At 29.4% G+C, this 57,671-nt stretch carries 60 protein-coding genes, 1 tRNA gene and 1 riboswitch; of the genes, 58 read left to right on the top strand and 3 right to left on the bottom strand.

What is annotated here, in order from left to right; translation table 11 throughout:
* Positions 1–163 precede the first annotated feature (163 nt).
* The 46 genes from ftsA to FGL08_RS07415 all read left to right on the top strand — a co-directional run bounded on the left by ftsA (position 164) and on the right by FGL08_RS07415 (position 43,987).
* On the top strand, positions 164–1,423 hold the full coding sequence (ftsA, locus tag FGL08_RS07635) for a cell division protein FtsA (protein ID WP_138210221.1): 1,260 nt from the start codon (positions 164–166) through the stop codon (positions 1,421–1,423).
* 32 nt (positions 1,424–1,455) lie between these two features.
* Positions 1,456–2,532 carry a cell division protein FtsZ gene (ftsZ, locus tag FGL08_RS07630; protein ID WP_138211299.1) on the top strand — a complete coding sequence of 359 codons (1,077 nt, stop codon included), beginning with the start codon at positions 1,456–1,458 and terminating at the stop codon, positions 2,530–2,532.
* Positions 2,533–2,721: 189 nt separating this feature from the next.
* Positions 2,722–3,519 carry a sigma-E processing peptidase SpoIIGA gene (locus FGL08_RS07625; RefSeq protein ID WP_171012016.1) on the top strand — a complete coding sequence of 266 codons (798 nt, stop codon included), beginning with the start codon at positions 2,722–2,724 and terminating at the stop codon, positions 3,517–3,519.
* A 16-nt stretch (positions 3,520–3,535) separates the two neighbouring features.
* Positions 3,536–4,243 carry an RNA polymerase sporulation sigma factor SigE gene (gene sigE, locus FGL08_RS07620; RefSeq protein WP_138210219.1) on the top strand — a complete coding sequence of 236 codons (708 nt, stop codon included), beginning with the start codon at positions 3,536–3,538 and terminating at the stop codon, positions 4,241–4,243.
* A gap of 75 nt (positions 4,244–4,318) precedes the next feature.
* Positions 4,319–5,092, top strand: coding sequence for an RNA polymerase sporulation sigma factor SigG (sigG, locus tag FGL08_RS07615; protein WP_138210218.1), 774 nt, complete (start codon positions 4,319–4,321; stop codon positions 5,090–5,092).
* An 82-nt stretch (positions 5,093–5,174) separates the two neighbouring features.
* A complete protein-coding gene (locus FGL08_RS07610) occupies positions 5,175–5,450 on the top strand; it encodes a YlmC/YmxH family sporulation protein (protein WP_415578711.1) in 276 nt (91 codons plus the stop codon).
* A gap of 94 nt (positions 5,451–5,544) precedes the next feature.
* Positions 5,545–6,003, top strand: coding sequence for a transcriptional regulator NrdR (gene nrdR / locus FGL08_RS07605; RefSeq protein ID WP_138210217.1), 459 nt, complete (start codon positions 5,545–5,547; stop codon positions 6,001–6,003).
* Positions 6,004–6,139: 136 nt separating this feature from the next.
* Entirely contained in the window at positions 6,140–6,847 is a 708-nt protein-coding gene (gene pgeF / locus FGL08_RS07600; protein ID WP_138210216.1) for a peptidoglycan editing factor PgeF, read from the top strand.
* A 40-nt stretch (positions 6,848–6,887) separates the two neighbouring features.
* On the top strand, positions 6,888–7,583 hold the full coding sequence (locus FGL08_RS07595) for a response regulator (RefSeq protein WP_138210215.1): 696 nt from the start codon (positions 6,888–6,890) through the stop codon (positions 7,581–7,583).
* 2 nt (positions 7,584–7,585) lie between these two features.
* Positions 7,586–9,283 (top strand): two-component system histidine kinase PnpS, encoded by a 1,698-nt coding sequence (gene pnpS, locus FGL08_RS07590; RefSeq protein ID WP_138210214.1) that lies wholly within the window; start codon positions 7,586–7,588, stop codon positions 9,281–9,283.
* 197 nt (positions 9,284–9,480) lie between these two features.
* Positions 9,481–10,389, top strand: coding sequence for a phosphate ABC transporter substrate-binding protein PstS family protein (locus FGL08_RS07585; protein WP_138210213.1), 909 nt, complete (start codon positions 9,481–9,483; stop codon positions 10,387–10,389).
* A 56-nt stretch (positions 10,390–10,445) separates the two neighbouring features.
* Entirely contained in the window at positions 10,446–11,336 is an 891-nt protein-coding gene (gene pstC / locus FGL08_RS07580; protein WP_138210212.1) for a phosphate ABC transporter permease subunit PstC, read from the top strand.
* Positions 11,336–12,223 (top strand): phosphate ABC transporter permease PstA, encoded by an 888-nt coding sequence (gene pstA / locus FGL08_RS07575; protein ID WP_138210211.1) that lies wholly within the window; start codon positions 11,336–11,338, stop codon positions 12,221–12,223. Before pstC ends, pstA begins: the two co-directional genes overlap by 1 nt.
* A gap of 23 nt (positions 12,224–12,246) precedes the next feature.
* On the top strand, positions 12,247–12,999 hold the full coding sequence (gene pstB, locus FGL08_RS07570; RefSeq protein ID WP_138210210.1) for a phosphate ABC transporter ATP-binding protein PstB: 753 nt from the start codon (positions 12,247–12,249) through the stop codon (positions 12,997–12,999).
* A gap of 33 nt (positions 13,000–13,032) precedes the next feature.
* The gene (gene phoU, locus FGL08_RS07565; protein WP_138210209.1) at positions 13,033–13,689 is read left to right on the top strand and encodes a phosphate signaling complex protein PhoU; all 657 of its coding nucleotides are present in this window, start codon (positions 13,033–13,035) and stop codon (positions 13,687–13,689) included.
* A 197-nt stretch (positions 13,690–13,886) separates the two neighbouring features.
* Positions 13,887–14,300, top strand: coding sequence for an RrF2 family transcriptional regulator (locus FGL08_RS07560; RefSeq protein WP_138210208.1), 414 nt, complete (start codon positions 13,887–13,889; stop codon positions 14,298–14,300).
* A 203-nt stretch (positions 14,301–14,503) separates the two neighbouring features.
* Positions 14,504–16,390: an anaerobic carbon-monoxide dehydrogenase catalytic subunit gene (cooS, locus tag FGL08_RS07555; protein ID WP_138211297.1), complete on the top strand. Its 1,887-nt coding sequence runs from the start codon at positions 14,504–14,506 to the stop codon at positions 16,388–16,390.
* A gap of 132 nt (positions 16,391–16,522) precedes the next feature.
* Entirely contained in the window at positions 16,523–16,966 is a 444-nt protein-coding gene (locus FGL08_RS07550) for a 4Fe-4S dicluster domain-containing protein (protein WP_138210207.1), read from the top strand.
* A gap of 197 nt (positions 16,967–17,163) precedes the next feature.
* Positions 17,164–18,390 carry an NAD(P)/FAD-dependent oxidoreductase gene (locus FGL08_RS07545; RefSeq protein WP_138210206.1) on the top strand — a complete coding sequence of 409 codons (1,227 nt, stop codon included), beginning with the start codon at positions 17,164–17,166 and terminating at the stop codon, positions 18,388–18,390.
* 292 nt (positions 18,391–18,682) lie between these two features.
* On the top strand, positions 18,683–20,017 hold the full coding sequence (locus tag FGL08_RS07540; RefSeq protein ID WP_138210205.1) for a DUF512 domain-containing protein: 1,335 nt from the start codon (positions 18,683–18,685) through the stop codon (positions 20,015–20,017).
* Positions 20,018–20,019: 2 nt separating this feature from the next.
* Positions 20,020–21,348, top strand: coding sequence for a ribosome biogenesis GTPase Der (der, locus tag FGL08_RS07535; protein ID WP_138210204.1), 1,329 nt, complete (start codon positions 20,020–20,022; stop codon positions 21,346–21,348).
* A complete protein-coding gene (locus FGL08_RS07530) occupies positions 21,341–22,345 on the top strand; it encodes an NAD(P)H-dependent glycerol-3-phosphate dehydrogenase (protein ID WP_138211296.1) in 1,005 nt (334 codons plus the stop codon). Before der ends, FGL08_RS07530 begins: the two co-directional genes overlap by 8 nt.
* A 74-nt stretch (positions 22,346–22,419) precedes the next feature.
* Positions 22,420–23,898 (top strand): stage IV sporulation protein A, encoded by a 1,479-nt coding sequence (gene spoIVA / locus FGL08_RS07525; RefSeq protein ID WP_138210203.1) that lies wholly within the window; start codon positions 22,420–22,422, stop codon positions 23,896–23,898.
* Positions 23,899–23,962: 64 nt separating this feature from the next.
* Positions 23,963–24,038: transfer RNA gene (locus tag FGL08_RS07520), tRNA-Pro, on the top strand.
* A gap of 170 nt (positions 24,039–24,208) precedes the next feature.
* Positions 24,209–24,682 (top strand): IS200/IS605 family transposase, encoded by a 474-nt coding sequence (gene tnpA / locus FGL08_RS07515; RefSeq protein ID WP_138209354.1) that lies wholly within the window; start codon positions 24,209–24,211, stop codon positions 24,680–24,682.
* A 204-nt stretch (positions 24,683–24,886) separates the two neighbouring features.
* Entirely contained in the window at positions 24,887–25,813 is a 927-nt protein-coding gene (locus tag FGL08_RS07510) for a DUF2935 domain-containing protein (RefSeq protein WP_138210202.1), read from the top strand.
* Between the two features lie 62 nt (positions 25,814–25,875).
* On the top strand, positions 25,876–26,040 hold the full coding sequence (locus FGL08_RS13405; protein WP_171012015.1) for a hypothetical protein: 165 nt from the start codon (positions 25,876–25,878) through the stop codon (positions 26,038–26,040).
* Positions 26,041–26,054: 14 nt separating this feature from the next.
* A complete protein-coding gene (locus tag FGL08_RS07505; protein ID WP_138210201.1) occupies positions 26,055–26,267 on the top strand; it encodes a hypothetical protein in 213 nt (70 codons plus the stop codon).
* Positions 26,268–26,406: 139 nt separating this feature from the next.
* Positions 26,407–27,393 (top strand): asparaginase, encoded by a 987-nt coding sequence (locus FGL08_RS07500; protein WP_138210200.1) that lies wholly within the window; start codon positions 26,407–26,409, stop codon positions 27,391–27,393.
* Positions 27,394–27,492: 99 nt separating this feature from the next.
* Positions 27,493–27,592: riboswitch (purine riboswitch) on the top strand.
* Between the two features lie 102 nt (positions 27,593–27,694).
* Positions 27,695–29,053, top strand: coding sequence for an NCS2 family permease (locus FGL08_RS07495; protein ID WP_138210199.1), 1,359 nt, complete (start codon positions 27,695–27,697; stop codon positions 29,051–29,053).
* 298 nt (positions 29,054–29,351) lie between these two features.
* Positions 29,352–30,233 carry a YicC/YloC family endoribonuclease gene (locus FGL08_RS07490; protein WP_138210198.1) on the top strand — a complete coding sequence of 294 codons (882 nt, stop codon included), beginning with the start codon at positions 29,352–29,354 and terminating at the stop codon, positions 30,231–30,233.
* Between the two features lie 19 nt (positions 30,234–30,252).
* A complete protein-coding gene (remA, locus tag FGL08_RS07485) occupies positions 30,253–30,525 on the top strand; it encodes an extracellular matrix/biofilm regulator RemA (protein WP_138210197.1) in 273 nt (90 codons plus the stop codon).
* Entirely contained in the window at positions 30,526–31,143 is a 618-nt protein-coding gene (gene gmk, locus FGL08_RS07480) for a guanylate kinase (protein ID WP_138210196.1), read from the top strand.
* Positions 31,136–31,360, top strand: coding sequence for a DNA-directed RNA polymerase subunit omega (rpoZ, locus tag FGL08_RS07475; RefSeq protein ID WP_243117956.1), 225 nt, complete (start codon positions 31,136–31,138; stop codon positions 31,358–31,360). Before gmk ends, rpoZ begins: the two co-directional genes overlap by 8 nt.
* A 1-nt stretch (position 31,361) precedes the next feature.
* Positions 31,362–32,552, top strand: coding sequence for a bifunctional phosphopantothenoylcysteine decarboxylase/phosphopantothenate--cysteine ligase CoaBC (coaBC, locus tag FGL08_RS07470; protein ID WP_138210195.1), 1,191 nt, complete (start codon positions 31,362–31,364; stop codon positions 32,550–32,552).
* A gap of 44 nt (positions 32,553–32,596) precedes the next feature.
* Entirely contained in the window at positions 32,597–34,801 is a 2,205-nt protein-coding gene (gene priA / locus FGL08_RS07465) for a primosomal protein N' (RefSeq protein ID WP_138210194.1), read from the top strand.
* Positions 34,802–34,814: 13 nt separating this feature from the next.
* Positions 34,815–35,267 carry a peptide deformylase gene (gene def / locus FGL08_RS07460; RefSeq protein ID WP_138210193.1) on the top strand — a complete coding sequence of 151 codons (453 nt, stop codon included), beginning with the start codon at positions 34,815–34,817 and terminating at the stop codon, positions 35,265–35,267.
* Positions 35,268–36,200: a methionyl-tRNA formyltransferase gene (gene fmt, locus FGL08_RS07455; protein ID WP_138210192.1), complete on the top strand. Its 933-nt coding sequence runs from the start codon at positions 35,268–35,270 to the stop codon at positions 36,198–36,200.
* Positions 36,201–36,236: 36 nt separating this feature from the next.
* Positions 36,237–36,920 (top strand): zinc metallopeptidase, encoded by a 684-nt coding sequence (locus tag FGL08_RS07450; RefSeq protein WP_138211294.1) that lies wholly within the window; start codon positions 36,237–36,239, stop codon positions 36,918–36,920.
* Positions 36,921–36,937: 17 nt separating this feature from the next.
* A complete protein-coding gene (rsmB, locus tag FGL08_RS07445; protein ID WP_138210191.1) occupies positions 36,938–38,266 on the top strand; it encodes a 16S rRNA (cytosine(967)-C(5))-methyltransferase RsmB in 1,329 nt (442 codons plus the stop codon).
* 9 nt (positions 38,267–38,275) lie between these two features.
* Positions 38,276–39,307 carry a dual-specificity RNA methyltransferase RlmN gene (rlmN, locus tag FGL08_RS07440; protein WP_138210190.1) on the top strand — a complete coding sequence of 344 codons (1,032 nt, stop codon included), beginning with the start codon at positions 38,276–38,278 and terminating at the stop codon, positions 39,305–39,307.
* A gap of 19 nt (positions 39,308–39,326) precedes the next feature.
* Positions 39,327–40,064 (top strand): Stp1/IreP family PP2C-type Ser/Thr phosphatase, encoded by a 738-nt coding sequence (locus tag FGL08_RS07435; protein WP_138210189.1) that lies wholly within the window; start codon positions 39,327–39,329, stop codon positions 40,062–40,064.
* The gene (gene pknB / locus FGL08_RS07430; RefSeq protein ID WP_138210188.1) at positions 40,054–41,814 is read left to right on the top strand and encodes a Stk1 family PASTA domain-containing Ser/Thr kinase; all 1,761 of its coding nucleotides are present in this window, start codon (positions 40,054–40,056) and stop codon (positions 41,812–41,814) included. Before FGL08_RS07435 ends, pknB begins: the two co-directional genes overlap by 11 nt.
* 13 nt (positions 41,815–41,827) lie before the next feature.
* The gene (gene rsgA / locus FGL08_RS07425; protein WP_138210187.1) at positions 41,828–42,697 is read left to right on the top strand and encodes a ribosome small subunit-dependent GTPase A; all 870 of its coding nucleotides are present in this window, start codon (positions 41,828–41,830) and stop codon (positions 42,695–42,697) included.
* A gap of 2 nt (positions 42,698–42,699) precedes the next feature.
* Positions 42,700–43,350, top strand: coding sequence for a ribulose-phosphate 3-epimerase (rpe, locus tag FGL08_RS07420; RefSeq protein ID WP_138210186.1), 651 nt, complete (start codon positions 42,700–42,702; stop codon positions 43,348–43,350).
* Between the two features lies 1 nt (position 43,351).
* Entirely contained in the window at positions 43,352–43,987 is a 636-nt protein-coding gene (locus FGL08_RS07415) for a thiamine diphosphokinase (protein WP_138210185.1), read from the top strand.
* A 273-nt stretch (positions 43,988–44,260) separates the two neighbouring features.
* Here the strand turns inward: FGL08_RS07415 and rpmB are convergent, their stop codons facing one another.
* Complete coding sequence (gene rpmB / locus FGL08_RS07410) at positions 44,261–44,452, bottom strand: 50S ribosomal protein L28 (RefSeq protein ID WP_138210184.1); 192 nt, start codon at positions 44,450–44,452, stop codon at positions 44,261–44,263.
* Between the two features lie 192 nt (positions 44,453–44,644).
* Here rpmB and FGL08_RS07405 point away from each other — a divergent pair, with 192 nt between their 5' ends.
* The 6 genes from FGL08_RS07405 (at position 44,645) to FGL08_RS07380 (ending at position 50,395) form a co-directional block, all read left to right on the top strand.
* Entirely contained in the window at positions 44,645–44,995 is a 351-nt protein-coding gene (locus FGL08_RS07405; protein ID WP_138210183.1) for an Asp23/Gls24 family envelope stress response protein, read from the top strand.
* A gap of 14 nt (positions 44,996–45,009) precedes the next feature.
* A complete protein-coding gene (locus FGL08_RS07400) occupies positions 45,010–46,665 on the top strand; it encodes a fatty acid kinase ATP-binding subunit FakA (RefSeq protein ID WP_138210182.1) in 1,656 nt (551 codons plus the stop codon).
* Between the two features lie 48 nt (positions 46,666–46,713).
* Positions 46,714–48,747, top strand: a complete 2,034-nt coding sequence (gene recG, locus FGL08_RS07395; protein WP_243117955.1) for an ATP-dependent DNA helicase RecG — start codon at positions 46,714–46,716, stop codon at positions 48,745–48,747.
* A 62-nt stretch (positions 48,748–48,809) separates the two neighbouring features.
* Complete coding sequence (gene rsmD / locus FGL08_RS07390; protein WP_138210180.1) at positions 48,810–49,367, top strand: 16S rRNA (guanine(966)-N(2))-methyltransferase RsmD; 558 nt, start codon at positions 48,810–48,812, stop codon at positions 49,365–49,367.
* Positions 49,368–49,369: 2 nt separating this feature from the next.
* Positions 49,370–49,858, top strand: coding sequence for a pantetheine-phosphate adenylyltransferase (gene coaD / locus FGL08_RS07385; RefSeq protein ID WP_138210179.1), 489 nt, complete (start codon positions 49,370–49,372; stop codon positions 49,856–49,858).
* Between the two features lie 12 nt (positions 49,859–49,870).
* The gene (locus FGL08_RS07380; RefSeq protein ID WP_138210178.1) at positions 49,871–50,395 is read left to right on the top strand and encodes an ATPase; all 525 of its coding nucleotides are present in this window, start codon (positions 49,871–49,873) and stop codon (positions 50,393–50,395) included.
* On the opposite strand, the gene spoVV is transcribed toward FGL08_RS07380, so the two are convergent.
* Positions 50,378–51,481, bottom strand: coding sequence for a dipicolinic acid transporter SpoVV (gene spoVV / locus FGL08_RS07375; RefSeq protein WP_171012014.1), 1,104 nt, complete (start codon positions 51,479–51,481; stop codon positions 50,378–50,380). The two genes, FGL08_RS07380 and spoVV, sit on opposite strands and share 18 nt — an antisense overlap.
* A gap of 68 nt (positions 51,482–51,549) precedes the next feature.
* Positions 51,550–52,758, bottom strand: coding sequence for a nucleotidyltransferase (locus FGL08_RS07370; protein ID WP_138210176.1), 1,209 nt, complete (start codon positions 52,756–52,758; stop codon positions 51,550–51,552).
* 239 nt (positions 52,759–52,997) lie between these two features.
* Here FGL08_RS07370 and pta point away from each other — a divergent pair, with 239 nt between their 5' ends.
* The 6 genes from pta to acpP all read left to right on the top strand — a co-directional run bounded on the left by pta (position 52,998) and on the right by acpP (position 57,617).
* Positions 52,998–53,993 (top strand): phosphate acetyltransferase, encoded by a 996-nt coding sequence (gene pta / locus FGL08_RS07365; protein ID WP_138210175.1) that lies wholly within the window; start codon positions 52,998–53,000, stop codon positions 53,991–53,993.
* A 44-nt stretch (positions 53,994–54,037) separates the two neighbouring features.
* The gene (locus tag FGL08_RS07360; RefSeq protein WP_138210174.1) at positions 54,038–55,234 is read left to right on the top strand and encodes an acetate/propionate family kinase; all 1,197 of its coding nucleotides are present in this window, start codon (positions 54,038–54,040) and stop codon (positions 55,232–55,234) included.
* Positions 55,235–55,374: 140 nt separating this feature from the next.
* Positions 55,375–55,893, top strand: coding sequence for a YceD family protein (locus FGL08_RS07355; RefSeq protein WP_171012013.1), 519 nt, complete (start codon positions 55,375–55,377; stop codon positions 55,891–55,893).
* A gap of 37 nt (positions 55,894–55,930) precedes the next feature.
* On the top strand, positions 55,931–56,113 hold the full coding sequence (gene rpmF, locus FGL08_RS07350) for a 50S ribosomal protein L32 (RefSeq protein ID WP_138210172.1): 183 nt from the start codon (positions 55,931–55,933) through the stop codon (positions 56,111–56,113).
* Between the two features lie 105 nt (positions 56,114–56,218).
* The gene (gene plsX / locus FGL08_RS07345) at positions 56,219–57,229 is read left to right on the top strand and encodes a phosphate acyltransferase PlsX (protein WP_138210171.1); all 1,011 of its coding nucleotides are present in this window, start codon (positions 56,219–56,221) and stop codon (positions 57,227–57,229) included.
* 154 nt (positions 57,230–57,383) lie between these two features.
* Positions 57,384–57,617, top strand: a complete 234-nt coding sequence (gene acpP, locus FGL08_RS07340; protein ID WP_138210170.1) for an acyl carrier protein — start codon at positions 57,384–57,386, stop codon at positions 57,615–57,617.
* Positions 57,618–57,671 lie beyond the last annotated feature (54 nt).

Raw genomic sequence — 57,671 nt, 5'->3', positions numbered from 1 at the left:
TTAAAATATAATATTATGATATAATATTTATAGTATATATAATTAAATTTTACCTTATTAATTTAAATATACATTGAAATAAAAAATATATATAAAATAAAAGGAAAAATAAGTTTTATGTTGAATATATAACTTTGAGGATTCTCGTAAGGAGGTATGATTCATGTATGATTACATAGTAGGACTAGATATAGGATCTTCAAAAATCTGTGCTTCTGTAGGAAAGATTAATAGCCAAGGTTCAATACAGATTATGGGAATAACCTCCTTTTCTTGTAGCGGACTAAAAAAAGGAGTCGTTGTTGATATTGACAAAACCTCAAAATCTATTGAAAAATGTATTTTTCAACTTGAAAAAATAGTTCAATTTAAAATAAATGAAGCTTTTATAAGTATTCAAAGTGGAATTTGTGAATTTATAAACAATAGAGGGGTTATAGCTGTTTCAGGAGATGATAGAGAAATTACAGAAGGTGATGTTAATAGGGCTATCGAGGCAGCAAAGCTCTTATCCATTGATAGGGATAAAGAAATAATTGGTGCTGTTCCAGAACAATTTATAATAGATGGATATGATAACATAAAAGATCCTATAGGAATGAGTGGAGTAAAATTAGAGGTGGAAGCTAAAATTGTACTAGCTCAAAGCACAATAATAAATAATCTTATAAAAAGTGTAAATAAAGCGGGTATAAGAGTATTAGGTGTCACACTCCAACCTATAGCATTATCATCAGTATTACTAAAGAAGGAAGAGAGAGAAAAAGGTGTAGCTATAGTGGATGTAGGATTAGAAACTATCAATATATCTATTTTTAGAGATAACAAGTTACAGAAAGATATATTTATACCTTTAGGCGGACACAATATTACAAAGGATATATCATTGTGTTTAAATATATCTTATGAAGAAGCAGAGAACCTAAAATTAAAATGTGGAAGCGTAACAAAAAATAATTTTGAAGATGAAAAAATAATTTTAAAAACTTCTAAGCATGATGAAAAAGAAGTTATGTACTTTACAGTAATTGATATAATAAATGCTAGAGTAGAAGAGATGTTGAAATTTATGAAAGCTTTCATAAAGGAAAGTGGAGAGTATGAACAAATTTATAATATAGTACTTGTCGGTGGTGGAGTTTCATTATTAAAAGGCATAGTAGATTTAAGCGAAAATATTTTCAAAAGACCTATACGAATCGGTGTTCCAGAATACATAGGTGCATCTAACACTTTATATGCAGGAAGTGTAGGAATTTTAAAAGATGTATTTGATAATACAAAACCTAAAAATTCTTTAAGTAGTAAGAAAAGATATCATAAAGAAGTAGAAACAGAAGAGGAGTTTCATGAAGAAAATACACAAGAAAAATCCTCTGGTTTTGTATCTAGGATAAAAGAGTTTTTTGCTGATTTTTTCTAAATTAAGGAGGGAATACTGTGATAGATATTGATATGCAAGATCTTACCCAGATAAAAGTAATTGGTTGTGGCGGCGGCGGTAACAATGCTGTTAATAGAATGATTAAAGAAGGTTTAAAAAACGTAGAATTTATTGGCGTAAATACAGATAAACAGGCTTTGATATTATCTCAAGCGTCACAGAAAATACAAATTGGTGATAAACTAACTAAAGGACTTGGTGCAGGAGCGGATCCTGAAATTGGTAGAAAAGCTGCTGAAGAGAGTAAGGATGAGATTGCAGAATGCATTAAAGGTGCAGATATGGTTTTTATTACAGCTGGTATGGGAGGCGGAACTGGGACTGGTGCTGCACCTGTAGTTGCTGAAATTGCTAAGGGCATGGATATCCTAACTGTTGGAGTCGTAACAAAACCATTTCCATTTGAAGGAAGAAAAAGAATGGTTCAAGCTGAGATGGGGATTAAAGAATTAAAGGATAAAGTAGATACCTTAGTTACCATACCTAATGAGAGATTACTTGCTATGGTAGATAAAAAAACATCTTTAATGGAAGCTTTTACACTTGCCGATGATGTTTTAAGACAAGGTGTTCAAGGTATAGCTGACTTAATAACAATTCCTGGTCTAGTTAACTTAGACTTTGCAGACGTTAGAACTATAATGGTAGATAAGGGACTTGCCCACATGGGGGTTGGTAGAGCTACAGGAGAAAATAGAGCAGCAGAGGCTGCAAAGCAAGCAATTTCAAGTCCGCTTATAGAAACTTCTATAGTTGGTGCTACAGGGGTACTATTAAATGTAACTGGTGGATCAGATTTAGGATTATTAGAAATGGATGAAGCCTGTGAAATTGTAAGAGAGGCGGCAGATCCAGACGCTAATATTATATTTGGTGCAGTAATAGATGAAAGTTTAAATGATGAAATAAAAATCACTGTAATTGCGACAGGTTTTGATACAGAAAAAATGGAACAAGCTAAAGCTTCAAAATCTGAAAATAAGCCAAGTGAAACTATTAAAGAAGAAGAAACAGTTGCAGTAACAAAAGATTCTGACGAAGAGGATGAAATAGAAATTCCAGCTTTTTTAAGAAGACAAAGCAAGTAGAAATTACATAAAATAAGATTTGTCATGTATTTAGTGACGAATCTTATTTTTTTTATTCTAATTTTAGTCTATATGAATATATTGTTGTTATATAGGAGAATATACATATTTAAATTTTAATTATAGCAATAGAAAGTGACAAAATTTTAATAAATCAAGATGTATAATAAATGTAAGGGAGGGATATATATGGAAATATATTTAGATGTGCTTATTATTGAAAATTTAATAGTGAATTATTTTTTAATATATTTAATGTGTAAAACTTTAAATATAAAGTACAGTATTTTAGCAAATATAATCTCCGCTTCTGTTGGAAGTCTTTCATTATTAGTAATGTTATTTTTGCCTTTAAGTAATTGTATCCAAATAATACTTAAAGTTTCTATTGCGTTTTTGATGGTTTATATATCGATTAGAAAAAATATAAATCTTATTTTAAAGGGTGTTTGTGTATTATTTCTTTATACCATAGCGTTAGGTGGGATTTGTATTTTCTTGAAGTATAACGAAACTGGAGTTATGCCTAAAAATTCATATGTAATTAATTTCACATATAAAAAATTAATGTTAGGAATAATAATCACTTCTATGTTCTTGCAAAGAATAATACTATTCATTAAGGACAAGCTATTGATAAAAAATTTAATTTATGATGTAGAAATAAATATTAATGGAAGTTATAAAACTATAAAAGCATTTTTAGATACGGGAAATGAGCTTAGGGAGCCAGTAACAAATTTACCTGTAATTATAGTTGAAGAAGATGTGTTTAAAAATGTAGATATAAAAAAAGAAGAGTATATAATTCCATATAGAGTTGTAGGAGGGTATGGTGGTAATCTCAAAGGAGTAAAAGTAGATGGATTAAGATTTTTATCAAATGGAGAAAATTCAGAAGTTAAAAATGGCATTATTGCTTTTTGTAATACTAGTTTAAGTAAGACTGGAGAATACAATGCTTTATTATCTAGAGGGATTTTATAAAATTGGAGGGTGGAAAATGATAAATTTTAAAATTATCGTAAATAGAATTATTTCTAAATTTAGCATATTTGCAAAAAAAGTTTTTTACATAGGGGGTAATGATGCTTTACCACCACCACTTACAAAAGTAGAGGAAGAAGAATTATTAAATAAAATCGTACAAGGAGATGAGAAGAAGAGATCTATTTTAATTGAAAGAAATTTGAGACTTGTAGTTTATATTGCAAGAAAATTTGAAAATACAGGAGTGAATATTGAAGACCTAATTTCTGTAGGTACCATAGGTTTGATTAAAGCTGTTAATACCTTTGATCCTAATAAAATGATAAAGCTTGCTACCTATGCATCCAGATGTATAGAAAATGAAATTTTAATGTATCTTAGAAGAAATAATAAAGTGAAATCAGAAATTTCTTTTTATGAACCATTAAATACAGACTGGGATGGGAATGAACTTTTATTATCTGATATATTAGGTACAGAAAATGATATAGTTTACAATATGATAGAAGATGAAGTTGACAAGCAATTACTTTTAATTGCTATGAAGAAATTAAATGAAAGAGAAAAAGAAATTGTAAAGCTTAGATTTGGATTAAATGGACAAGGTGAAAAGACTCAGAAGGAAGTAGCTGACATGTTAGGCATATCCCAATCATATATATCTAGATTAGAGAAAAGGATAATAAAAAGATTAAAAAGAGAAATTAGTAAAATGTTATAAGGTTGTCTCATGTATAAAATTTATTTCATAAGGGGAAAATTCTAATGCAACTATACTGAAGGGATGGATGACCTTATGATAATTAACAAAGTTGAAATTTGTGGAGTTAATACAGCTAAACTCCCTATATTAAAAGAAAAAGAAATGATGGATTTACTTTTAAAGTTAAAAGAGGGCGATATAAATTCTAGAGAAAAATTTATAAGAGGAAATTTAAGGCTAGTACTAAGTGTAATCCAAAGATTTAATAATAGGGGGGAAAATCCAGATGATTTATTTCAAGTAGGCTGTATAGGATTGATTAAGGCCATAGACAATTTTGATTTAACTCAGAATGTAAAATTTTCTACTTATGCTGTTCCTATGATTATAGGGGAAATTAGAAGATATTTAAGAGATAACAATTCTATAAGGGTAAGCCGCTCCCTTAGAGACATAGCATATAAAGCATTACAAGTTAGAGATAGGTTTGTAAAAAAATTTAATAAGGAGCCTACTGTGACAGAGATAGCAAAAGAATTGGAAATACCGCGAGAAGAAGTAGTCTTCGCACTGGATGCTATTCAGGATCCTGTATCCCTATTTGAACCTATATACCATGATGGTGGAGATGCTATTTATGTTATGGACCAAATTAGTGACAATAAGAGTTTAGATGAGAACTGGATAGAAAACATATGCATTAATGAAGCTATGAAAAAATTAAATAATAGGGAAAAGTTAATATTAAATTTAAGGTTTTTTAATGGTAAAACACAAATGGAAGTTGCAGATGAAATTGGAATTTCTCAAGCACAAGTGTCTCGTCTAGAAAAATCTGCATTAAAACATATGAGAAAATTCGTATAAGGCCTTTTGGCCTTATATTTTTAGTATAAACCATATGTTTTTTGCATAATATATCATAAGATGTTTATAGGGGGTAGATATTTTGGAGGATATTAAAGAAGTTCAAGATTTATTTTCTTTAAATAATATTAGAAGCATGGAAGTGGTAGATTTAGATTCAGGTAAGAAATTAGGATTTATAAAAGATCTAGTTATAAATTGTGAAGATTATAAGATAATATCTATACTTCTACCGGAAGAAAAAGTATCTTGGTTTGGTAAAGAGAACTATTTAGAAATTCCTTGGAATAAAGTTCATAAGATAGGGGAAGATGTTATATTAGTGCAAGGATTAGAAGAAACAATAAATTTAAGATGATTAATTTAATATCTCTTGCATTAGGTATAGAAAATACAGAGCAAAAATGTTAATATAAGAGTAACAATTTATATTATTAAAGGAAGATGCTAGTATGAAATGTCCATATTGTAATTACAGTGAAAGTAAAGTAGTAGATTCTAGGTCTACTGATGATAATTCAGCTATAAGAAGAAGGAGAGAGTGTCTTGGGTGTGGAAAGAGATACACTACTTATGAGAAATTTGAAAATATACCTATTTTAGTAATTAAAAAAAATTCAAGCAGAGAATATTTTGATAGAAATAAAATAATAAATGGGTTAATTAAGGCTTGTGAAAAAAGACCTATATCTAGAAATAAAATTGAAGAAATTGCTGATGAAGTTGAAAAAAAGCTTTACAATGACATGATAACTGAAGTAAATTCAGAGTACATAGGTCAAATAATAATGGATATATTAAAAGAAGTGGATGAAATATGTTATGTTAGATTTGCTTCTGTATATAGACAATTCAAAGATATAAATACATTTATGGAGGAAATCAAAAACCTAATAGATAATAAGGAATAAAGCCCTATAGGGCTTTTTTTATGTATAATAAAAATACGTTAAAATAGTTAAAAGTAAGTTAAAAGTTCTATTGAAAAACTTTTAATAGGAATAATAGATGTTAAAATATACTTATAGATAATAGGAGAGGTGAATTATGAAAGAAATACAGATTAAACAATACAAGTTTATAGGTACTAACTATGATAATGTAAATATTATATTTTCTACAGCTGAATGTGGGTTAGATTTTAATAAGAATTCAGATGAGGGAAGAAAAAATTTAGAAAATTTAAAAGAGTGGTTTGAATTAAGTGATGTAGGATATTTAAATCAGGTTCACGGGGATAGAGTTATTAAATATAAGGGAATTACAGAAGATGGAGATGCAATTATAACAGGTGAGAGTGGGGTAGCTATAGGAGTATTTACTGCAGATTGCGTTCCTATATTACTTTTAGATAAAAAGAATAAGGTGTTAGCTGCTATACACAGTGGATGGAGAGGAACTTTAAAAAATATATCTAGTAAAACTATAGATAGAATGGTGAGTGAATACTCTGCTAACCCCGAAGATATTTTAGCTTACATCGGACCTCATAATGGGGCATGTTGTTTTGAAGTGGGGGAAGAGGTTATAGAACAATTTAAGAGTACAAAAGAGTTTAAGGAAAGTATGATAGAAGGTAGAAACTTAAACTTAGCAGAGTATATAGAGAATGCTCTTGTAACAAGTGGTTTAAAGAAAGACAATATAAACTTGATACCAATATGTACTTATTGTAGTAAGGATGTAAAACTTCATTCATACAGAAAAGGAAAAGATGGTTATGGAAGAATGTTTTCTTTTATATATAAAAAATAATACATTAATCTAATATGAGTTAAGGGGAGTGTGCATAAATATGAAGGACTCAAAAATACTTATTGTGGATGATGAAGAACATATTCAAGAATTAATAAAATTTAACTTAGAGAAAAATGGATATAAGGCTTTTTGTTCTAGCAATGGTATGGAAGCTATTGAAATCGCTAAAGAAGAATTACCGGATTTAATTCTTTTGGATCTAATGTTACCAGGAATGGATGGTTATGATGTTTGTAAAGCAATCAGGAGAGAGAATACTCTGTCTACGGTACCTATTATAATGATAACAGCAAAAAGTGAGGAATTCGATAAGATACTAGGATTAGAATTAGGGGCAGATGACTATATAACAAAGCCATTTTCTATAAGAGAGCTTTTGGCAAGGGTTAAAGCTATTCTTAGGAGAACTGTTATGCAATATGAGGACAAGTGTTCTAAGTTTGGGAACATATCGGTAAATTTTGAAAAACATGAGATTTTAAAAGAAAATAATAAGGTAGAACTTACTTTAAAAGAATTTGAATTACTAGAGATACTTTTAAAAAATAAAGGAAGAGTAATGACAAGGGAGTTTTTATTAGATAAAATATGGGGATATGAGTATATAGGGGAAACGAGAACCGTAGATGTCCATATAAGACATCTTAGAAAAAAGCTAGAGGACGATGATAAGAATCCTAAATTTATTCAAACGGTAAGAGGTATAGGATATAGATTTAGCACAGGAGAATAGATATGAGAAAAAAATTAATGTGTTGTTTTTCCTTTGCACTTATTTCTATATTGATAGTAACGTCTTTTCTACTTATTAGAGTATTTGATTATAAAGAAGAACAACTAACAAAGACTTATTTGAGAGCTAATAATAAATTAATGGAAAAATTAATTAATGAAAATAAGATTAGCAACAGGTACAAATTTAATAGAGAAGAAGTAAGAGTTACCTACATTGATAAAGATGGAAAAGTTATATTTGATACTCAATTAGATAAGTATGAACTTAATAACCACTCTAATAGGGAAGAATTTAAAATGGCTATGGAAAAAGGTGAAGGAATAAGTATTAGACATAGTAGTTCTGCAAATAAAAATATGATGTATTTAGCTACGAAGCTTACAAGTGGAAATATAATAAGGAGTTCTATATTTGTGGATAACCTTAAAATAATTGATAAAAAGTTTTTAAATTATTATATGTTTATAATAATTATGATACTTTTACTTGCCTTATGGTTATCCATAAAACTTACCTATATTATTGTTAAGCCTATTAAAGATTTAGATTTTACCACTTCTAGAATAGCTAAAGGGGAATTAGATAGGAGAGTTAGTATTACAACTAATGATGAACTAGGGAAACTAGGAGAAAACTTTAATTTTATGGCTCAAAAGTTAGAAGAAACTATTAAGGATGTTTTAGATAAGCAAAATAGATTAGAAGCTATATTAGAATGTATGGATAGTGGTATAATTGCTGTAGATAGGAGCTTTAAAATTATTATGATTAATCCATATGCTGAAAGGATATTTGGAATAAACAGGAATATAATAGGTGAAAATTTACTAGATAATATAAGAGATTTTGAACTTGAAAAAATATTAACTGATAATAATGATGATTATAAAGAGATTAAAATTATGTTTCCAGAAGAGAAGGAGCTTAGGATAAAGACTACAGATATAATTAATAGAAATGAGCATATAGGTACTGTAGCCGTAGTTCAAGATATTACAGATATTAAGAAACTAGAAAATATGCGTTCACAATTTGTGGCCAATGTATCTCATGAACTTAAAACTCCATTAACATCTATAAAAGGTTTCGCAGAAACACTAAAAGAAGTAGAGGAACCTGAACTTAGAGAAAAGTTCTTGGGAATTATAAATAACGAATCAGAAAGACTTACAAGACTTATAAATGACATTTTAACTCTTTCACATATAGAGCAACAGAAGGAACTAAAGGAAGAAGTAATAAATATAAATGACGTATTGAATGAAGTATGTATTTTAATACAACCTACGGCAAATAAAAAACAAATTAAATTAACATTAGAAGATACAAAGGTGGGTAGTATATTAGGAGATATTGATAAGTTTAAGCAAATGTTAATTAATCTTATAGACAATGCAGTTAAATATACAGAAACTAATGGATGTGTTAAAATAATACCTAAATCGTACGAAGGTTATTTTTCTATTAGTATAGAGGATAATGGGGTTGGTATTGCAAAAGAGGAGATCCCAAGATTATTTGAAAGATTTTATAGAGTAGATAAAGCGAGATCTAGGGCCAATGGAGGAACAGGTCTAGGACTTGCTATAGTTAAACATATTATAATTCTATTTAATGGGAAAATAGAAGTGGAAAGTGAGCTTGATAAAGGAAGTAAATTTATTTTAAAAATTCCATACAATTATAAAAATATATAATATAAAAGCACCTTGTCTTATGGCAAAGTGCTTTTATATTATATTTGAACTTACTATATTTCTAAAGATTTTGTTAATTAAATTTAACATGCATACAATCTTAATTAACCTAACCATAATAGTTACTTAACCTAAATACCATATTATTTTAATTATAGAGAATATAGATAATACTAAAAGTGTGGAGGGGATAATTAATGAAAAGAAAAGGGATTAATTTATTAATAGGATTACTAAGTATTTCAATGGTTATAGGTTTGTTTACGGGATGTGGGAATGGGAAAAAGACATCAGAAAGTATTAAAGAAAAAAGTAAAAATGAAGAAAAAATACAAAAGATTACAGGAACAATAACTGCATTAGGTTCTTCAGCACTTCAACCATTGGTTGAACAATCAGCTAGGAATTTTAAAATTAAAAATCCTAAGGCTACAATAAATGTACAAGGTGGTGGAAGTGGCTCTGGAATTAATCAAGTAGCAGATGGAAATTGTGATATAGGAAATTCAGATGTTCCTGCTGAAGCAAAGTTAAAAAATAAATCTAAATTAAATGAATTAAAAGATCATAAAGTATGTGCAATAGGCTTTGCTATGGTAGTTAGTAAAGATGTTAAGATTGATTCACTAACAAAAGAGCAAATACAAAAAATATTTGAAGGAAAAGTGACTAATTGGAACCAATTAGGAGGAGAGAATAAACCAATTAATATTATAAATAGGGGGGCATCTTCAGGTACAAGGGCTACTTTTATAGATACTATAATGAAAGGTAAGAAAGAGAAAAATGGATTAGGTACCACTCAAGACTCTAGCGGTGCAGTTAGAACAGCTTTAAAAAGTACTGATGGTGGTGTAAGTTATTTAGCATTATCTTATTTAACAGACACTGTTAAAGAAGATATGAAAGTTATAAAAATAGATGGAGTAGAAGCTAATAATGAAAATATAATAAATAAAAAATATCCATTTTGGTCTTATGAACATATGTATACTAAAGGTGAAGCAAAGGGGGTAGCAAAAGAATTTTTAGAGTACATGGTTAGCGAAGAAAATAAATATATAATTGAAAAACTTGGATATATCCCAATGAGTAATTTTAAATAAATAATAGGCCAGCAAAGCTGGTCTTTCTTAAATAAAAACTTTAATGAGGCGATACTATGAAGAAAAAAGGTTTTTATCATACGTTAAAAACAGAATATTTAGGTAGAAGTTATGCAACCATTTGTGGGGTTGTTATAGTGATTCTAACCATTTCAATTATTACTTTTCTTACTTTAAAGGGACTAAAAATATTTACTCAAAATGGAGTTTCAATAATTAAATCTATTTTCTCAGGAAATTGGGCACCAGAAGCGGATATTCCAACTTTCGGAGCTGCAAAATTTATTTTAAGCTCTACTTTTGTATCCTTAGGGGCGGTCGCAATAAGTGCGCCCACTGGCATAGCTCTTGCTATATTTATGAATTTTATTTCTCCTAAAGTTGGTAAAAGTATTTTAAAGCCTGCTCTAGAATTGTTTGTGGGGATACCATCAGTAGTTTATGGATGGATTGGAATCACAGTTCTTATACCCTTTATAAAGTATATAACTGGGGGAGTAGGGTTTAGCTTACTTGCTGGGATAATAGTGTTAAGTATAATGATTTTACCTACTATTGCAAGTATATCTGTAGACTCACTAAAAACTATTCCTAAGCACTATATAGAGGCATCTTATGCATTAGGAGCTACAAGATGGCAAACTATATCAAAAGTTGTTTTACCGGCAGGAAAAAGAGGTATATTAACTGGAATAGTACTTGGAATTGCAAGGGCATTTGGGGAAGCACTTGCTGTGCAGATGGTTATTGGTAATGCTGTTAGGTATCCATTAAACTTACTAAAGCCAGCTACCACAATAACAAGCATATTAACTATGGATATGGCCAATACTGTAGAGGGTACACTTTGGAATGATGCATTATGGTTTTTAGCCTTACTATTACTTTTTATATCATTTATATTTATTTTACTTATTAAATTCTTGGGTAGAAGGAGTGATGTCTAATGAATAAAGAAAAAGTAGATAAGATATGGACATGCATTCTTTACATTATATCCACATTAGTTGTATTATTATTAGTTTCATTATTAGGATATATTCTTTTCAGGGGAAGACATTTTTTTAGTTTTAATTTTTTATTTGGCTCCCCTAAAATAGGAGAATCTGGTGGTGGTATAGGGCCCCAATTATTTAATTCAATTTACATGCTTGTAATATCCTTAATAATATCAATTCCTTTAGGTATAGGAGCGGGTATTTATCTCGCTGAGTATTCAAATGAAGGTATTTTTATAAGAATAGTAAGACTATGTATTGAGACTATGGCATCCTTACCATCTATTGTAGTAGGTTTTTTTGGACTTTTAATATTCGTTATTTCCACTGGATGGGGATTTACAATTCTATCAGGAGCTCTATCAATTAGTATTTTAAATCTACCTGGATTAACTAGGGTAAGTGAAGATGCAATTCGTTTAGGAGGAGAAGGAATAAGAGAAGCGAGCTTAGGACTAGGAGCCACAAAGTGGCAAACTATAATTAAAGTAATCTTACCTAATGCCTTTCCTAAAATTTTGACAGGAATAATACTTGCAGCTGGAAGAATTTTCGGAGAAGCAGCGGCGCTTTTATATACTTCTGGCATGAGTGCTCCAGAAGTAAGCTTTAAATTATCAGAACTGTTTAGTAAAAATTCAGCTTTTAATGTTTTTAGACCTGGAGAAACACTTTCGGTATATATATGGAAAATTAATTCAGAGGGAATGATTCCTGATGGAGATAGAATAGCTAATGGAGCATCAGCAGTTTTGATCCTGATGGTTCTAATATTTAATATATCTTCAAGGATAATAGGTGACAAAATATATAAATCATATACAGGAAAGAAATAAGGTCTATAAAGGGGAATGTATAAATGAATATAATAGAGGCAAAGAAATTAAATTTTTATTATGGAAATAATCATGCTCTAAAGGATATAAATATAAAAATTGAAAAAAATGAGGTTACAGCTCTAATAGGACCTTCAGGTTGTGGTAAATCAACATTTTTAAGAACGATAAATAGAATGAATGACTTAATTGAATCAGTTAAGATTACAGGAGAAATAACTTTTGAAAACAGAAATATATACTCACAAGATTATGATGTAATAAAACTTAGAAAGCGAATAGGGATGGTATTTCAAAAACCTAATCCTTTTCCAATGTCCATATACGATAATATAACATATGGTCCTAGAATTCATGGAATTAAAGATAAAAATAAGTTAGATGAAATAGTAGAAAAAAGCTTAATCGGAGCAGCCATATGGGATGAAGTGAAAGATAGGCTTCATAAAAATGCTTTAGGATTATCAGGGGGACAACAGCAAAGGTTATGTATTGCAAGGACCCTAGCTGTAGAGCCAGAAATTATTTTAATGGATGAGCCTACTTCAGCCTTAGATCCAATATCTACATCTAAAATAGAGGAATTAATGGATGAAATTAAAAAAAATTATACAGTTATAATTGTGACACATAATATGCAACAGGCAGGTAGGATATCAGATAAGACCGCGTTTTTCTTGAATGGAGAGATTATAGAGTGTGGAGTTACGGAGAATATATTTTATAATCCAAGTGACAAAAGGACAGAGGATTATATAACAGGGCGTTTTGGATAATATTTTTAAAATTACAAAAAGGAGGTATATAGTATGGTTAGAACTTCTTTCGATACAAGTCTTCAGGAATTGCATAATCACATTCTTAGAATGGGAAGTATAGTTGAAAAACAAATATATAATTCAGTTAAATCTCTTATTGATACGGATATTGAACTTGCAGATAAAGTGATTAAAAATGATGATCTAGTTGACACTGCAGAAAAAGAAATAGAAGATATGGCAATTAAACTTATAGCTACTCAACAACCTCTAGCTGTAGATCTAAGGGATATATTTACAACTACTAAAATAGTAACTGACCTAGAAAGAATAGCAGATCACGCTGTAGATATTAGTAAAATAACTAAAAAACTAATTGGAGAAAGTTATATAAAAGAGCTTATCTTTATTCCTAAAATAGCTTATATAGTTAATAATATGGTAAAAGATTCCTTGGATGCCTATGTACAAAGTGATGTACATGGAGCCTATGAGGTATGTAAAAGAGATGATGAGGTAGATGCACTATACAAAAGTGTTTTTAAAGAAATGGTTGAAGTTATGGGGAGAGATGTTAAGTATACAAACCAAGCAACACAATTTTTATTTGTATGTAAATTTTTAGAGAGAATAGCAGATCACGCGACTAATATTTGTGAGTGGACTATTTACATGGTTACTGGAAAACAAGTAGATTTAAATGAATAGAAATTTAAAAGATAATAAAATTATGCTATATTATCATATTTTAAAGTGAGTATAAAATACTTAAATTCCAGTAAAAATGCAATTTTACTGGAATTTAAGTATTAAAGTTCTGATTTTAAGTAAAGAATATTGACAATTGTATAATAAGTGAGTATATTTAAAATATACTCATTAAGTATACTTTTAGGAGAATAAATATGAAAATCACTCAAGAAGCAGACTATGCGTTAAGAGTTATACTCTATTTATCAAAATTGGGTTATGGAGAAAAAGTAGAAGCGAGAATTATATCTGAGGAAGAAGGATTACCTCTAAGATTTTTACTAAAACTTTTAAGAAAACTTACAAAGTCAGGAATAATAATATCTTTTAGAGGTGTTAAGGGTGGATATGCATTAAATAAACAGCCTAAGAATATAAATTTAAAAGATGTAATAGAATCAATAGACGGGCCAATTTGTATAAATAGATGTATATATGATCCTGAGTATTGTAATGCAGGCAAAAATGGGAAATGTGAAATTCACAGAACTTTATGTAAAGTACAAAGAAACCTTGCTAGTGAATTAGAATCCATAAATTTTCAAAAAATTTTAGATCAAAAGAAGTAAATAGTTCTATAAAGAATAAATGAAAATAGCATATGTAAGGTTTATTAATGCAAAAGTATACCGAAAAGGTATATTATTAAAATAAAAAATTTATTGATAAAAGTTAAAAACATAAATGAATATATAAATAAAGGAATTAAACAAATTCCTTTTATAAATAAACAAAACTATACCAAATAGGTTAACATTATAGGAGGATGGGTATTTCAATGTGTACAAATTGTAAAACTTGTAAATCAGCAGATAAAGTTCTTCAAGGATTTATATCTAATATGGATATGGAAACTTCTCATCATAGGGTAGAGAATCAAAAAATAAAGTGTGGTTTTGGGCAACTAGGAGTTTGCTGTAGACTTTGTTCAAATGGTCCTTGCAGAATAACTCCAAAATCACCAAGAGGAGTATGCGGTGCTAATGCAGATACTATAGTTGCAAGAAATTTTTTGAGAGCAGTAGCAGCAGGAGCAGGATGCTACCTTCATATAGTAGAAAACACTGCAAGAAACTTAAAAGCCACAGGTGAAAATAAGGGAAAAATAAAAGGTGAAAAGGCCTTAAATAGGTTAGCAGAACTCTTTGAAATAGAGGAAGATGATATATACAAAAAAGCAGTTAAAATAGCAGATAAGATTTTAAAAGATTTATATAAACCAAGGTATGAAAAAATGGAAGTAGTAGAAAAAATGGCTTATAAACCAAGGTATGAAAATTGGAAGAATCTTAATATATTACCTGGTGGAGCTAAATCAGAAGTTTTTGATGCTATAGTAAAGACTTCTACAAATCTAAATAGTGATCCTGTAGAAATGTTATTACATTGTCTAAATCTAGGTATATCCACAGGTGTTTATGGATTAACATTAACAAATTTATTAAATGATGTAATGCTGGGGGAACCAGTTATAAGAAATGCTAAGGTTGGATTTAGGGTTATAGATGAAAATTATATAAATATTATGATAACAGGACACCAGCATTCAACTATAGCGCATCTTCAAGATAGATTAATAGAAGAAGATGTAGTAGAGATGGCTAAGAAACTTGGAGCTAAAGGTTTTAGATTGGTTGGCTGCACCTGTGTAGGACAAGACTTACAATTAAGGGGAGAATATTATAAAGAAGTATTTTCAGGGCATGGTGGAAATAATTTTACCAGTGAAGCTATAATTGCTACAGGAGCAATAGATACTATAGTATCAGAATTTAACTGTACATTACCGGGTATAGAGCCTATTACAGAAAATTTAAAAGTAAAAATGATTTGTTTAGATGATGTAGCTAAAAAATCTAATGCAGAATACATAGAGTATTCCTATGAAGAGAGAAAAAAAATAAGTGAATATATTATAAAGGAAGCATTAGATGCATACAAAGAGAGAAGGAGATATGTCACAGTAAACATACCTAGAGATCATGGATTTAATGATGTTGTAACCGGAGTAAGCGAAGTGTCTCTTAAAGAATTTTTAGGTGGAACTTGGAAACCATTATTAGATTTAATAGCAAAAGGGAAAATAAAAGGAGTAGCTGGAGTAGTTGGATGTTCTAACTTAACAGCTATGGGACATGATGTATTTACAGTAGAGCTAACAAAAGAACTTATAAAAAGAGATATAATAGTTCTTTCAGCAGGATGTTCTAGTGGAGGACTTGAAAATGTAGGGTTGATGTCATCATCAGCAGCTTCTTTTGCAGGAGATAATTTAAGAAAAGTATGTGAAAGTTTAAAAATTCCACCAGTACTTAACTTTGGACCATGCCTTGCTATAGGAAGACTTGAGATTGTAGCTACAGAATTAGCTAAAGAATTAGGTGTAGATTTACCACAACTTCCATTAGTGCTTTCAGCACCACAATGGCTAGAAGAACAGGCATTAGCAGATGGAGCCTTTGGTTTAGCATTAGGATTACCATTGCACCTTGCTATATCACCATTTATAGGAGGTAGTAAGGTGGTATCTAAAGTGTTAACAGAAGATCTTAAGAGCTTAACCGGAGGACAACTAATAATTGAGGATGATGTGAAAAAAGCTGCGGATAAACTAGAAGCAATAGTTTTAGATAGAAGAGAGAAATTAGGACTTAAATAACAATACTAATATTTACATTTTTACATTGATCTGAATTTAAATTAAATATTATATCAGATCAATGTAAAAATATTAGTCATGAGATTAAATTTAAAGTAGCTTTTAAATAATCTGTTAAGAGGAGAATTCTTTATGAAAAGAATTATGATAAAAAAGGATTTATGTGAAGGATGTTTAAACTGTGTTCTCGCCTGTATGGCAGAACATAATGAAAAAGGGAAATCCATATATGATTTAGATCTAGAAGATAAGGTTAATGAAAGCCGAAATCATATAGAGTTAGATATGCTGGGAAATAAAACCCCTATATTTTGTAGACATTGTGGTAATCCAGAGTGTGTAAATACTTGTACAACTGGAGCTATGGATAAAGATGAAAAAACTGGTGTAGTATCTTATAATAAGGATAAATGTGCAACCTGTTTTATGTGTGTAATGAACTGTCCTTATGGAGTATTAAAGGCAGATGAAAAAAACAGTAAAGTTATAATAAAATGCGATTTATGTAATGGAAGAGAAATACCTAGATGTGTAGAAAACTGCCCTACAGGAGCTATTTATGTATGGAAAATTTAAATATACGCTAAAAATTTAAGTAGATACAATGTATTAGTTGAAGTTCTTAATAAAAATATAATTATCATTCTATAGTTTAGAAGAGAGATTATAAAGTAGAATGCAAATAAATTAGCAGATATAAGTATAAAATTCTCTTAAATAAAAGCTTAGTTTTATAATATTATAAAAATATTAAGGCTCGGGAGGTTAAAAGTATGAAATATGTAATACTAGGGGTTAGTGCAGCAGGAATTTCAGCAGTTAAAACTTTGAGAAATTTAGATAAAGATGCGGAAATCGTTATGATTTCTAAAGATGATAAAGTATATTCAAGATGTCTATTACATCATTTTATAGATGGCAATAGAAAAATAGAAGAATTATCTTTTATAGAAAAAGATTTTTTTACTAAGTATAATGTAAAATGGAGAAAAAATAAAAAAGTGGAGATTGTTGATATAGATAAGAAGACAGTGAAAATGCAAGAAAATATTTCAGAGCATTATGATAAATTACTCATAGCATCAGGTTCTTATGCTTCTATACCACCAATTAAGCATTTAAGAGAAGCTAAAAGGGTATATACTTTAAGAGATTTAGATGATGCAATAGTCATAAAAGAAGAGGCTAAAAAAATTAAAAAAGCAGTAGTAATAGGTGCAGGACTTGTAGGGATAGATGCTACTATGGGGTTATTAGGAAACAATGTAGAAGTAACTGTTATAGAGATGGGAAGTAGGATACTCCCCTTACAATTAGATCAAAGAGCTTCAAAGACATACGAAGATTTGTTTGTTAAACATAATGTTGTTATAAAGACTAATGTAGCAGTTAAGGACGCTTTAATAGATGATAATGGAAATATATCTGGAATAAAATTAAGCAATGGTGAAGAAATAGACTGTGATATTGTAGTGGTAACAGCAGGGGTTAAAGCAAATGTAGATTTCATAAAAGATGAGAGAATAAAGATAGAAAAAGGAATAGTGATAAATGATAATTGTGAAACTTCAGTTAAAGATATATATGCTGCAGGAGATGTAACATTTAGAGCACCTATATGGCCAATAGCTATGAAACAAGGAAGAATAGCTGCTTATAATATGGTAGGAGAAAAAAAGCTATTGAATGATAACTTTGGAGCAAGAAATTCCATGAACTTTTTAGGGGTATACACTATATCTTTAGGAATAATAGAACCTGAAGATGAAAGTTATAAAGTAGATATAATACATAAAGGTGAAATATATAAAAAAATAATACATAAAGATGGAATTATATATGGAGCTATACTTCAAGGGGATATAGCCTATGCTGGAGTATTAACAGAGCTTATAAAAAATAAAATAAATATATCAAAAATAAATAAGGATATATTTGATATAAGTTTTGCAGACTTTTTTAATATAAAAGAAGATGGAGAATTTAGTTACGAAAAATAAGGAAGTTTACTAAATTCTATTTTAAATTTTATTTAAGCATTCATAAAATTTTTTAATTAATATACTTAAGTATAAATAGGTAGATAGTACAGCAATGTTTATATAATTTGATATTATATGAATTTTGTAAAATAATATAATATCTTATCGGAGATTTAGTACCTAAATTTCAGTAAAAATAAAATTTTAACTGAAATTTTGATGCTAAATCTCTTATTTATGCGAGTAGATTGACTTAAACTAGAAATTGATGTATTATAATTTGATGTATAATTATAACTAAGGAGGATCTATGAAAAATTATATAAGCTATATAAAACCTTATAGTATAGCCGAAGAAGCTGGCATAGAGGTTGGAGATTTTTTGATTTCAATAAATAATAAAAAAGTAAATGATATAATTGATTATAAATTTTTAATAACAGAAGAATACTTAACCCTTAACATAGAAAAGTCTTCCGGAGAAATATGGGAAGTTGAAATTGAGAAGGATTATGATGAAGAATTAGGTTTAGAATTTAAACAAAGCATAATAGATAGTGCTCGAAGTTGTACGAATAAATGTATATTTTGTTTTATAGATCAAATGCCTAAGGGTATGAGGAATACATTGTATTTTAAAGATGATGATTCCAGACTTGCTTTTCTTCAAGGAAATTTTGTTACTCTAACAAATATGAAAGAGGAAGAAATTCAAAGAATTATAGATTATAAAATTAGCCCTATTAATATATCAGTACATACCACTAATCCAGAATTAAGAGTAAAAATGCTTAAAAATAGATTTGCAGGTAAAGTATATAAATACATGGAACGTTTTGCAGAAGCGGGTATAATAATGAATTGCCAAATAGTACTTTGTCCTGGTATAAATAATGGTGATGAATTAAAGAATACTATAGAAGACCTATATAAATTATATCCTCAGATTAGAAATGTAGCAGCAGTTCCTGTAGGCATAACTAAATTCAGAGAAGGCCTGCATGAAATAGAGATATACTCAAAAGAAACTGCAAAAAAAGAGATAGAGGAATTAAAATTCCTTCAAGAAAAGTACATAAAGAATATAGGTAATCCTTTTATAAGGCTCTCTGATGAATTTTATGTATTAGCTGAAGAAGAGATACCTGAAACAAAATTTTATGGGGATTTTGGGCAAATAGAAGATGGTGTAGGGATGATAAGAGCTCTAAGAAATAATATAGAAGGATCTTTAGAGTATTTAGAAAATAATAAAAAGGTGTCTTTTACCATGGCAACAGGTACATCAGCTTATAGAGATATAAAGAATGTAGCAAATGTAATAATGAAAAAAAATCCTAATATATCTATTAATGTAGAGAGAATTTTAAATAATTTCTTTGGAGAAACTATTACAGTGTCAGGCTTACTTACTGGAGTTGATATAATAAATCAATTAAAAGGAAAAGAATTAGGAGATTACATAATATTACCAGATAATATTATAAGAAAAGGGTATGAACTTGCTGAGGATGACAAAAAAATTCTTTTAGATGATTACACTATAAATGATCTAGAGAAAGAGTTGCAAAGGGAGATTATCCTATGTGATTATACAGGAGAAGACTTAATTAATATAATAAATGAATTTAGTAGGGAGGAATAAATATGGCAAAACCTATAGTTGCAATTGTAGGAAGACCTAATGTAGGGAAATCTACACTATTCAATAAGTTAGCAGGTGAAAGAATTGCTATAGTTCAAGATACACCAGGTGTTACAAGGGATAGAATATACGCTGAGTCAGAATGGTTAAACCATAAATTTACTATAATAGATACTGGAGGTATAGAACCAGAATCAGAAGATATTATATTTTCACAAATGAGAAGACAGGCAGAAGTTGCTATAGAGACAGCAGATATTATTATGTTTGTAGTAGATGGAAGACAGGGTATGACGGATTCAGATAATGAAGTCGCTCAGATGCTTAGAAAAAGTGGAAAGCCCATCCTATTAATAGTTAATAAAATTGATAAATTGAGTGATGAAGATAATATATACGAGTTCTATAATTTAGGTTTGGGCAATCCAATTAGCATTTCAGCCAATCAAGCGCTAGGTCTTGGAGATATGTTAGATGAAGTTGTAAAGAATTTTAGTGATCTAGAAAATGAAGAAGATGCTGAAGAAGACATAGTTAAAATTGCTGTAGTAGGGAAACCTAATGTTGGTAAATCATCTCTTATAAATAAAATTTTAGGAGAAACTAGAAATATTGTTAGTAATATACCTGGAACTACTCGTGACTCAATAGATAGTTATATTGAAACTGAAGATGGCAAATTCATATTAATAGATACAGCTGGCATAAGAAGAAAAAGTAAGGTTAAAGAAGAAATAGAAAGATACAGTGTAATCAGAAGTTTAGCATCCATAGAAAGAGCGGATGTATGTATTCTTGTAATAGATGCTGAAGAAGGGTTAACAGAGCAAGATGAGAAGATAATTGGATTTGCTCATGATCAAAATAAAGCCATTTTAATTGTAGTAAATAAATGGGACATAATGGATAAAGATCATAAGACTCTTGATATTTATACTAAGCAATTACAACAAGGACTTAATTTCATGCCTTATGCTGAATATATGTTTATATCCGCTAAGACAGGTCAGAGGGTACATAAGGTCTTGAAAACTGTCAAAAAGTGTTATGATAATTATTGTTATAGAGTACCAACAGGTCTATTAAATGATGTTATTAGTAGAGCTGTTATGATGCAAGAAGCTCCAGTTATGTGGGGAAGAAGATTAAAGATATACTATGTAACTCAAGTTGGAATAAAACCACCAACATTTATTTTCTTTGTTAATGATCCAGAACTTGTACATTTCTCTTATAGAAGGTATTTAGAAAATCAATTAAGATTAGGATTTGATTTTAAGGGTACTGGAATTAAGTTTATTTTTAGAGAGAGGAATGACAAGAATGCGTAAAGCTACTTTTATAGGAGGGGGCAGTTTTGGAACTGCTCTTTCCATAGTATTATCAAGAAAAAAGGATTTAGATGTAGTTATTTGGGATAGAAATAAGGATGTTATACAGGATATAAACTTAAATCATAAAAATTCGAAATATTTAAACAAAATAACCTTAGGGGAAAATATAAGGGGAGAATTAGATTTAGGGAAAGCCTTAAAAGATTCTGAATATGTTATCCTATCCTTACCTTCTCATTTAATTCGTGAGTATAGCAAAAGAATTTCTAAATTAGTTAGAGAGGATACTATTTTAATAAGCATTGCAAAAGGATTAGAGGAAGGTACTTTAAAAAGAATGTCTCAAATTATTGAAGAAGAGATTCCATATAATCCAGTTGTCATATTGTCAGGACCTAGTCATGCAGAAGAGGTTAGTATAGGTACACCTACGGCTATAGTAGCATGTTCCAAACAAAGGGAAAAAGCAGAAGAAGTTCAAAACTTATTTATGGATGATAAATTAAGGGTATATACTAATGATGATATTATTGGTGTTGAACTAGGTGGTGCGGTAAAAAATATTATTGCTCTAGCTGCTGGTATCTTAGATGGGGCAGGATACGGTGATAATGCTAAGGCTGCACTAATGACTAGGGGCATGAGTGAAATAATTAGAATAGGCACTAAGCTTGGCGGTGACATTAAAACTTTTTATGGTTTAACAGGTATGGGTGATTTAATTGTAACCTGTACAAGTCTTCATAGTAGAAATAGAAGGGCAGGTATATTAATAGGAAGGGGCTTGTCTATGAAAGAGGCTTGCAGTGAAGTGAGTATGGTAGTAGAAGGGATTAGAGCTTGCAAGTCTATATATGAGCTAAAAGAAAAAATAGGGGTTACAATGCCAATTACAGAAGCTTTATATAATGTACTTTATAAAAACTGGGACGTAAAAGAAAGCATAAAAGATCTTATGACTAGAGACAAGAAAGATGAAATAATAGATTTTTAATAAAATTTGGTTATAAATATTTTTCATACTCAATATATATATACTGTTAGAACGTATATAGGAGGGTATATATATTGGAAAAATTTGATATATATAAAGATATCGCGGAAAGAACTCAAGGTGATATTTATGTCGGGGTAGTGGGTCCTGTGAGAACTGGAAAGTCTACTTTTATAAAGAGGTTTATGGACCTTATGGTAATACCTAACATAGATAATCCACATAAAAAAGAAAGGGCTAAGGATGAATTGCCTCAAAGTGCATCCGGGAAAAGCATTCATACTACAGAGCCAAAGTTTGTACCTAACGAAGCGGTAGAAATTGGGTTTGATGAAAATACTAAATTTAAAATTAGAATGGTAGATTGCGTAGGGTATATAGTAAAGGGAGCTTTAGGGCACAAAGAAGAAGGTAATTCTAAAATGGTCACTACTCCATGGTATGATTATGAAATACCTTTTGAAGAAGCTGCTGAAATAGGCACTAAAAAGGTTATTAATGAGCATTCTACTATAGGGGTAGTAGTTTCTACAGATGGTAGCGTAACTGGAATAAACCGTAATGATTATATTGAGGCAGAAGAAAGGGTTATAAATGAGTTAAAAGTTATAAATAAGCCTTTTATAGTAGTCTTAAATACAAAACATCCTGAAGCAGAAGAAACCTTAGAGATAAAAAAATCTATGGAAGAAAAATATGATGTACCGGTGCAAATAATAGATGCTCTAAACATGACAGAAGAACATATTAAAACTATATTTGAAAAGATTTTAAAAGAATTTCCTGTAAAAGAAATTAAAATTAACATGCCAGAATGGATAGAAAATCTTAATCCTCAACATTGGCTTAAAGTTGATTTCTTAAATGTTGTAAAAGACCTATGTAAGAATATTTTTAAACTTAGGGATGTTAAACAATCATTTAGATTGGTAGAGGAGTTTGATTTTCTAAAAGGATCTAGGCTAAATGAGATAAATATGGGTGATGGTACTGCGAGTATTGACCTCAATCCTAAAGGAGATTTATTTTATAGAGTATTAAGCGAAGTTAGTGAATGTGAAATTAAAGGTGAGAGTGAACTTTTAGGTATTATGAGTGATTTTTATGAGGCTAAGAAAGAATATGATAAAATAAAGAGTGCTTTAAGAGATGTAACAGAAACGGGATATGGCCTTGTAGCTCCTCAATTATCTGAAATGAGACTAGAAGAACCTGAAATTGTAAAACAGGGAACTAGGTACGGGGTGAAATTAAAAGCTAGTGCACCATCACTACACTTAATAAAAGCAGATATTCAAACAGAAGTATCTCCTATTATGGGTACAGAGAAACAAAGCGAAGAACTAGTTAAGTCTATTTTAGAGCAATTTGAAAATGATCCATCTGAAATTTGGCAAAGTAATATGTTTGGTAAGTCTCTTGAAGTATTAGTTAAAGAAGGTCTTCAGAAAAAATTATATAAAATGCCTGAGGATGTTCAAATTAAAATACAAAAAACCCTTGAAAAGATAATTAATGAGGGTAATGGAGGACTTATCTGTATAATATTATAATAATTTATAGGCAATTTGAAAAATCAAGTTGCCTATAAATATTAATAAGTATTTTGAATATTAACTGGGTGTAGCGCAGATGGTAGCGTACAAGAATGGGGTTCTTGGGGTCGCGAGTTCAAGTCTCGCCACTCAGACCATAAGGCAATAAGTATGTATATACTTATTGTTTTTTTGTATTATGAATACCACAGGTTATACCTGTGGTTCTAAAAAGCTTTTAGCTATGAGTAGAAAAAATAAAACCTCCAATGTAAAATGAAAGTAGGTTTGCCGACCACAATCATTAAACAAAGGAGGTATATCCAATATGGATAATAGTAGTTTAGCACATAGCAAGTGGAATTGTAAATATCATATAGTTTTCGCACCTAAGTATAGGAGACAAGTAATATATGGGAAGATAAAAGCAGATATAGGACAAATATTAAGAAAGCTATGTGAACATAAAGGAGTAGAAATAATTGAAGCAAATGCGTGCAAAGATCACATACATATGCTTGTAAGTATACCACCAAAACTAAGTGTATCTCAATTTATGGGATATCTAAAAGGAAAAAGTTCGTTGATGATATTTGATAGACATGCAAATTTAAAATATAAATATGGAAATAGACAATTTTGGTGTAAGGGTTATTATGTTGATACAGTTGGTAGAAATAAAAAAGTTATAGAGGAATATATAAAGAATCAGATACAAGAAGATATAGCATATGAACAGATGAGTTTAAAAGAATATATAGACCCGTTTACGGGTAAGCCAGTAAAACAAGGCAAAAAATAATACCCCTTTTAGGGGTAGCCTGTAAAAATTTTGCGGTTGGCAAGCCGTTCAATGTGCGAGTAGCACAGCCAGTAATATGCCCTTATAGGGCTAAAGCAAGCCACCCGTTTTACGGGTGGTCCTGACTTATAAAAATTTATAGATGTAACAATTTTAAAACTTTGAATATATTAAAAGTGAGTAATAATATTAAGGAGTTTTTATATGAAATGGCAGAATACCTATGTTTCTAAATCTTTGCAATGTAATTTGTTTTTTATGAGAATAATGAAAGAACATTTATATTTTATTAGAAATGCAACTAATAAGAAGGAGAAATTTTTAATTAATAAGAATTTGCAATTAAGCGAAAGAGCTAGGGAGATTTTTTGTAGAACCATATATTTAAGTAATGGACATATTCATAAAAACACAATTAAATATGGGGAATTTATAACCCCATATACTTTGAAGTGTGAAATTAAATCTATGAAATACAATAGAGATCTAATAGACATTAACCTAACAAAGGCTCAATATATGATTTTAAAAAAGAACTATGTAGAAGAGTATATTCCATTAAAATGTGAAGATGATATAGAACATGAGGTAGAAAGGCTTAATTGTGAAGTGTTAAAATTTTTAAAGGAAGTTATATATTTTAAAGAATTTATATATAAAAAATTTATAGACTGCAAAATTTTCTTTAATATTTATCCTAGCTTATTACATCACGTAAAAATGGAGGCAGAATTCTATAGAAAATTAGTGTTAAATCTAGAACATAATAAACATTGTAAAGAAAGTATGTTGAAAAAAGAAAAATTACTTTTTTGGAACCATATAATGGAGGAACATGGAGGCTTTATTTCGGGATTATTAGATAGGAATGAGAGAAAATTAATAAATAAATCAGAAGAATTTGCTAAGAAGTATCATAGATTAGAATACAAAATGAAGCATGAAAAGAATTGTTTAGAAAAAAATATTAGGGACTCTTTAAAACTTACTAAAGATTTTAGGGGGTTCAAGCAGGAAGCAACAGAAGGAATTTTGTGCTGCAAAATCAGGGGTATAATAGATCCGCTTCTTTCTGATCACGTACTAAGAGAAGCAAATCATTTTATTAGAATTTTAGAAGAAATAAAATAGCATAAAATTATTCCTTAAAGGAAAGTATAAGTATGAGATTAAAACATAGGAGGAGGGGTAATATGCAAAAGAACTTCCCAAAAGGGGAATATGAAAAAGCTGTAGAAAAAGCTAAACATTTATTAGGGAAAGGTATAGGCTTTATAGAGGTAACAAATGAAACTGGGTTAAGTGGTGAGGATATAACAAAGATACAAAATAAGATTATTCAAAAGAAGAATGATTAAAGAAAGGAAAACATATGAGTAACGATATAGAAAAATATGGGAAAGAAGGATATAAGCTTTTAAATATAAAAAGAGATATTCAAAAAAATACGGGACAAGAAATATGTAAAGTAGAGCTAAAAGCTTTAGATGGTAAAATTAAAACTCTAGAATATGATGATAACTGTGGGGATGAGGTTGAAAAAATAATATTCACTTATCTAAAAGATAAAGAAACATATTCTTAAAATAAAAAGACCAGAAAATTTAAATTTTCTGGTCTTTTTATTTAAATTCAACTGACAGAATTAAAATAAAGATATATAATAATTAAGGTATTATTTAAGAATTTATAAAGTATCATTAATAGATTTAGGGGGCGTTATAATGAAAAAAGTAGCTATTGTATTTAATGGGGGAACAATTTCGATGAAGGTGGATCCAAAGCTTAAAGCTGCTATTCCGACTTTAAGTGGGGAAGAAATCATGTCTATGGTAACTGGAATTGAAAACTATGCAGAAATAGAAACTTATACCTTTTCGAGCTTGCCAAGTCCTCATGTAACACCAGAACTTATGATGGATTTATCAAATTATATAAAAAAACTTTTAAATAGAGATGATATAATAGGTGTTGTAACTACTCATGGAACAGATACACTAGAAGAAACAGCATATTTCTTAGATTTAACTCTAGATTCTGAAAAACCTGTTATAGTTACGGGATCCATGAGAAACAGTTCTGAACTTGGGTATGACGGACCAGCTAATTTATCAGCATCAATTTGTACTGCTATATCTCCTAAGTCAAAAAGAAGAGGCGTTTTAGTATGTTTAAATGATGAATTAAATTGTGCTAGTGAGGTTACAAAAGAGCACTCAATGCATTTAAATACGTTTAGAAGTCCTGAATTTGGTCCAGTAGGTATAGTAGATAATAATGAGGCTATTTTTTATAGAGATAATTTAAATAAGCAAAAAATTATAACTGATAGTCTAGAAACTAGGGTAGACCTTATAAAGACAGCAGCGGGTATGGATGGAAAATTAATTGATTTTTGTGTAATGGAAGGTGCTAAAGGAATTGTAATTGAGGCCATGGGAAGAGGTAATATACCACCTAAAATGGCGGAAGCTGTTGAAAGAGCTATAAAAAGAGGTGTAGTAATAGTATTAGTTTCTAGATGTTTTAAAGGTAGAGTTTTAGATACCTATGGTTATCCAGGTGGAGGAAAGGGCCTTAGAGAATCAGGAGTGATTTTTGGTGATAGGCTTCCTGGACAAAAGGCTAGAATAAAATTAATGCTGGCTCTAGGATATACTAAAAACATAGATGAAATCAGGGAAATATTTGAGCAAGATTTATATAGATAAAGATTAGATTGAAATATAACGAACTATTTAATGATAAAAAGTAAAAATGTTCGTAAAAGGTATTGACAATAGATTTTGGGTTTGATAATATAGACATATAAAATTACAGAAACAGACGCTTATATAATACTGATAATATGGATCAGTAGTTTCTACCGAATACCGTAAACATTCGACTATGGGCTTATCTTCAATTATTTTTGTATAATTTTAACTATAGTTTTTGAAATTTATGCACTAATAAAAGCCTTAAGATAACTCATCTTAAGGCTTTTATATTTTTTTATAGGAGGTAACAACAATGGAAAAAATTTTTAAGCTCAAAGAAAATAATACAGATGTAAAAAGGGAAATCATTGGGGGAATTACAACCTTTTTAACTATGGCGTACATAATAGCTGTTAACCCCGATATTTTAAGTGTAACAGGGATGGACAAAGCAGCTTTAGTTACTGTAACTTGTATTACAGCTGCTTTTGCTACTATACTTATGGGTTTATATGCTAACTTACCTTTTGCCCTAGCTTCTGGCATGGGATTAAATGCATATTTTGCATTTACTGTGTGTAATCCAAAAGGTATGAATATACCTTGGCAAATGGCTTTAACAGCTGTATTTATAGAAGGAGTAATTTTTATATTACTTTCCTTAACTAACGTAAGAGAAGCAGTTGCTAGTTCGATTCCTAAAAATCTTAAATTAGCTGTAACAGCTGGTATAGGTTTATTTATTGCTTTTATAGGTTTCGTTAATTCAGGGGTTGTTGTAGCTAATGAAGCTACTAAAGTGGCTAAAGGGAATTTAACTTCTCCTACGGTGATTATAGCACTAATAGGTATTTTGACTATTGTAATTTGTGAAGTGAAAAAAATAAGAGGAGGAATTTTGCTAGGAATTCTTACGAGTACATTAATATCATGGATGTACGCTTTTATTTCACCAGAAGCTGCAGCTACATATGGAATAGTATTACCTAAAGGGGTATTTGAGTTTGCTAGTATTAGGCCTATTGCTTTTAAATTAGATTTTACCTACATAGTGGATCCAAGTAAAATAGGAAACTTTATTATGGTAGTGTTTTCTTTCCTATTTGTAGATTTTTTCGATACAGTTGGAACCCTAGTTGGGGTTGCTTCTAAGGTTGATATGATAGATGAAGAAGGTAGAGTTAAGAATGCAGGTAAAGCCCTCTTAGTTGATGCTATTGGAACTACTGTTGGAGGTGTCTTGGGAACTTCTACAGTAACTACAGTTGTAGAAAGTTCTGCAGGAGTTGCAGAGGGAGCAAGAACGGGTTTTGCATCTATTATAACAGGAATACTGTTTTTAATTGCAATGTTCTTTTCACCACTATTTATAAGTATTCCTTCATGTGCTACAGCACCTGCACTTATAATAGTAGGTTTCTTTATGATTCAGAATGTAGCTAAGATAGAATTTAATGATTTTACAGAAGGAGTTCCAGCTTTCTTGACAATAGCTTTAATGCCTTTAACTTATAGCATAGGTGATGGGTTAATTATTGGAATTCTATCTTATGGATTAATAAATGGCTTATACAATATAATACAAAGGATAAACGGAAAAGAAAGAAAAAAGGTTCCTGTTGTATTATATATACTTACTGTAATATTTATAATTAAATTTATAAAATTATAGCACATATAAAGTATAAAAGACTCTACCCCTATAAGGTGTAGAGTCTTTTATACTTTATATACATTTTGCATATGATATATATTGTACTTTAATTAAATGTGTAAATGTAATATAATACTAGAGGCTATTATTTGAAAGCAATTGTATGAAATTGAAATAATTATTATATATAGAGGTTGATTTTTTTAGTAAAATATGTTTTAAATATTATGATAAGAATAAAATTTAAAAAGAAGAATTTATATTATGCAAAATTAATAGTATAATTTAAGTAGAGTAGCTTGGAAGGTGGATAGATATGGTAAAGAGTATGACGGGTTTTGGTAGAGGAAGTGTTACGGAAGGAAGTAAGACTTTTATAATAGAAATGAAGAGTGTTAATCATAGATTTCAAGAAACTTCAGTAAAACTTCCTAGGACTTTTCTTTCACTAGAAGATAAAATAAGAAGGCTTATAGCTGATAATATTAAAAGGGGCAAAGTAGATATTTACATAACCCAAAAAGATTATGAGAAACAGTCTACAAACGTAGCTTTAAACTTAGAACTTGCAAAAAGTTATTTGGAGTCCTTAAGAATTATTAATCAAGAATTAGGATTACGTGATGATATAACCGTAGGATCATTATCAAGGTTTCCAGAAGTGATAACATTGGATCAAAAAGAAGAGGATTTAGATAAAATTTGGAGTATGATGGAAGTTGCTTTGAAAGAAGCTTGTGATAAACTTTTAATTATGCGTAACAAAGAAGGGGAAAAATTAAAAGAAGATATTCTAATAAAATTATGTAATTTAAAAGAATTATTAATGAGAATAGAAGAAAGATCACCTAAAGTAGTAGAGGAGTACAAAAACAAGCTTTCAGGACGTTTAAAGGATTTATTAGATGATAAACAAAATTATGATGAAGGAAGAGTTGCAATGGAGATTGCAATTTTTGCTGATAAAGCTAGTATTGATGAAGAGTTAACAAGATTGAATAGTCATATAGAACAAATGAGGTCAGCTTTTGAATTAGATGAGTCTATCGGTAGGAAACTCGATTTTATAGTTCAGGAGATGAATAGAGAAGCAAATACTATAGCTTCAAAGGCAAATGATTTAGAAATATTAAAGCACACTTTAGGTCTTAAAACAGTAATTGAGAAGGTAAGAGAACAAGTTCAAAATATCGAGTAAAATTTATGGGAGGTTCATTATGAATATTAAATTAATCAACATTGGATTCGGAAATATAGTATCAGCTAATAGATTAGTTGCTATAGTAAGTCCAGAGTCTGCACCAATAAAAAGAATAATTCAAGAAGCTAGGGATAGAGGAATGTTAATTGATGCTACCTATGGTAGAAGAACAAGAGCAGTTATTATAACAGATAGTGATCATATTATATTATCAGCTGTTCAACCAGAAACTGTAGCTCATAGATTATCAGTAAAAGGTGAAGAGGCTATGGATGAGGTGGAAGAATAAATGTTTCAAAAGGGGTTATTAATAGTAATATCAGGACCTTCAGGTGCAGGTAAGGGTACTGTATGTAAAAAACTTTTGCAAAATAAAAACTATTGGTTATCAGTATCAGCAACAACTCGCATCCCAAGAGCAGGAGAAATTGAAGGGAAAAGCTACTTTTTCTTAGAAAAGAAAAAATTCGAGGAAAAATTAAGTAAAGGCGATTTTTTAGAATATGCTGAAGTATATGGTAATTATTATGGAACTCCAAAAGATAAAATAGAGGAAAAATTAAATGAAGGTACTGATGTGATTTTAGAAATAGATATACAAGGTGCACTTAAAGTTAAAGAAATATGTCCAGAGGGAGTATTTATTTTTATAATGCCACCATCTATGGAAGAATTAAAAAGTAGGATCATTGGAAGAGGTAGTGAAACAGAGGAAAGTCTAAATCTAAGATTTAAATCTGCATTTAAAGAACTGAACTATGTATCTAAATATAATTATGTGGTTATAAATGATATTATAGACCATGCAGTAGAAAATATAGAATCAATTATTAAGGGTGAAAAATGTCGCGTAGATAGACAAAAGGACTTATGCGATAAAATAACAGGAGGAGTAAAATATGAATAAATCTGACTCAATGATAAATCCAGCTATAGTAAATTTATTAAAAAATGTAGACAATAGATATTCTCTAATAATATCCACTTCAAAAAGAGCAAGACAAATTATTGATGGTAATGAAAGGCTAGTTGAGATATCTTCAAATAAACCATTGACAATTGCCATAAATGAGATTAATGAAGGAGCAATAACAGTTGAGAGAGTAAAAGAGGGTATAAAGTAAAATGTCTCAAAATAAATGTCTAGTTATTGGTGTTTGTGGAGGTATTGCTGCTTATAAATCTTTAGATGTAATAAGCAAATTGAGAAAAAAGGATATTGATATCCATGTAATAATGACTAAGTCTGCAAAGGAGTTTATAACTCCTTTGAGTTTCCAAAGTATAAGTCAAAATATGGTTATTCATGATATGTTTGAAGAACCAAAAGCATGGGAGATTCAACATATATCATTAGCTAAAAAAGCTGATTTAGTAGCAATTATTCCGGCTACAGCAAATATAATCGGCAAGGTTGCCAGCGGAATTGCAGATGATATGTTATCAACTACTATAATGGCAACGAAATCTCCAGTTATTTTTGCACCAGCTATGAATACTAACATGTATATAAATCCTATAGTCCAAAATAATATACATAAACTAAAAGAGTTTGGATATAAATTTATAGAACCACAAAAAGGGAGACTTGCATGTGGAGATCATGGCATTGGTAAACTTGCAGATACTGAGGAAATAGTAGAATATATTTATAGTGAGATGTATCCAGTAAAGGATTTGGTTGGAAAGAAGGTTTTAGTTACTGCAGGTCCAACTATAGGAAGAATTGATCCAGTAAGAATATTTACTAATCGTTCCTCTGGCAAAATGGGATATGCAATTGCAAAGGAAGCTAGAAATAGAGGTGCTGAAGTCATATTAGTTTCTGGACCCACTAATATAAAGCCTCCTTTAGGTGTCAAAGTCATAAGTGTAGACACTAACGAAGAAATGTATAATGCTATTATGGAGAAATATAATGATATGGATATTGTAATTAAGTCAGCAGCTGTTGCAGACTATATACCTAAGAATTATAGTGAAGAAAAGATTAAAAAAGGTACGGGTAGTTTAAATATAGAACTTGTTAGGGATAAGGATATACTATATGACTTAGGACAGAAAAAACAATCTCAAATACTAGTAGGATTTGCTGCTGAAAGCAAGGATTTAGTTGAGAATGCAGAAAAGAAACTACAAAAAAAGAATTTGGATTTTATAGTAGCTAATAATATAAAGAGTTCTGATACTGGTTTTTCTTCAGATTACAATAGTGCAACTGTTTTGTCTAAGTATGGGGACACGTTTTATATAAATAAAATGAGTAAAGATGAATTTGCTAAAAATTTATTTAATTTAATAACAGAAAAGCGCTAATGCGCTTTTTTGTTTATTAATATAAAAATAGAAAAGGTGATTTAGTGAATAAATTAGCTAATGTGGTTATTAATTCTTTAAGTTCAGCAATTGATCGTTTATTTACTTATAGAATACCTAAAGATTTAGAAGAGCATATAAGAATAGGCCATAGAGTTAGAGTGCCTTTTGGAAAGGGAAATAAATCTTCAGAGGCCTTTGTTATGGAAATTTATGAAGAAGATAAAAGTAGTAATGAAGGAATTAATATAAAATATATAAATAAAATATGTGAAAAATATCCATTAATTACTTATTTAGATATCCAGCTTATAAATATTATGAGGCGTAAGTATCTATGTACTTATATGGAATGTATTAAGGTTTTCTTACCTACTGGTATCAGTAAAGGAGTCACTTTTAAGAAAAAGGAAGTCTTATATAAAATAAGAGAATTAGAGGGGAATTATATAAAAGAACCTTATACTACGATTATAAATTTAATAGATAAAGAAAAATTAATAAAAAGTGATATAAAAAATAAATATAATATTTCTATATCCTCTGTAAATACTTTAATAAAACATGGATTTATAAGTACTAAAGAAGAAATAGTAAATAGGTTTCCAGTGAAATTTTATACTCATTATGAAAAAAAAGAATTAAATTCAATGCAGAAGAATGCTTTGAATACTATTATTCATTCTCACAAAAAGAAATTTTTAATTCATGGTGTTACTGGAAGTGGAAAAACAGAAATTTATTTAAATTTAGTAGAACATATGCTTCTAAATAAAAAACAGTCTATAGTTTTGGTGCCAGAGATTTCTTTAACACCTCAAATGATTGAAAGATTTAAAGGTAGATTTGGAGAAGATGTAGCTGTATTTCATAGTAGGCTCTCAGATGGAGAAAGATTTGAGCAATGGATGAGAGTTAAGACTGGAGAGGTTAATGTAGCAGTAGGTGCAAGATCAGCACTATTTCTACCATTTAAAGATTTAGGTATAATTATAATTGATGAAGAACATGAAGGAAGCTATAAGTCAGAAACAGATCCTAAATATAATGCTAAAGATATATCTTTTTTAATAAGTGACTTAAAAGGATGTAAGGTAGTTTTAGGATCTGCAACACCTAGTTTAGAAAGCTACTATGAAGGAATAAATGATGAAATTTCCATAATCAAGCTTCTAAATAGGGTTTCAAATAAACTATTACCTAGATCTACAATAGTTGATATGAGGGAAGAATTAGAGCAAAATAATAGATCTATATTTAGTAGAAAACTATTTGATTCAATAAAAGGTTGCTTAGAAAGAAATGAGCAAGTAATATTATTCTTAAATAGAAGAGGATTCTCTCCTTTTGTATCCTGTAGAAAATGTGGTTATGTATTTAAATGTAAAAACTGTGATATAAGTTTAACATATCATGCTAATGGGAATTTAGTATGTCATTACTGCGGGTATAAGGAAAACTCAGTGAACATATGTCCTAAGTGCAAAAGTAAGTATGTAAAACATTTTGGTGTAGGTACAGAAAGAGTTGAAAAGGAAGTGAAAAAATATTTTCCGCATAGCAAAGTTATTAGGATGGACTTTGATACTACTAGAAGAAAAGATTCTTATGAGAAACTATACAATGTATTTAAGAATAAAGAAGCAGATATTTTAGTAGGAACTCAAATGATAGCCAAAGGTCTAGACTTTGAAAATGTAACTTTAGTAGGTGTTTTAGCAGCAGATATTTCTTTAAACTATCCAGAATTCAGGGCAGCAGAGAAAACTTTTCAACTTATAACCCAGGTTTCAGGGAGAGCTGGTAGAGGTGATAAAGAAGGGGAAGTTATAATTCAAACTTATTCACCAGACAATTATAGTATAGTCTTATCTTCAGAAAATAGGTATGAAGACTTTTTCAAAGAAGAAATTAAAATTAGAAAAATTTTAGATTATCCACCTTTTTCAGAAATGCTTTTAATTAATATAAGTGCACAGGAAAAAGAAGAGGGTGAAGAGTATATAAAAGTTTTAAAAAAAGAAATAGAAAACATTCTTGACAAATATGATAAAATTAAAATGCTAGGGCCATGTCCGTGTTCAGTTTTTAAATTGAAAAAAGAATTTAGATGGCAAGTTATATTTAAAGGAAACTTTTCTAATGAATTTGCCTTATGTATAAAAGAAATAGTATATAAGGTCTTGGGAGAAAAAAGATTTAAAAATATAAAGATAGGTTTGGATACTAATCCAAGGAATTTAGTATAAGGAGGATTAAATAATGGCACTTAGAAATTTAAGAATTAATGGAGATGAAATTCTAAGAAAGAGATGTAAGGAAGTTACTAATATAGATGATAGAACCTTAAGTTTAATAGAGGATATGAAAGAAACTATGTATAAGGAGAATGGTGTAGGACTTGCTGCACCCCAAGTAGGTATATTAAAAAGAATAATTGTTATAGATGTAGGCGAAGGATGTTTTGCGCTTATAAACCCTGAAATCCTAGAAACTAAGGGTGAGTATGTAGATATAGAAGGTTGTCTAAGCATACCAGGTAACCAAGGAGAGGTAAGAAGACCTGAATATGTTAAGGTTAAGGGCCTAAATGAAAAAGGGCAAGAAGTAATATTAGAAGGTAGTGGTCTGCTTGCAAGAGCTTTTTGTCATGAGATAGATCATTTAGATGGAATTTTATTTATTGATAAAATTATTAAAGGAGAGAAAAATTAGATGAAAATAGTTTTTATGGGCACTCCAGATTTTGCAGTTCCTTCTCTAAAGGCTTTATTAGACAATTTTGATGTAAAAGCTGTTTTAACTCAACCAGATAAGCCTAAAGGAAGAGGGAAAAAATTATCAATTAGTCCCGTGAAGGAATTAGCTTTACAGTACAATATTCCCGTTTACCAACCTGTAAAGTTAAAAAATGATGAGGATGTAAAGAAAGTATTAAAGGATATAGAGCCAGATTTTATGGTGGTAGTAGCTTTTGGACAGATTTTAACAAAGGAGATATTGGATATACCTAAATATGGATGTATAAACTTACATGGTTCTCTTTTGCCTAAGTATAGAGGTGCTGCACCTATTAATTGGTCTATAATTAATGGTGAAAAAGTAACAGGAAATACTACTATGCTTATGAATGAGGGTCTAGATACTGGCGATATGTTATTAAAGGATGAAGTTGAGATATCTGATACTAGTACTGCTGGTGAAATTCATGATATACTCATGGAAAGAGGTGCAAAATTACTTATAGAAACAATAGATAAACTTTTAAAATGTGAGATAAAGCCTATTCCACAAAAGGATACAAGCACAATGTATGCATCTATGCTTAATAAGGATATGGCTCGAATAAATTGGGAAAAAAGTGCAAGGGAAATAAATCTATTTATAAGGGGACTTAATCCTTGGCCTATAGCGTACACACATTATGAAGATAAGATTATGAAAATATATGAAGCAGAAATTATAAACAAGGATATACAAGAACCCTTTGGTACTATATTAAAAGTAACTGAGAAAGGAATTGAGGTTGCTTGTGGAGAAGGGGTATTGTTAATAAAAAAAATACAATTTCCAGGTAAGAAATCTATGGAAGTTGGGGAGTATATAAAGGGAAACAATATTAATGTTAACACAGTATTAGGAGATTAAATGCTCTTAAGAAAATATTATGAAGTAGGTGAGTATATGCTTTATTTTGATAGTACTATGATAATATTAATTCCAGCATTGCTAATTTCAATGTATGCTCAATTTAAAGTTCAAAATACCTTTCAACGTTACTCTAGAGTATTTAGTAAAAGGGGGATAACTGGTGGAGAAGTTGCGAGGAGACTTTTAGATGAAGCTGGACTTTCACATATACCAGTAGAATTAATACAAGGGAAATTAACAGATCATTATGATCCTGTAAATAAGGTTATGAGACTTTCTAATGATGTTTATTATGGAAATTCCGTAGCATCTATTGGTGTAGCCGCCCATGAGACAGGTCACGCTATTCAACATAAAGAAAATTATGCTCCACTTAACATAAGAAATTCTATTGTACCAGTCGTTAATATAAGTTCTAGTGCTTCTTGGCTTTTATTCTTCGTAGGAATGATCTTTAGTATACCGAAGTTAACAACTTTAGGTATATTACTATTCTCTGCAGTAGTATTATTTCAAATAATAACTTTACCTGTAGAGTTTAATGCATCTGCAAGGGCTATTAAGATACTTAATAGTAGATCTATACTAGATAGTGAAGAAATTTATGGAGCTAAGAAAGTTCTACAGGCAGCCGCACTTACTTATGTAGCTGCAGCTATAACAGCAATTTCTCAATTATTAAGATTGATTGCTTTAAATAACAGAAATAGAGATTAAAAACTTAAGAGGTGTTTATGAGTACAAATACAAGAAAAGTAGCAGTAGATATTATAAATGAAGTTTTATATAAAAATGCTTATTCTAATCTAGCTTTAAATTTACAATTAAAAAGATATAATTTTGATGAAAGAGATAGGGCGCTTATTACAGAAATTATATACGGAACTATAAAGCATAAGTACACTATTGATAGAATTCTATCCTCTTTTTTAAGAGAAGGAATAGAGAGTATAGATAAATTTGTTCTTACTTTACTTAGAATTTCTATTTATCAATTTAAATATTTAAGCAAGGTACCGGATTTTGCCATAGTTAATGAAGCTGTAGAAATATGTAAAGGATATAGTACTATAAAAAATTCTAAAATAGTAAATGGTGTTTTAAGAAATTTCTTAAGAAAAGGTGAGCCTAAATTTAAGTTTAAAAATGAGGAAGAAAAACTAGCTTATGAATTTTCTTATCCTACTTGGATGGTAAAATTATTTTTAAAACAATATGGAAAAGAAAATGCTCTAAAAATTTTAAAAGGCTTAAATGAAAGACCTAGTATTACTGTTAGAGTTAATCCACTTATGGGGGATTATGAGGAAGTTTTTGAAGCAATGGAAAAGGAAGGTTATGAAGTTTCAGAATGTGATATATGTCCTGAAGGAATAAATATTAAAAGAGGAAGTAGTATAGAGTTAAATAAATTATTTAAGGAAGGATATATTACAGTGCAAGATGAAAGTGCTATGATAGTTGCAACTCTAATGGAACTTTCGGATAGGCTTACTGTACTTGATACTTGTAGTGCTCCAGGAGGAAAAACTACACATATTGCAGAACTTATGAATAATAATGGTGAAATATTAGCTTGTGATATACACGAACATAAATTAAAATTAATAAGAGATAATGCTAGTAGGCTTAATATTGATATTATAAAACCAGAAATTAGAAATGCAGAAGAATTTTATTCTGAATTTGAGGAAAAGTTTCATAGAGTTTTAGTAGATGCCCCTTGTTCTGGCTTGGGCATAATAAGAAAAAAACCAGAGATAAAATGGAATAAATCAGAGAAGGATTTAAAGAACTTACACTCTATACAATATAAGATACTTAACAATTCAGTTAGGTATGTTAAAAAGGGAGGAAGTTTAATTTATTCCACTTGTACTTTAAATAAGGATGAAAATGAGAAAGTTATAAAAGAACTTTTGAACGATAATCCAGAATTTAAAGTAGATAAAATTTATTTAGGAAAGGTAGAAAATATTATATATCATGAAGAAGGATATATAACTATACTACCTAATGAAAATATGGATGGATTTTTTATGTGTAAAATTAAAAGACAGTAGGTGTTTTGTATGAATAACATTTTAGATTTTAATTTAGAGGAACTCAAGATTTGGATGGTGGATAATGGAGAGAGTTCCTTTAGAGCAAAACAGGTTTTAGATTGGATATACAAGGGTGTATGGGATTTTAATGATATGAAAAATCTATCTAATGCTATAAAACAAAAATTAAAAGATAACTTTAAGATATCAATTCCTAAAATAGTAAGCAACTTAAAATCTACAAAAGACAATACAACGAAATTTCTACTTGCTTATGATGATGGAAATCTTATTGAAACAGTAGTTATGAAGTATAAACATGGGAACTGTATTTGCGTTTCTACTCAAATAGGATGTAGAATGGGGTGTACATTTTGTGCATCTACTTTAGACGGAGTAGTTAGAAATCTATCAACAGGAGAGATAATAGCACAGATTTTAGTGGCACAAAAATATATTGAAGAGAGAATTTCAAATATTGTATTAATGGGTAGTGGTGAGCCACTTGATAATTACAATAATGTAATAAAATTCATAAGATTAGTGAGTGAAAAATATACTTTAAATATAGGGAAAAGACATATAACTTTATCAACTTGTGGTATTGTTCCCAAAATTAAAGATTTAGCTGATGAAGAAACTCAAATTACTTTGGCAATTTCTCTTCATGCACCAACAGATTTTATAAGAAAACAGAGTATGCCTATTGCTAACAAATACTCTATAAAAGAACTTATAGATATTTGCAATTATTATATAGAAAAGACAGGAAGAAGAATAACCTTCGAATATGCACTAATTAAGAACTTTAATGATAGGGATATACATGCAGAGGAACTTTCTAAAATATTAAAAGGACTATTGTGTCATGTAAATCTTATACCTGTAAATGAAGTAAAAGAGAAAAATTATGAAAGATCAGACAATGATAGTATAGAAAAATTTAAAAATATATTAGAAAAAAATAAGATACAGGTTACTATAAGAAGAGAGATGGGATCAGATATAAATGCAGCTTGTGGGCAACTTAGACGAAGTTATTTAGAAAAAGAAATTTGATTTAAAGGGGGCTACAAAATTGGTTGGCATAGTTTCTGATATAGGGAATTATAGATTAGTTAACGAGGATGCCGTTGGATATTTTGAAGACACTAATTTAAGATACTATATTGTAGCAGATGGTATGGGTGGACATAATGCTGGTGAAGTTGCAAGTAACATAGCAGTAAATCACACAATTAATTTTATTAAAGAAGCTTCTTTAAAAAATCCCATAGAGTATAAAGATATTCTAAAGAAGGCTATAGAAATGGCTAATACACAGATATATTTACTTTCTAAAGAAAAAGAAAGTTATTGTGGGATGGGAACTACTGTTACTGCATGTTTAATTAACAACAACAAAATATATATTGCTAATGTTGGAGATAGTTCTTGTATAGTTATAAAAAGTGATAGTAATATAGAAAAAATAACAAAAGATCATTCATTGGTTCAAGAGCTTATAGATAGTGGGAGTATTACTATTGAACAGGCCCTAAGGCATCCAAATAAAAATATAATAACAAGAGCTTTAGGAACTAATGAAAAAGTGAGAATAGATATATATGAATTCGATAACATAGGATTTTCTAAGATTATTTTGTGTAGTGATGGACTTACAAATGGAGTTTCCTTGGAGGAAATTTCAACTATTGTAACAAAATATAATCCAGAAGTAGCTAGCAAGAAACTTGTAGAGCTTAGCAAGGAAAATGGAAGTAAAGATAACATATCAGTAATTGTTTTTGAAGGAGCTGATAAAAATGATAGGTAATATATTAGGTAATAGATATGAAATTTTACAAAAAATTGGCGAAGGTGGAATGTCAGAAGTATATAAAGGTAGATGTAATCTACTAAATAGATATGTTGCAATTAAAATTTTAAAAAGAGAGTTCGTAAATGATATTGAGTTTGTAGAAAAATTTAAGAGAGAAGCTACGGCGGTGGCTGCGCTTATAAGTAATAATATAGTTAGTATCTATGATGTAGGAACGGAAGACGATATTAATTATATAGTAATGGAAATTGTAGAGGGTAAAACATTAAAAGAACTTATTAATGAAAAGGGAAGATTAAATATTAATGAGACATTAGATATAGGAGTTCAAATTGCTAAAGCTTTAGAATGTGCTCATAAAAATGGCATAGTTCATAGAGATATAAAACCTCAAAATATCCTTGTTACGGAAGAAGGAATAGTAAAAGTAACTGATTTCGGGATTGCTAAAGCAATGAATTCAGCAACAATAACTAATACAAATAAGGTTATGGGCTCTGCCCATTATTTTTCACCAGAGCAGGCAAAAGGAACTGTAGTAGATTTTAGAACAGATATATATTCTTTAGGTGTTGTTTTATATGAAATGCTAGTAGGAAAGGTTCCTTATGATGGAGATACTCCTGTAGCAATCGCTTTAAAACATATCCAAGAACCTATAATAGAACCGAGGGTCTTTAATAAAAGTATTCCTAGTAATATGAATGATTTAATTTTAAAAAGTATGGATAAAGATCTATCAAAGCGTTATCAGTCTATAAAAGATATGATTTCAGATATGAATATGATTAAAAATAATTCAAATTATAGTTTAGATCAAAATGTATACAATACTGCTGAATTTACAAGGATTATGGATCCTATTGATGAAAAATTATTAAATACTAAAATACATAATACTGATGATATTTCAAATCTTCATAATGAAGTAGAAGAAGATAATGAAGATGATTATGAAGATATCATGGATGATGAAGATGGTTTCAAGGAAGTTAGTACTAGTAAAAAGAAAATATTAAAAAATGCTTTAATTGGGCTTATTGTATTATTGCTTGGTATGGGTTCAGCATTTGGAATAAAGAGTATGTTATCTAAGGAAAGCGTAAATGTACCCAATATAATAGGGCTAACTAAAGCTGAGGCTAAGGATAAGATAGAATCTAAGGGGCTTAAATTTACTGTGGAAAAAGAAGAGGAAAGTGATAAACCAAAAGATACAGTTCTAGATTCTAACCCAAAAGAGGGTGAAAAGGTAGATAACGGTTCAGAAGTAAAAGTAACTATTAGTAAAGGAAATATTGGTGATATCGAAGTAAAAGATTTTAGAGGGCTGAAATTCTCAGAAGTTGAACCTATGCTTGATTCTTTGAAGTTAAAACTTGGAGATGTAAAAAAAGAATTTAATAATTCCGTTCCTAATGGAGTTATTATAAGTCAAAGTTTAGAAAGTGGAGAAAAAGTAAAAGAGGGTTCAACTATAGATTTTGTTGTAAGCAAAGGTCCAAAAGAGAAAAGAGTTACAGTACCGAGCCTTTCAGGTAAAACTTTAAACCAAGCCCAAGAAATATTATCTAGCTTAGGTCTTAAATTAAGTAAAGGTCAAGAAATAAAGGTTGGAGAGCCTAATAAGGATGGCTTCATTAAAAGTCAACAACCTGAATCAGGTTCTGAAATAAAGGAAGGAAATTATATAACTGTAGAATATTATGTTTTTGATAAGGGCTTAGAATTTAAAAATAGATAGGCCAGGAGGAAAGATGGAAGGAATTATAGTAAAAGGTGTAGGTGGATTATACACAGTAAAAGTAAAAGATGAATTTTATCAGTGTAAGGCAAGAGGTAAGTTTAGATTCAATAAATACACACCTATGGTAGGAGATAGAGTATGTATAAAAATTGAAAATGGTGGAACAACCATAGAAAAAATCTACGATCGTGCATCAGAATTAATTAGACCATTTGTGGCTAATGTTACTCAGGCTTTTGTGGTTTTTACATTAAAAAATCCCGAAGTTAATTTTGATCTTCTAAATAGATTCTTAATTTTATCTGAATACAACAATCTTAAGATAACCCTTTGTTTAAATAAAATAGATCTTATAGATTTTTCAGATGAAAATAATAAAAGGTTTATAGAAATTCTCAAATCCATAGGATACGATTTAATATTTATAAATGCAAAAGAAGGAAAAGGAATAGCAGAGTTTAAAAGTAAGGTAGAAGACAATATATCTGTGTTTTGTGGACCTTCAGGAGTAGGTAAGTCTACTATTTTAAATGCTATACTTGGTAAAGAACACATGGAGACAGGGGAAATAAGTGAAAAGTTAAAAAGAGGTAAACATACTACAAGACATGCAGAGCTTATAGAGTATGAAGGGGGTTTCCTTTTGGATACTCCCGGATTCTCTTCTATAAGTACAGATTTTATGAACATAGAAGAGCTTAAGGAATGTTTTCCGGAGTTTAAAGGTTATGCCGGTCAATGTAAATTTTCAAACTGCATGCATCATAAGGAACCCGGATGTATCATTAAGAAAAGTTTAGAAGATGGTGAAATTTCTACTGAAAGATATGAATTTTATATAAAAATACTACAAGAATTACAAAATCTAAGGAGGTATTAACTATGAAAATTGCACCTTCTATATTATCTGCAAACTTTGCAAACTTAGGGGAAGATGTGAAAAATATCGAAAAATATGGAGCAGATTTAGTGCATATTGATGTTATGGATGGTAGATTTGTTCCCAATATAACTTTTGGAATGCCTATAATAAAGAGTATTAGAGCTTATTCTAAATTACCTTTTGATGTTCATCTTATGATAGAGGAACCATCAAAATACATAGATGATTTTATAGAAGCTGGTGCTGATATTATAACTATACACTATGAAGCTGATAAACATATAGATAGAACTATAAATTATATCAAAAGTAAGGGAGTTAAGGCTGGAATAGCATTAAACCCTGGAACGCCTATAAGCAATATAATAGATTTGATTCCAGTATTAGATATGGTTTTAATTATGTCTGTAAACCCTGGATTTGGAGGGCAAAAGTATATAGAGTACTGTTCTACTAAAATATCAGAACTAAGAAAGTTAAGTAAAAAATTTAATAGAAAGCTTTGGATTGAAGTTGACGGTGGGGTAACTAAAGATAATATAAAAAATATATCACAATGTGGTGCTGATATTGTAGTAGCTGGTTCAGCTGTATTTAAAAATGGAGAAATTGAAAAAAATATAAGAGAGTTGAAAGAGGCTTTATTATAATATGAGAAGCATTATTATTTCAGGAGGTAAGGCACCATCTTTACAATTATTAAAAAATTATCTTAAAGAAGAACACTTTATAATTGCATCGGATTCAGGTGCTGAAGCAACCTTAAAATATAATTTAACACCAAACATGATTGTTGGAGATTTAGATTCTATATCTGAAGATACGTATATGTATTATTTAAATAAAGGTTGTAAGTTTGTTAGGTATAGTCCTGAAAAAGATTTTACTGATACTGAATTAGCTATAGAAGAAGCTATAAATATAGGTTCTGACGAAATAATATTATTTGGATGTACTGGAACAAGATTAGATCATGTACTAGCTAATCTTGGATTGTTGGTAGATTACTATGAGAGAGGTATAAATATAAATCTTATAGATGATAATAATGAGGTGTTTGTGACTCAGAAACCTATAAAGATAAGTGGTGTTAAGGGGAAGATATTTTCATTACAAGCTTTTAGGGAGAATGTAAATAAACTTACTATAAAAAATGCAAAATATGAACTTTTAAACCATAACTTGAAGGCAGGTTCTCCGCTTACAGTTTCTAATGAATTTTTAGATGGAGAAGCTTATATAGGATTTGAAAGTGGAACCTTACTTGTAATATTACCAAGAGATTAATTTTGTAACAACCTATGCGTAGGTTGTTATTTTTTTGAACATTTTTTTAGGAGAGGAGTAGTATATATAAAGTACTATTTTAATATTAGATTTTGTAATAAGTAAAATTTAAAATCATATAAATAATATTGTAGGTTAAATATAGACTTAGGAGTGGATGTAATGAAAATATTTACAATTAAATTACCTAAATTTTTGTCTAACATAATAAAATTATTTATAAAGAAAAAATAAAAAAATGCAGCTTTTAACTGCATTTCTTTATTTTTTATATTATACTGCACGTTGAACTTTTCCAGAACGTAAACAACTAGTACAAACTTTTACTGTTTTAGGTGTCCCGTTAACTAAAGCTTTAACCTTTTTAAGGTTTGGAGCCCAAGTTCTGTTACTTTTATTTTCAGCGTGGCTGCGTTGTCTTCCGTATACAACACCTTTTCCACATACCTCACACATTCTTGCCATATCAAACACCTCCCTGCAAACCATATGTAAAAAACTATGAGTTCAAACATAGCTTATTTTATCATATATCATGCATAATTATCAAGTAAATTATAAAATTAATAAATAAACTTATAATAGAACTTATAAACTTGAATAAATTTATTATATCATATAAAATAATTATAAGGTATACTTTAAGGAGGAATAATAATGAAAGGAAACTTAAATACTGAGTTTGGGAATGTTTATTACACTGACGAAGTTTTAGGAAATATAGTTGGTCTTTCAACAATGGAGTGTTATGGAGTTGTAGGCATGGCATCTAAGAATGCTACAGATGGACTATGGGAACTTTTAAGAAAAGAAAATTTAAATAAGGGAGTAAGAATTAACTCTAAAGATAAAGAATTAAATATAGAATTATTTATAATTGTTGAGTATGGAATTAAAATTTCTGTAATTGCGAATAACATAATTAAAAAGGTAAAATATACAGTGGAAAATTTAACTGGATTAAGGGTATCATGTATTACGGTTAATGTTCAAGGTGTTAGAGTTTAAGGGAGGTACAACAATTGAAATATCAAAGTATTAATGGACATAATTTTTATAATATGATAATAAATGGATCTAATAAACTCGGAGAAAATAAGGAGTATATAAATTCATTAAATGTATTTCCAGTTCCTGATGGTGATACAGGAACAAATATGTGGATGACATTTAGTAGCGCTGTGGAAGAAATTAAGGAACTAAAACATGATACCATAGAAAATATATCAAAAGTTCTATCTAGAGGAGCTTTGATGGGAGCTAGAGGTAATTCAGGTGTTATTTTATCTCAAATTTTAAGAGGATTTGCAAAAGGCTTAGAGAATCAAGAAATTGCTACTGTAGAGGAATTTAAAAACGCCTTAAGAGAAGGATCTAATTATGCTTATAAGGCTGTTATGAGACCTACAGAAGGTACAATTCTAACTATTATAAGGGCAGCTGCTGAGGCGGGAGAAAAGAGTGCAAAGTTAGATGTTTGTGAGTTTTTAAATGAAGTTATTACTTATTCAGAAGAGATTTTAAGTAAAACTCCAGAAATGTTACCACAATTAAAAGAAGCGAAAGTTGTAGATGCTGGTGGGGCAGGGCTTTTACTTATTTTAAATGGTATGTATGAAGCCTTACAACTTAACTTAGAGGCAGATATAAATAAAGATGTTACCTCTTCAAAAACTTTTACTCCAAAGACAGCTCAAAGTACTATAGGAACTGAAAATATAAAGTTTGGATATTGTACAGAGTTTTTTGTTTATGCAAATAACGTTGATGTTGATAATTTTAAGATGGAACTAGAAAAGCATGGAGATTCAATGGTAGTAGTTGGACTTGAGGATGTAGTTAAGGTTCATATTCATACTAATGATCCAGGACTTGTTCTTTCAAAGGCAGTCCAACTAGGAGAACTTTCAAAAATAAAGATTGATAATATGAGAGAGCAACATAGACATATAATTTGCAATGATGAAGAGGTAGAAAAAGCAGTTAAAATCGAACTATCTGAAAATAAGGTTGAAGAGCCTAAAAAATATGGTTTTATTTCTATAGCTAGGGGAGAAGGAATAAAGTCTATTCTAGAAGAACTTGGTGTAGATGAAGTTATAGAGGGTGGGCAGACAATGAATCCTAGCACACAAGATATGTTAGATAGGATAGAAAGTTTAAATGCAGAAAACATATTTATTTTCCCTAACAATAAAAATATAATAATGGCTGCAAAACAAGCCGTTGATTTAACAGATAAAAAAGTATATGTAATTCCTACAAAAACTATTCCTCAAGGAATAAGCGCACTTACTATGTTTAATCCTGAAGCATCTGCAGAAGACAATATAGCTGAAATGGAAAGCGTTATAGGAAATGTATCTACAGGCTCTGTAACTTATGCTATTAAGGACACTGAGTCAGATGGAATAAAAATAAATAAAGATGATGTATTAGGACTTGTAGAAGAAAAAATCGTGAAAGTAGGAAAAGATATATATTCAGTATGTGAAAATATATTAGATAATATGGTTGGAGAAGATAGTGAACTTATAACAGTTTACTATGGCGAAGACTGTGAAGAAGAGAAAGTTCAAGAACTTATAAATTTATTAGAAGATAAATTCGAAGATTTAGATGTTCAATGTTATGAAGGAAAACAACCTTTATATTATTTTATAGTTTCTGTAGAATAAAAGCCTTAGGGCTTTTTTCTTTATTTAGAAATTAGGAGTGATATGGATTTGAAAATAGAAAATAGTATTAAATTTGTAAAAGGTGTTGGACCTAAACTATCTGAAGAACTAAATAAAATGGGTATTTTCACTATTTTAGACCTTTTGTTGTATTTTCCAAGGGATTATGAGAATGTAGGATTTATTAATGCTTTAGGGGATTGTAGAGATAAGGAAAGGATTTTTGTTTCTGTAAAAGTAATTCAAATAAATCGTGATTTTAGAACTAAAACTGGAAAAATAAAAAGTAGTATAATCTTTGATGTACAAGGAGAAAGATTAACAGCTGTATGGTTTAACCAACCATATATAAAAAAAAGTTTTTTTATTGGTAAAACATACTTGGTTTCTGGTAAGTGTGAATTTGTAGGAAAAAATAAAGTTATTCTAAACCCTAAAATCATAAGGAATACAACTTTAGATAAGAATTCAATTATAGCAAAATATCCTCTTAAAGGAAAAATAACAAATACATTCTTAAATAAAATTATTACAAACATCTTATGTGAAATAAGTATAAAAGAAAACCTACCACAAGAAATATTATCTAGATATAATTTGATAACTTTAGATAAGGCTATCAAAAATATACACTCTCCTTCAAGCCTGGAAGATTTGCAAAAGGCAAAAGAAAGACTGAAGTTTCAAGAACTATTTACATATTCTTTAAAAATATTAATGCTTAAAGAGGGTTATAGTGGAGAAGAGGGAATAAGTTTTAAAATATCAAAGGAATTAAAAGATTTAAAAGAAAGATTACCTTTTGAACTTACAAATGCTCAAAGTAGAGTTATAAAAGAAATCTTAGTTGATGGGAAAAAAAATAAGCCAATGAATAGATTAGTAGAAGGGGATGTTGGATGCGGTAAGACAGTTATAGCTATAATAGCTATGTTTAACGTAGTAAAGAATAACTATCAAGCTGTAATGATGGCACCTACAGAAATATTGGCAAAGCAACACTTTAATGAAATTAAAAATCTTTTAGGGGAGTTTAATATATGTATAGAACTTTTAGTAGGAAGTACTACTAAGAAAAATAAAGAAAACTTAAAAGAAAGATTAAAAATGGGAGAAATAGATATTATAGTTGGTACTCATGCTTTAATAGAGGAAGATGTTGAATATAGGAATTTAGGATTAATTATAACAGATGAACAACATAGGTTTGGAGTAAATCAAAGATGTAGACTTTTAAATAAAAATAAAAGTGCCGATGTCATGGTTATGACTGCAACCCCTATTCCTAGAACTTTAAGTTTAAGTTTTTATGGGGATTTAGATCTTTCTGTTATTGATGAACTTCCACCTAATAGGAAGAGTGTTAATACATATTATATTGCAAAAAATGAAAAGAAAAGAGTGTATAATTTTGCATTAGAAGAAATAGCTAATGGAAGACAAGTGTATGTGGTATGCCCATTAGTAGAGGAATCGGAAGAATTAAATTTAAGTTCCGTAGAAAGTTTATATAGTGAACTTAAGGAAGAGTATTTCAATAATATACAAGTAAGCATTCTTCACGGCAAAATGCCCTGGAAGGAAAAAGAAGAGATAATGAATAGTTTTAAACAAGGACATATAAAGGTACTAATTTCAACTACAGTTATAGAAGTAGGAGTTAATGTACCTAATGCAACTTTAATGATTATTGAAAATGCCGAGAGATTTGGACTTGCACAACTTCATCAATTAAGGGGTAGAGTTGGAAGAGGTGAACATAAGTCTTATTGTGTTTTAGTTGCTAATATTAAAAGTGAAAAAGTTAGAAAGAGAATGGAGATAATGAAAAATATTAGTGATGGTTTCAAACTTGCAGAAGAAGACTTAAAAATTAGGGGTACAGGAGAAATGTTTGGATATAGGCAACACGGAGAAAGCGGACTTATAATATCAGATCCAATAGAGGATTACAATATATTAAGAAGTGCTAATAAGGAGGCTAAAAATATTTTAAGTAGTAATAAAGATGTACATGTAAAGTTTAAGGACTATGTAAAAGATAACATAGAAAAACATTCTAAATATATATGTTTTAATTAAATCTTTTTTAAATTTATTTTTTATGCTAAAATTATATAGAAAAAATAAAGGGAGGAAATAAATTGAGAATAATATCTGGAATTGCAAAAGGGAGAAAAATTTTACCTCCAGAAGGCATGGTAACTAGACCTACTTTAGATAGAGTGAAGGAGTCTATGTTTAGTATAATACAAAATTATATTGTGGATGCGGTAGTCGTAGATGTGTTTTCAGGAACAGGTAGCTTAGGATTAGAGGCAGCAAGTAGGGGAGCTAAAAGGTGTTATTTAATAGACAAAAACCCTACTACATATTCAATATTAAAAAAAAATGTTGAAAATTTAAAATTTGAAAACATCTGTACAACTATAAATGGAGATTCTTATGAAACTTTAAAAATGTTAGGGAAAAAAGGCGAAAAGTTTGATATAATATTTATAGACCCACCCTATGCAAAAGAAATGATACCACTGGCTATTGATATTACTGATAAAAATTCACTATTAAAAAAAGATGGTATTATTGTTTGCAAAATAGATTCTGGAGAAGAAATTTTTGAAGGAACAGGAGATCTTATTTTAGTTAATAAAAGAAAGTATGGTAATACAACTGTACTCTTTTATAAATATAGGGAGGAATAAAGTTGAAGAGAGCTGCTGTTTATGCTGGGAGTTTTGATCCCATTACAAATGGCCATTTGGACATAATAGATAGGGCATCAAGAGTATTTGACCAATTGATAGTAGGTGTACTTATAAATCCGGATAAAAAGGGGTTATTTTCTATAGAAGAGAGAGTAGAACTTATAAATAAGGTTATAAAATCTTATAATAATGTAAAGGTAGAGAGTTTTGAGGGACTATTAGTGGATTTTATGGATAAACATGATGCAAGCGTTATTGTAAAAGGATTAAGGGCAGTTTCAGATTTTGAATATGAATTTCAAATGGCTATGATGAATAATAAGTTGGATAATACAAAAGAAACAATATTTATGGCTACTAGTCCGCAATACTCTTATTTAAGTTCTTCAGCAGTAAAACAAGTTGCAAAGTTTGGAGGATGTATTAGGGACCTAGTACCGAATGAACTAAATGATATTATAATAAAGAAAGTCATAGAGAATAAGTAAGGGAGAGGTTTTATGGATGTTATAAAATTGTTAGAATACTTACAAGAAATACTAGAAACTTCCTCTAAAATTCCCGTGGTTGGTAAGGTATTAGTTGATAAAAAAGAAATGAATGAAGTAATTGAACAGATTATAGAATATCTTCCAGAAGAATTTAAGAAGGCTAGTTGGATTTCTGAAGAAAAAGATAAAATATTAAAAGACGCTCATGAACAGGCAGAAATGATTAAAAAAGAGAGTGTTGACATAGTCAAGAAAAGAATTAGTAGTCATGACTACGTTAAAAAGGCCTCTTCCATGGCAGAAGATATAGTTTTAAATGCTGAAAAAAAAGCTGATATTATAAAAGTTGGAGCTAGGGATTATGCCCTAGATAAAATATCATATGCTCAGAATGGAATTAATGCGAACTACGAAGAGCTAATGAATAATATAAAAAAAGAGATGGAAAACTTTATAATAAATATGGATTCTTATATAAAAGCTACCACCTCTAGTATAGATGAAGATATAGAAGAATTAAAGGATATTAAATAGTTTTTTTATTTTAGTATATACAAGTGGAATTAATAGAATTAGGGATACTATTATAATATAAATTGAAAAATTTATATTATAATTATTAGAACTATATTGGGCAAAGGAAAACCTGCTATTAGTACTTATAGTATAAAGTCCTAGGGAGATTACTGCTGCTAGGATTCCTTGCAAAAATTTTCTTCTAACATATTTTTTAATAGAAAAATTATATTTATATAAAAATGCATAAACCTGTAGTATTATACAAAGTCCACTAAATGATATTAAAAAACTAATTAAGATTAGTTTTAGTTCTGTAGGAATAACCATAGAAGATATACTATGACATCCATTAGTTATCTCTAGTAAGCCTAAAAGAAATGAAAATAGTGTCTTATTTTTAAGATGGGGAGCAATACTTAATATGGTATTGCTCCTTATTATTTCTGTTATCATGGAAAAAAATATAACAAAACCTCCAACGAGAATGGATATGTTAAGGGCATCTTCAATGGAGCTACTAAAAGCTTTTGAAAATGTAGGAGTTTGAAAATTGTGCTTAAACTTAGTTTTATTTTTTATGTCTAAGTTATTTTTTGTTTTTAAAATTATTCCCATTAGAATACAAGAAATGTAATTTGAAATTAATAGTATGTATCCTAACCTTTTATTGTTGAGCATAGCCATAGATATTGTTCCCATAATAAAAAGCGGACTTGCATTAGATGCTATATTCAAAAGTTTTTCTGCAGTATTGAAGTCTATAATTTTTTTTTCGTATAAATCCGAAGTATATTTAGCTCCCATAGGGTATCCGCATAGAAAACTTAATAATATAACCACACTACATGAAGTAGGCAGATTTAAAGGTTTACATAAAATAGGACCTAGTAACTTAGCATATAGTTCTATTCCATTAAAAGCTATTATAAGATTACATAAAACTAAAAATGGAAATAAACAAGGAAATACTGCTTGTATAAAAAGCTTTAATCCCTTTAAAGAACCATCCATACAAGGTTTAGGAAATATAATTATATTTAAAATTAGAAAACTTAAAATTAGTATAAAGATTTTATTATTTCTTTTACTTGAATAATGCAATATTATCTTCCTTTATAATATTAATTATAATATATATATATATTGTCTTAATAAAATTAATTACTGCATTAAGGTAATATAATAGGCTTTTTGTAATAATCCTCATTGAACCTAACTTTTTTGTTTAATAAGCTGTAAAATGATGTTCCTTTAAGGTCTAACTCTAAAAATTCATTTTTACATTTAGGTATTTTAGTTACTATAGGTATTTCAGATTTTAACTTCATATCTTTTAGTATTTTTTGACCTTTAGAAGTAAATCCTAGAACTCTAGCATACGGTGTATGAGATTTACGCATATATTCTATATTATATTGTTCAAAACCTATAAAAAGTTGCATTAGAATTCTATTTATTCTAGTTAGTGTATATCGTTTACTTTTTGTATCCATTAAAGCATCATTAAAATTATTATTTTTTAAAATAGAATTTATGATTTTATTTTCTAATCCTTCCTTAATATCCGGAATTTTTGAAAATTCATCTTTCATACTTAATAGTTTATATTTAAGATAATATAAACTATCATTTATATTTGGAAAGTTTTCTGTTCCATAATTTATTAAAGAATTATATGTGTCTATAGGTACTTTATCTTTTAGATCTTCTAAGGACGAATTAGAAAATATATATTTTCTAATACCAGTTGCACTGGTAATGTCACCAAGAGATTCAGAGTTATATGATTCACCGATTCTTTTTACACTAAAAGGTGAAATATTACTGTTTATTCTTATTAGGCTTTTTAAATATTCAATTCCTAGAATGTTATTTGAAGAGTTTAAAATCTCATCAATATTATAAATGTTCGTATTATTATCTTGCAAATAATTTTTAATAGCTTCGCTTCTAGCCTTAGGAAAACTTAATCCTTTTTGGAGATGATAGTCTAAAGCTTTTTTATATAAATAAGGTTCCTCTACTAGAAGTTTTGCTATAGGTTTTAATATTTCTATATCTTCAGTTTCACTTCCAAATGATAAGCTATTAACTACATTTAAAGAATTCAAAAGACTTATACTTCCAAAAGAGAAAAATTCTGCAGAAGATAGGCTATAAACTAGAGGTAATTCTATTACAAGATCAATTCCATTTTTAAGGGCAACTTCTGTACGGCACCACTTGTCTAAAATAGCTGGCATCCCTCTTTGTACAAAGTTTCCACTCATAACACATATAATAGCGTCACAATTTGTAAGCTCCTTTGTTTTTTTTATATGATATAGATGACCTTTATGAAAAGGGTTATACTCTGCTATGATAGCACTTATATTCATTCCAACACCTCATTTTTAATATATATAATTATTATAAGTAATAAACATATATTTATAAAGAATAAATAGATGTTTATATTCAAAAGTGTAGATTTTTAAAGTCTGAAAATTACAAAATTATACATAAGTAAAAAATAATTAAACTTAAACTTGAATAAAAAGACTAAAAAGGTTATATTATTAATGTATATATGTAACATTTTTATATGTTTATATTATATCTCAAAGGGGGAAGAGATATGGAATTTATGAATAAGATATGGAAAATGGCTAAAGAAGATAAGAAAAGAATAGTTTTACCAGAAGGTGATGAGGAAAGGAATCTAATAGCTAGCGAGAGAATAAAAGAAGAAGGGTTAGCGGATATTATTCTCGTAGGTAAGGAAGAGTCTATAAGAAGTAAGGCAAAAGACTTAAATCTTGATATTTCAGGAATAGAAATTATTGATCCTGAAAAATCAGATAAGCTTAATGCATATGCAAAAGAGTTTTATGAACTTAGAAAACATAAGGGAATGACAGAAGAAAAAGCACTATCTACAATGAAAGATCCATTATATTACGGAACAATGATGGTTAAGCTAGGTCATGGTGATGGTTTAGTATCTGGAGCTATCCATACGACAGGAGACCTTTTAAGACCAGGTCTGCAAATTGTTAAAACTGCTCCGGGGATTAAAGTCGTATCTAGCTTTTTCTTGATGAGCATACCTAATTGTGAATATGGTGAAGATGGATTCTTATTATTTTCAGATTGTGCTGTAAATCCAAATCCAAATTCAGAAGAATTAGCTTCAATAGCTATATCAACTGCTGAAACGGCTAAAAACCTTTGTAAAATAGAACCAAGAGTTGCTATGTTATCCTTCTCTACTATGGGAAGTGCAAAACACGATCTAGTTGATAAGGTTAAAGTAGCAACAAAAACTGCTAAAGCTCAAAGACCAGACTTACTAATTGATGGTGAGCTTCAATTAGATGCATCAATAGTTAAAGAGGTTGCAGATTTAAAGGCACCAGAGAGTAATGTTGCAGGAAGAGCTAATGTATTGGTATTTCCAGATTTACAATCAGGAAATATTGGTTATAAATTAGTTCAAAGATTTGCAAAAGCTGAAGCTATAGGACCTATATGTCAAGGGTTTGCAAAACCAATAAATGATTTATCAAGGGGATGCAGTCCTGAGGATATAGTTAATGTAGTTGCAGTAACAGCTGTTCAAGCACAATCATAGTTAACATTTTAATTTAATATACATAATTTTAAGGAGGAAAATAAATGAAGGTTTTAGTTATTAACTGCGGAAGCTCATCATTAAAATATCAATTAATTGATATGTCAACTGAAGAAGCTTTAGCAAAAGGTTTAGTAGAAAGAATAGGAATAGAAGGTTCTATACTAACTCACAAAGCTGAAGGAAAAGATAAACATATAATACAGACTCCAATGAAAGATCACCAAGTTGCAATAGAATTAGTATTAGGTGCTTTAACTGATAAAGAGTATGGTGTAATTAGTAGCATGGATGAAATTTCTGCTGTAGGACACAGAGTTGTTCATGGAGGAGAAAAGTATGCTAAATCTGTAATAATAAATGATGAAGTAATGGTTAACTTAGAAGAATGTGCTAAATTAGCTCCATTACATAACCCAGCAAATATTATTGGAATAAATGCATGTAAGAAGTTAATGCCAAATACTCCTATGTCAGTAGTATTTGACACGGCATTCCATCAAACTATGCCAGAACATGCATACATTTATGCATTACCATATGAAGCTTATGAAAAACATTCAGTAAGAAGATATGGAATGCACGGTACATCTCATAAATATGTATCAGATGTTGCAGCAGAGATGATGAATAAAAACATTGAAGATGTTAAAATTATTACTTGCCATTTAGGAAATGGTGCTAGTGTAACTGCAGTTAAAAATGGTAAATCTGTAGATACATCAATGGGATTCACTCCACTTGAAGGATTAGTAATGGGAACTAGATGTGGGGACATTGATCCAGCTATAATTCCGTTTTTAATGAAAGAAGATAATCTGTCTATTGATGAAATAGACAACTTAATGAACAAAAAATCTGGTGTGTTAGGAGTATCAGGTGTAAGTTCAGACTTTAGAGATATAGAAGATGCTGCAAAAGAAGGAAACCATAGAGCAAAACTTGCATTAGATGTATTCCATTATAGAGTAAAACAATATATTGGATCTTATACTGCAGCTATGAATGGTGTGGATGCAATAGTATTTACAGCAGGACTTGGTGAGAATTCAATTGATTCAAGAGAAGAGATTTGTAAGGATATGAACTTCTTAGGTATTAAATTAGATAAAGAAAAGAACAATGTTAGAGGAAAAGCTGTAGAAGTAAGTGCTGAAGATTCAAAGGTTAAAATATTTGTAATTCCAACTAACGAAGAGTTAATGATCGCTAAAGAGACTGTTTCATTAATTAGCAAATAAATTTATAAAAGTATTAAGTTTCGAGCAATATAGTTTGCTCGAAACTTATGTTTAAAAATAAGCTTGACTTTTATCCATATTATCTATATAATAACTCTTGTTTAATATATATAATAATATTATTCAAGAGGTATGTATTAATGAAATTTGATTTAATTCAATTATTCAATGGTAAGAAAGAAAAAATTACAGTACATACAGTTATCGAGAAAGATAAGTTGAGTTTGGGAGAAGAAATAATAGATTATAAATCGCCTATAACTATTGAGGGGAACTTTAGAAAAAAAGGGAACCAATATATTTTCAATGGAAAGTTTAATACTTCTTTATTGCTTGATTGCTCAAGATGTTTAAAACAGTTTGAACAAAAAATTAATATGGATGTAGAAGAGATTTTTTCAAAAGAGCCAATTAAAGATGAAAAAATTATTGAAAATAATATAGTTGATTTATATGAAATTGTTGAAGAAACTTTAGTTATGAATCTCCCTATTAAAAAGTTATGTAGGGATACATGTAAAGGATTATGCACAAATTGTGGTATTAATCTAAATACATCTTCTTGTAAATGTAGTGAGGTTACAGAAGATGTTGAAGAACAACCTTTGCTAGACCCTAGATTAGCAAAGCTTAAGAACTTATTAGATGATAATAAGTGATTATAAACTTTATTCATAGGTTAAGGAGGTGTTTATAATGGCTCATCCAAAGAGAAAAACTTCAAAAGCAAGAAGAGATCAAAGAAGAGCTCAAAACTTCAAGCTTAGCATGCCTGGTATGGTGGAATGTCCTCAATGCCATGAATTCAAACTAGCTCATAGAGTATGTAAAAATTGTGGATATTACAAGAATACAAAGGTAGTATCTGATGATAAATAATAAGAAAGTCGAAAGACTTTCTTTTATTTTTATATTTTATAAATTAACAAAAATTGTGATATAATATTTATATGAATTTATATTAGTATAAAGTGAGGTTAATATATGATTATAGCAGTAGATGGAATGGGTGGAGATAATAGTCCTCAAGAAGTAGTTAAGGGTTGTGTTGAGGCTTTAGAGTATACTGGAGTTAAAATTATAATTACAGGACCTGAAGAAAGAATTAAAGATGAACTTAAAAAGTATAAATACGATAGTGGAAGAATTGAAGTTTTAAATGCTGAAGAGGTTATAAGTAATAATGAACATCCAGCTATGGCTATTAGAAAGAAAAAGAATTCTTCTTTATGTAAAGCTTTATATTTAGTCAGAGAAGGCAAGGCTGATGCAGTTTTATCTGCAGGGAGTACCGGGGCATTACTAACAGGAGCTACACTAATTATAGGTAGAATAAAAGGTATTGATAGGCCCACTTTTGCACCAGTTATGCCAGGAAAGAATGGTAAGTTTATGATTGTAGATTGTGGTGCCAATGTTGACTGTAAGCCTAATAATTTAGTACAATTTGCATTAATGGGAAAAGTGTACTTTGAAAAAATTTTAAAAGTTAAAAATCCATCTGTGGGACTTGTAAATATTGGTGTTGAAGAAGAGAAAGGAAATGAACTCACAAAAGAAACATATAAATTATTAAAGGAAGCGAATTTAAATTTCGTTGGTAATATTGAACCTAGAGATATACCAAAAGGCGATACTAACGTTTTAGTTTGTGATGGTTTTGTGGGAAACACTATATTAAAAATGTATGAGGGCGTTGCAAGTACACTATTATCTACACTAAAGGAAAATATAATGTCATCATTTAGAACAAAAATAGGTGGAATGATTTTAAAACCTGTATTTTTAAAGTTTAAAAAAGACTTTAATTATGAAGAAGTTGGTGGAGCTGCTTTCCTAGGAGTAAAAGGAATATGTGTAAAGGCTCATGGTAGTTCGGATTCTAAAGCCTTCAAGAATGCTATAAGACAAGCAAAATTTTTCTATGATAATAATGTTGTAGAAAGCATAAAAGAATCCATAGAAAATATAAATAAAAAAGACGATATAAAGTAAAAATATAAGAAATAATTTTAAGAATAATACATATAAATATACAAAAGATAATAAAGTATAATATAATTTATAAAAAGTAGTTGATAAATAAGTATAAAACCATTAATATTTATTTATAAACAAAAAAGAATACTATTAAATTGGAGGCGACAGTATGATTTTTGAAAAGGTAAAGGATATTATAGTAGATCAATTAAGTGTAAATGAGGATGAGGTAACTATGGAAGCATCTTTCGTTGATGATTTAGGAGCAGACTCATTAGACGTAGTTGAATTTATAATGGCTTTAGAAGAAGAATTTGATATAGAAATACCTGATGAATCAGCTGAAAATGTTAAAACAGTAGGAGATGTAGTGGAATACATAAAATCTTGTGTTGAAGAATAAAACAGTCCCGCATTGCGGGACTAAATTTATTTAAATATATACTAAAGGAGTTAA

The sequence above is a fragment of the Hathewaya histolytica genome (genome assembly GCF_901482605.1).
In the GTDB taxonomy this organism is placed as follows: Bacteria; Bacillota; Clostridia; order Clostridiales; family Clostridiaceae; genus Hathewaya; species Hathewaya histolytica.
Note: the sequence above shows the minus strand (reverse complement) of the source record. Positions and strands in the feature narration are given on the sequence as shown.

Coding starts and splice junctions, on each gene's coding strand:
- tnpA (WP_138209354.1), top strand. CDS start 24,209: ATGGATAATAGTAGTTTAGCACATAGCAAGTGGAATTGTAAATATCAT.
- pta (WP_138210175.1), top strand. CDS start 52,998: ATGGAATTTATGAATAAGATATGGAAAATGGCTAAAGAAGATAAGAAA.
- pstA (WP_138210211.1), top strand. CDS start 11,336: ATGAATAAAGAAAAAGTAGATAAGATATGGACATGCATTCTTTACATT.
- rpmF (WP_138210172.1), top strand. CDS start 55,931: ATGGCTCATCCAAAGAGAAAAACTTCAAAAGCAAGAAGAGATCAAAGA.
- FGL08_RS07495 (WP_138210199.1), top strand. CDS start 27,695: ATGGAAAAAATTTTTAAGCTCAAAGAAAATAATACAGATGTAAAAAGG.
- coaBC (WP_138210195.1), top strand. CDS start 31,362: ATGTCTCAAAATAAATGTCTAGTTATTGGTGTTTGTGGAGGTATTGCT.
- FGL08_RS07490 (WP_138210198.1), top strand. CDS start 29,352: ATGGTAAAGAGTATGACGGGTTTTGGTAGAGGAAGTGTTACGGAAGGA.
- FGL08_RS07560 (WP_138210208.1), top strand. CDS start 13,887: ATGAAAATCACTCAAGAAGCAGACTATGCGTTAAGAGTTATACTCTAT.
- pstB (WP_138210210.1), top strand. CDS start 12,247: ATGAATATAATAGAGGCAAAGAAATTAAATTTTTATTATGGAAATAAT.
- FGL08_RS07415 (WP_138210185.1), top strand. CDS start 43,352: ATGAGAAGCATTATTATTTCAGGAGGTAAGGCACCATCTTTACAATTA.
- FGL08_RS07500 (WP_138210200.1), top strand. CDS start 26,407: ATGAAAAAAGTAGCTATTGTATTTAATGGGGGAACAATTTCGATGAAG.
- FGL08_RS07545 (WP_138210206.1), top strand. CDS start 17,164: ATGAAATATGTAATACTAGGGGTTAGTGCAGCAGGAATTTCAGCAGTT.
- fmt (WP_138210192.1), top strand. CDS start 35,268: ATGAAAATAGTTTTTATGGGCACTCCAGATTTTGCAGTTCCTTCTCTA.
- rlmN (WP_138210190.1), top strand. CDS start 38,276: ATGAATAACATTTTAGATTTTAATTTAGAGGAACTCAAGATTTGGATG.
- pstC (WP_138210212.1), top strand. CDS start 10,446: ATGAAGAAAAAAGGTTTTTATCATACGTTAAAAACAGAATATTTAGGT.
- FGL08_RS07585 (WP_138210213.1), top strand. CDS start 9,481: ATGAAAAGAAAAGGGATTAATTTATTAATAGGATTACTAAGTATTTCA.
- rpe (WP_138210186.1), top strand. CDS start 42,700: ATGAAAATTGCACCTTCTATATTATCTGCAAACTTTGCAAACTTAGGG.
- FGL08_RS13405 (WP_171012015.1), top strand. CDS start 25,876: ATGCAAAAGAACTTCCCAAAAGGGGAATATGAAAAAGCTGTAGAAAAA.
- FGL08_RS07550 (WP_138210207.1), top strand. CDS start 16,523: ATGAAAAGAATTATGATAAAAAAGGATTTATGTGAAGGATGTTTAAAC.
- FGL08_RS07540 (WP_138210205.1), top strand. CDS start 18,683: ATGAAAAATTATATAAGCTATATAAAACCTTATAGTATAGCCGAAGAA.
- def (WP_138210193.1), top strand. CDS start 34,815: ATGGCACTTAGAAATTTAAGAATTAATGGAGATGAAATTCTAAGAAAG.
- pknB (WP_138210188.1), top strand. CDS start 40,054: ATGATAGGTAATATATTAGGTAATAGATATGAAATTTTACAAAAAATT.
- der (WP_138210204.1), top strand. CDS start 20,020: ATGGCAAAACCTATAGTTGCAATTGTAGGAAGACCTAATGTAGGGAAA.
- FGL08_RS07450 (WP_138211294.1), top strand. CDS start 36,237: ATGCTTTATTTTGATAGTACTATGATAATATTAATTCCAGCATTGCTA.
- phoU (WP_138210209.1), top strand. CDS start 13,033: ATGGTTAGAACTTCTTTCGATACAAGTCTTCAGGAATTGCATAATCAC.
- pnpS (WP_138210214.1), top strand. CDS start 7,586: ATGAGAAAAAAATTAATGTGTTGTTTTTCCTTTGCACTTATTTCTATA.
- gmk (WP_138210196.1), top strand. CDS start 30,526: ATGTTTCAAAAGGGGTTATTAATAGTAATATCAGGACCTTCAGGTGCA.
- pgeF (WP_138210216.1), top strand. CDS start 6,140: ATGAAAGAAATACAGATTAAACAATACAAGTTTATAGGTACTAACTAT.
- FGL08_RS07595 (WP_138210215.1), top strand. CDS start 6,888: ATGAAGGACTCAAAAATACTTATTGTGGATGATGAAGAACATATTCAA.
- FGL08_RS07370 (WP_138210176.1), bottom strand. CDS start 52,758: ATGAATATAAGTGCTATCATAGCAGAGTATAACCCTTTTCATAAAGGT.
- FGL08_RS07355 (WP_171012013.1), top strand. CDS start 55,375: ATGAAATTTGATTTAATTCAATTATTCAATGGTAAGAAAGAAAAAATT.
- plsX (WP_138210171.1), top strand. CDS start 56,219: ATGATTATAGCAGTAGATGGAATGGGTGGAGATAATAGTCCTCAAGAA.
- FGL08_RS07625 (WP_171012016.1), top strand. CDS start 2,722: ATGGAAATATATTTAGATGTGCTTATTATTGAAAATTTAATAGTGAAT.
- FGL08_RS07510 (WP_138210202.1), top strand. CDS start 24,887: ATGAAATGGCAGAATACCTATGTTTCTAAATCTTTGCAATGTAATTTG.
- FGL08_RS07380 (WP_138210178.1), top strand. CDS start 49,871: ATGGATGTTATAAAATTGTTAGAATACTTACAAGAAATACTAGAAACT.
- nrdR (WP_138210217.1), top strand. CDS start 5,545: ATGAAATGTCCATATTGTAATTACAGTGAAAGTAAAGTAGTAGATTCT.
- FGL08_RS07505 (WP_138210201.1), top strand. CDS start 26,055: ATGAGTAACGATATAGAAAAATATGGGAAAGAAGGATATAAGCTTTTA.
- ftsZ (WP_138211299.1), top strand. CDS start 1,456: ATGCAAGATCTTACCCAGATAAAAGTAATTGGTTGTGGCGGCGGCGGT.
- sigG (WP_138210218.1), top strand. CDS start 4,319: ATGATAATTAACAAAGTTGAAATTTGTGGAGTTAATACAGCTAAACTC.
- rsmB (WP_138210191.1), top strand. CDS start 36,938: ATGAGTACAAATACAAGAAAAGTAGCAGTAGATATTATAAATGAAGTT.
- FGL08_RS07405 (WP_138210183.1), top strand. CDS start 44,645: ATGAAAGGAAACTTAAATACTGAGTTTGGGAATGTTTATTACACTGAC.
- sigE (WP_138210219.1), top strand. CDS start 3,536: ATGATAAATTTTAAAATTATCGTAAATAGAATTATTTCTAAATTTAGC.
- rpoZ (WP_243117956.1), top strand. CDS start 31,136: ATGAATAAATCTGACTCAATGATAAATCCAGCTATAGTAAATTTATTA.
- remA (WP_138210197.1), top strand. CDS start 30,253: ATGAATATTAAATTAATCAACATTGGATTCGGAAATATAGTATCAGCT.
- FGL08_RS07530 (WP_138211296.1), top strand. CDS start 21,341: ATGCGTAAAGCTACTTTTATAGGAGGGGGCAGTTTTGGAACTGCTCTT.
- acpP (WP_138210170.1), top strand. CDS start 57,384: ATGATTTTTGAAAAGGTAAAGGATATTATAGTAGATCAATTAAGTGTA.
- rpmB (WP_138210184.1), bottom strand. CDS start 44,452: ATGGCAAGAATGTGTGAGGTATGTGGAAAAGGTGTTGTATACGGAAGA.
- ftsA (WP_138210221.1), top strand. CDS start 164: ATGTATGATTACATAGTAGGACTAGATATAGGATCTTCAAAAATCTGT.
- rsgA (WP_138210187.1), top strand. CDS start 41,828: ATGGAAGGAATTATAGTAAAAGGTGTAGGTGGATTATACACAGTAAAA.
- FGL08_RS07360 (WP_138210174.1), top strand. CDS start 54,038: ATGAAGGTTTTAGTTATTAACTGCGGAAGCTCATCATTAAAATATCAA.